Origin of the sequence: Rhodococcus sp. 06-418-5 (assembly GCF_002258285.1) — a bacterium.
Classification (GTDB): Bacteria; Actinomycetota; Actinomycetes; order Mycobacteriales; family Mycobacteriaceae; genus Rhodococcoides.
Genome location: NZ_NOYE01000016.1, coordinates 1 through 57,671 on the forward strand (window position 1 = coordinate 1; position 57,671 = coordinate 57,671).

General features: G+C 65.7%; 57 protein-coding genes (1 of these 57 running past the window's edge). 18 read left to right on the top strand and 39 right to left on the bottom strand.

Annotation, left to right across the window (positions count from 1 at the left end; genetic code table 11):
* The 6 genes from CH274_RS12250 to CH274_RS12275 all read right to left on the bottom strand — a co-directional run.
* Window positions 1–520 (bottom strand): MFS transporter (locus CH274_RS12250; RefSeq protein WP_143546589.1); only part of this gene is annotated, 520 nt, incomplete at its 3' end.
* Window positions 521–581: 61 nt separating this feature from the next.
* Complete coding sequence (gene hisB, locus CH274_RS12255) at window positions 582–1,205, bottom strand: imidazoleglycerol-phosphate dehydratase HisB (protein WP_032394340.1); 624 nt, start codon at window positions 1,203–1,205, stop codon at window positions 582–584.
* Complete coding sequence (locus tag CH274_RS12260; RefSeq protein ID WP_094657607.1) at window positions 1,202–2,332, bottom strand: histidinol-phosphate transaminase; 1,131 nt, start codon at window positions 2,330–2,332, stop codon at window positions 1,202–1,204. The genes hisB and CH274_RS12260 overlap by 4 nt, the downstream gene beginning before the upstream one ends.
* Window positions 2,329–3,681: a histidinol dehydrogenase gene (gene hisD / locus CH274_RS12265; protein ID WP_094647753.1), complete on the bottom strand. Its 1,353-nt coding sequence runs from the start codon at window positions 3,679–3,681 to the stop codon at window positions 2,329–2,331. The genes CH274_RS12260 and hisD overlap by 4 nt, the downstream gene beginning before the upstream one ends.
* A gap of 89 nt (window positions 3,682–3,770) precedes the next feature.
* Window positions 3,771–4,289, bottom strand: a complete 519-nt coding sequence (locus CH274_RS12270; protein WP_094657608.1) for a DinB family protein — start codon at window positions 4,287–4,289, stop codon at window positions 3,771–3,773.
* A 21-nt stretch (window positions 4,290–4,310) separates the two neighbouring features.
* Window positions 4,311–4,778 carry an SRPBCC family protein gene (locus CH274_RS12275; RefSeq protein ID WP_032394344.1) on the bottom strand — a complete coding sequence of 156 codons (468 nt, stop codon included), beginning with the start codon at window positions 4,776–4,778 and terminating at the stop codon, window positions 4,311–4,313.
* A gap of 81 nt (window positions 4,779–4,859) precedes the next feature.
* Here CH274_RS12275 and rhtB point away from each other — a divergent pair, with 81 nt between their 5' ends.
* From rhtB to CH274_RS12285, 3 genes are read left to right on the top strand one after another with little or no spacing between them, the layout of a single operon-like run.
* Window positions 4,860–5,486, top strand: coding sequence for a homoserine/homoserine lactone efflux protein (gene rhtB / locus CH274_RS12280; RefSeq protein ID WP_032394345.1), 627 nt, complete (start codon window positions 4,860–4,862; stop codon window positions 5,484–5,486).
* 11 nt (window positions 5,487–5,497) lie between these two features.
* Window positions 5,498–5,644, top strand: coding sequence for a hypothetical protein (locus tag CH274_RS29175; protein WP_155290785.1), 147 nt, complete (start codon window positions 5,498–5,500; stop codon window positions 5,642–5,644).
* Window positions 5,641–6,024 carry a YchJ family protein gene (locus CH274_RS12285; protein ID WP_045194964.1) on the top strand — a complete coding sequence of 128 codons (384 nt, stop codon included), beginning with the start codon at window positions 5,641–5,643 and terminating at the stop codon, window positions 6,022–6,024. Before CH274_RS29175 ends, CH274_RS12285 begins: the two co-directional genes overlap by 4 nt.
* Here the strand turns inward: CH274_RS12285 and CH274_RS12290 are convergent.
* Entirely contained in the window at window positions 6,021–6,437 is a 417-nt protein-coding gene (locus tag CH274_RS12290) for a DUF5997 family protein (RefSeq protein ID WP_032394347.1), read from the bottom strand. The genes CH274_RS12285 and CH274_RS12290 overlap by 4 nt on opposite strands.
* A 78-nt stretch (window positions 6,438–6,515) precedes the next feature.
* Between CH274_RS12290 and CH274_RS12295 the strand changes: the two genes are divergently transcribed.
* Both CH274_RS12295 and CH274_RS12300 read left to right on the top strand, forming a co-directional pair.
* On the top strand, window positions 6,516–7,499 hold the full coding sequence (locus CH274_RS12295; protein ID WP_094657609.1) for a LysR family transcriptional regulator: 984 nt from the start codon (window positions 6,516–6,518) through the stop codon (window positions 7,497–7,499).
* Window positions 7,500–7,578: 79 nt separating this feature from the next.
* Entirely contained in the window at window positions 7,579–9,468 is a 1,890-nt protein-coding gene (locus CH274_RS12300) for an HNH endonuclease signature motif containing protein (protein WP_094657610.1), read from the top strand.
* Between the two features lie 53 nt (window positions 9,469–9,521).
* On the opposite strand, the gene CH274_RS12305 is transcribed toward CH274_RS12300, so the two are convergent.
* From CH274_RS12305 to nadA, 5 genes are all read right to left on the bottom strand, one after another.
* On the bottom strand, window positions 9,522–9,704 hold the full coding sequence (locus CH274_RS12305; protein ID WP_094657611.1) for a hypothetical protein: 183 nt from the start codon (window positions 9,702–9,704) through the stop codon (window positions 9,522–9,524).
* Between the two features lie 65 nt (window positions 9,705–9,769).
* Entirely contained in the window at window positions 9,770–10,144 is a 375-nt protein-coding gene (locus CH274_RS12310; protein WP_032394350.1) for an RNA-binding S4 domain-containing protein, read from the bottom strand.
* A 33-nt stretch (window positions 10,145–10,177) separates the two neighbouring features.
* A complete protein-coding gene (gene nadC / locus CH274_RS12315; RefSeq protein WP_094657612.1) occupies window positions 10,178–11,053 on the bottom strand; it encodes a carboxylating nicotinate-nucleotide diphosphorylase in 876 nt (291 codons plus the stop codon).
* A gap of 1 nt (window position 11,054) precedes the next feature.
* Window positions 11,055–12,623, bottom strand: a complete 1,569-nt coding sequence (locus CH274_RS12320; RefSeq protein ID WP_094657613.1) for an L-aspartate oxidase — start codon at window positions 12,621–12,623, stop codon at window positions 11,055–11,057.
* Window positions 12,620–13,678 (bottom strand): quinolinate synthase NadA, encoded by a 1,059-nt coding sequence (gene nadA / locus CH274_RS12325; protein WP_052049319.1) that lies wholly within the window; start codon window positions 13,676–13,678, stop codon window positions 12,620–12,622. The genes CH274_RS12320 and nadA overlap by 4 nt, the downstream gene beginning before the upstream one ends.
* 79 nt (window positions 13,679–13,757) lie before the next feature.
* Here nadA and CH274_RS12330 point away from each other — a divergent pair, with 79 nt between their 5' ends.
* Window positions 13,758–14,456 carry an NUDIX hydrolase gene (locus tag CH274_RS12330; RefSeq protein WP_032394685.1) on the top strand — a complete coding sequence of 233 codons (699 nt, stop codon included), beginning with the start codon at window positions 13,758–13,760 and terminating at the stop codon, window positions 14,454–14,456.
* Window positions 14,457–14,466: 10 nt separating this feature from the next.
* Here CH274_RS12330 and CH274_RS12335 read toward each other — a convergent pair whose 3' ends face one another.
* From CH274_RS12335 to bioB, 3 genes are read right to left on the bottom strand one after another with little or no spacing between them, the layout of a single operon-like run.
* Complete coding sequence (locus tag CH274_RS12335) at window positions 14,467–15,057, bottom strand: DUF2567 domain-containing protein (RefSeq protein WP_094658007.1); 591 nt, start codon at window positions 15,055–15,057, stop codon at window positions 14,467–14,469.
* Between the two features lie 6 nt (window positions 15,058–15,063).
* On the bottom strand, window positions 15,064–15,288 hold the full coding sequence (gene bsaP, locus CH274_RS12340) for a biotin synthase auxiliary protein BsaP (protein ID WP_094657614.1): 225 nt from the start codon (window positions 15,286–15,288) through the stop codon (window positions 15,064–15,066).
* A 22-nt stretch (window positions 15,289–15,310) separates the two neighbouring features.
* Window positions 15,311–16,303, bottom strand: coding sequence for a biotin synthase BioB (gene bioB / locus CH274_RS12345; RefSeq protein ID WP_094657615.1), 993 nt, complete (start codon window positions 16,301–16,303; stop codon window positions 15,311–15,313).
* A gap of 126 nt (window positions 16,304–16,429) precedes the next feature.
* Between bioB and CH274_RS12350 the strand changes: the two genes are divergently transcribed.
* The gene (locus CH274_RS12350) at window positions 16,430–17,017 is read left to right on the top strand and encodes a TetR/AcrR family transcriptional regulator C-terminal domain-containing protein (protein ID WP_094647739.1); all 588 of its coding nucleotides are present in this window, start codon (window positions 16,430–16,432) and stop codon (window positions 17,015–17,017) included.
* Between the two features lie 4 nt (window positions 17,018–17,021).
* On the opposite strand, the gene CH274_RS12355 is transcribed toward CH274_RS12350, so the two are convergent.
* The 3 genes from CH274_RS12355 to CH274_RS12365 form a co-directional block, all read right to left on the bottom strand.
* Window positions 17,022–17,429 (bottom strand): META domain-containing protein, encoded by a 408-nt coding sequence (locus CH274_RS12355; protein WP_176459224.1) that lies wholly within the window; start codon window positions 17,427–17,429, stop codon window positions 17,022–17,024.
* Window positions 17,422–19,725, bottom strand: a complete 2,304-nt coding sequence (secA2, locus tag CH274_RS12360; protein WP_094657616.1) for an accessory Sec system translocase SecA2 — start codon at window positions 19,723–19,725, stop codon at window positions 17,422–17,424. Before secA2 ends, CH274_RS12355 begins: the two co-directional genes overlap by 8 nt.
* Before the next feature lie 67 nt (window positions 19,726–19,792).
* Window positions 19,793–20,182, bottom strand: coding sequence for a hypothetical protein (locus CH274_RS12365; RefSeq protein ID WP_032394357.1), 390 nt, complete (start codon window positions 20,180–20,182; stop codon window positions 19,793–19,795).
* A 62-nt stretch (window positions 20,183–20,244) separates the two neighbouring features.
* Between CH274_RS12365 and CH274_RS12370 the strand changes: the two genes are divergently transcribed.
* Window positions 20,245–20,625: a helix-turn-helix transcriptional regulator gene (locus CH274_RS12370; protein WP_094657617.1), complete on the top strand. Its 381-nt coding sequence runs from the start codon at window positions 20,245–20,247 to the stop codon at window positions 20,623–20,625.
* 157 nt (window positions 20,626–20,782) lie between these two features.
* Here the strand turns inward: CH274_RS12370 and CH274_RS12375 are convergent, their stop codons facing one another.
* Entirely contained in the window at window positions 20,783–21,559 is a 777-nt protein-coding gene (locus CH274_RS12375; RefSeq protein ID WP_082073681.1) for an SIR2 family NAD-dependent protein deacylase, read from the bottom strand.
* Between the two features lie 47 nt (window positions 21,560–21,606).
* On the opposite strand from CH274_RS12375, the gene CH274_RS12380 reads away from it, so the two are divergent.
* Window positions 21,607–22,203 (top strand): CHAP domain-containing protein, encoded by a 597-nt coding sequence (locus CH274_RS12380; protein WP_094657618.1) that lies wholly within the window; start codon window positions 21,607–21,609, stop codon window positions 22,201–22,203.
* Window positions 22,204–22,212: 9 nt separating this feature from the next.
* On the opposite strand, the gene CH274_RS12385 is transcribed toward CH274_RS12380, so the two are convergent.
* Window positions 22,213–23,076, bottom strand: a complete 864-nt coding sequence (locus tag CH274_RS12385) for a GGDEF domain-containing protein (protein ID WP_094631699.1) — start codon at window positions 23,074–23,076, stop codon at window positions 22,213–22,215.
* Window positions 23,077–23,223: 147 nt separating this feature from the next.
* Here CH274_RS12385 and CH274_RS12390 point away from each other — a divergent pair, with 147 nt between their 5' ends.
* Entirely contained in the window at window positions 23,224–24,021 is a 798-nt protein-coding gene (locus CH274_RS12390; protein ID WP_094657619.1) for a MerR family transcriptional regulator, read from the top strand.
* 529 nt (window positions 24,022–24,550) lie between these two features.
* On the opposite strand, the gene CH274_RS12395 is transcribed toward CH274_RS12390, so the two are convergent.
* The gene (locus tag CH274_RS12395) at window positions 24,551–25,765 is read right to left on the bottom strand and encodes an MFS transporter (RefSeq protein WP_094657620.1); all 1,215 of its coding nucleotides are present in this window, start codon (window positions 25,763–25,765) and stop codon (window positions 24,551–24,553) included.
* Between the two features lie 293 nt (window positions 25,766–26,058).
* On the opposite strand from CH274_RS12395, the gene CH274_RS12400 reads away from it, so the two are divergent.
* From CH274_RS12400 to treZ, 4 genes are read left to right on the top strand one after another with little or no spacing between them, the layout of a single operon-like run.
* Window positions 26,059–28,194, top strand: a complete 2,136-nt coding sequence (locus tag CH274_RS12400; protein WP_094657621.1) for an acyltransferase family protein — start codon at window positions 26,059–26,061, stop codon at window positions 28,192–28,194.
* Between the two features lie 56 nt (window positions 28,195–28,250).
* A complete protein-coding gene (gene glgX / locus CH274_RS12405) occupies window positions 28,251–30,548 on the top strand; it encodes a glycogen debranching protein GlgX (protein ID WP_094657622.1) in 2,298 nt (765 codons plus the stop codon).
* 3 nt (window positions 30,549–30,551) lie between these two features.
* Window positions 30,552–32,927: a malto-oligosyltrehalose synthase gene (treY, locus tag CH274_RS12410; protein ID WP_094657623.1), complete on the top strand. Its 2,376-nt coding sequence runs from the start codon at window positions 30,552–30,554 to the stop codon at window positions 32,925–32,927.
* Window positions 32,924–34,684, top strand: coding sequence for a malto-oligosyltrehalose trehalohydrolase (gene treZ / locus CH274_RS12415; RefSeq protein ID WP_256993565.1), 1,761 nt, complete (start codon window positions 32,924–32,926; stop codon window positions 34,682–34,684). The genes treY and treZ overlap by 4 nt, the downstream gene beginning before the upstream one ends.
* Here the strand turns inward: treZ and CH274_RS12420 are convergent.
* Window positions 34,657–36,204, bottom strand: coding sequence for an MFS transporter (locus CH274_RS12420; RefSeq protein WP_094657625.1), 1,548 nt, complete (start codon window positions 36,202–36,204; stop codon window positions 34,657–34,659). The two genes, treZ and CH274_RS12420, sit on opposite strands and share 28 nt — an antisense overlap.
* A 132-nt stretch (window positions 36,205–36,336) precedes the next feature.
* Here CH274_RS12420 and CH274_RS12425 point away from each other — a divergent pair, with 132 nt between their 5' ends.
* Window positions 36,337–36,861 carry a TetR/AcrR family transcriptional regulator gene (locus CH274_RS12425; protein ID WP_032394688.1) on the top strand — a complete coding sequence of 175 codons (525 nt, stop codon included), beginning with the start codon at window positions 36,337–36,339 and terminating at the stop codon, window positions 36,859–36,861.
* 29 nt (window positions 36,862–36,890) lie between these two features.
* Here the strand turns inward: CH274_RS12425 and ilvA are convergent, their stop codons facing one another.
* Complete coding sequence (gene ilvA / locus CH274_RS12430) at window positions 36,891–38,246, bottom strand: threonine ammonia-lyase IlvA (RefSeq protein ID WP_094658008.1); 1,356 nt, start codon at window positions 38,244–38,246, stop codon at window positions 36,891–36,893.
* Between the two features lie 70 nt (window positions 38,247–38,316).
* Window positions 38,317–38,751, bottom strand: coding sequence for a nitroreductase family deazaflavin-dependent oxidoreductase (locus tag CH274_RS12435; protein ID WP_032394369.1), 435 nt, complete (start codon window positions 38,749–38,751; stop codon window positions 38,317–38,319).
* Window positions 38,752–38,908: 157 nt separating this feature from the next.
* Here CH274_RS12435 and CH274_RS12440 point away from each other — a divergent pair, with 157 nt between their 5' ends.
* Window positions 38,909–39,178, top strand: coding sequence for a hypothetical protein (locus tag CH274_RS12440; protein ID WP_045194929.1), 270 nt, complete (start codon window positions 38,909–38,911; stop codon window positions 39,176–39,178).
* Here CH274_RS12440 and dnaE read toward each other — a convergent pair.
* The 4 genes from dnaE to lspA all read right to left on the bottom strand — a co-directional run bounded on the left by dnaE (window position 39,149) and on the right by lspA (window position 45,052).
* Window positions 39,149–42,685, bottom strand: a complete 3,537-nt coding sequence (gene dnaE / locus CH274_RS12445) for a DNA polymerase III subunit alpha (RefSeq protein WP_032394370.1) — start codon at window positions 42,683–42,685, stop codon at window positions 39,149–39,151. The genes CH274_RS12440 and dnaE overlap by 30 nt on opposite strands.
* Window positions 42,686–42,831: 146 nt before the next feature.
* Entirely contained in the window at window positions 42,832–43,497 is a 666-nt protein-coding gene (locus tag CH274_RS12450) for a hypothetical protein (RefSeq protein WP_094657626.1), read from the bottom strand.
* Entirely contained in the window at window positions 43,497–44,423 is a 927-nt protein-coding gene (locus CH274_RS12455) for an RluA family pseudouridine synthase (RefSeq protein WP_032394372.1), read from the bottom strand. Before CH274_RS12455 ends, CH274_RS12450 begins: the two co-directional genes overlap by 1 nt.
* Complete coding sequence (lspA, locus tag CH274_RS12460; RefSeq protein ID WP_094631690.1) at window positions 44,420–45,052, bottom strand: signal peptidase II; 633 nt, start codon at window positions 45,050–45,052, stop codon at window positions 44,420–44,422. Before lspA ends, CH274_RS12455 begins: the two co-directional genes overlap by 4 nt.
* An 89-nt stretch (window positions 45,053–45,141) precedes the next feature.
* Here lspA and CH274_RS12465 point away from each other — a divergent pair, with 89 nt between their 5' ends.
* Complete coding sequence (locus CH274_RS12465) at window positions 45,142–46,104, top strand: hypothetical protein (RefSeq protein ID WP_256993566.1); 963 nt, start codon at window positions 45,142–45,144, stop codon at window positions 46,102–46,104.
* The gene (locus CH274_RS12470; RefSeq protein ID WP_094657627.1) at window positions 46,101–46,844 is read left to right on the top strand and encodes a hypothetical protein; all 744 of its coding nucleotides are present in this window, start codon (window positions 46,101–46,103) and stop codon (window positions 46,842–46,844) included. The genes CH274_RS12465 and CH274_RS12470 overlap by 4 nt, the downstream gene beginning before the upstream one ends.
* A gap of 96 nt (window positions 46,845–46,940) precedes the next feature.
* On the opposite strand, the gene CH274_RS12475 is transcribed toward CH274_RS12470, so the two are convergent.
* From CH274_RS12475 to ftsZ, 11 genes are all read right to left on the bottom strand, one after another.
* Window positions 46,941–47,426 carry a hypothetical protein gene (locus tag CH274_RS12475; protein ID WP_176459229.1) on the bottom strand — a complete coding sequence of 162 codons (486 nt, stop codon included), beginning with the start codon at window positions 47,424–47,426 and terminating at the stop codon, window positions 46,941–46,943.
* A gap of 197 nt (window positions 47,427–47,623) precedes the next feature.
* Window positions 47,624–48,925 (bottom strand): DNA polymerase IV, encoded by a 1,302-nt coding sequence (locus CH274_RS12480; protein WP_441346938.1) that lies wholly within the window; start codon window positions 48,923–48,925, stop codon window positions 47,624–47,626.
* 62 nt (window positions 48,926–48,987) lie between these two features.
* On the bottom strand, window positions 48,988–49,638 hold the full coding sequence (locus CH274_RS12485; RefSeq protein ID WP_094657628.1) for a peptide deformylase: 651 nt from the start codon (window positions 49,636–49,638) through the stop codon (window positions 48,988–48,990).
* Window positions 49,635–52,772 carry an isoleucine--tRNA ligase gene (ileS, locus tag CH274_RS12490; RefSeq protein WP_094647713.1) on the bottom strand — a complete coding sequence of 1,046 codons (3,138 nt, stop codon included), beginning with the start codon at window positions 52,770–52,772 and terminating at the stop codon, window positions 49,635–49,637. Before ileS ends, CH274_RS12485 begins: the two co-directional genes overlap by 4 nt.
* Before the next feature lie 307 nt (window positions 52,773–53,079).
* Window positions 53,080–53,262 (bottom strand): hypothetical protein, encoded by a 183-nt coding sequence (locus CH274_RS29180; protein ID WP_094657629.1) that lies wholly within the window; start codon window positions 53,260–53,262, stop codon window positions 53,080–53,082.
* A gap of 75 nt (window positions 53,263–53,337) precedes the next feature.
* Entirely contained in the window at window positions 53,338–54,189 is an 852-nt protein-coding gene (gene wag31 / locus CH274_RS12500; RefSeq protein WP_032394378.1) for a DivIVA-like cell division protein Wag31, read from the bottom strand.
* 160 nt (window positions 54,190–54,349) lie between these two features.
* Complete coding sequence (locus CH274_RS12505) at window positions 54,350–54,637, bottom strand: YggT family protein (protein ID WP_032394379.1); 288 nt, start codon at window positions 54,635–54,637, stop codon at window positions 54,350–54,352.
* An 82-nt stretch (window positions 54,638–54,719) separates the two neighbouring features.
* Window positions 54,720–55,367, bottom strand: coding sequence for a cell division protein SepF (locus CH274_RS12510; protein ID WP_094657630.1), 648 nt, complete (start codon window positions 55,365–55,367; stop codon window positions 54,720–54,722).
* Between the two features lie 83 nt (window positions 55,368–55,450).
* Window positions 55,451–56,206: a YggS family pyridoxal phosphate-dependent enzyme gene (locus CH274_RS12515; RefSeq protein ID WP_094658011.1), complete on the bottom strand. Its 756-nt coding sequence runs from the start codon at window positions 56,204–56,206 to the stop codon at window positions 55,451–55,453.
* Between the two features lie 19 nt (window positions 56,207–56,225).
* Complete coding sequence (gene pgeF / locus CH274_RS12520) at window positions 56,226–56,993, bottom strand: peptidoglycan editing factor PgeF (RefSeq protein WP_094647711.1); 768 nt, start codon at window positions 56,991–56,993, stop codon at window positions 56,226–56,228.
* A protein-coding gene (ftsZ, locus tag CH274_RS12525; RefSeq protein ID WP_045194914.1) for a cell division protein FtsZ crosses the window boundary here: on the bottom strand, window positions 56,990–57,671 show its 3' portion. It continues 593 nt past the right edge of the window; 682 of the gene's 1,275 nt are visible here — the last part of the coding sequence; its start codon lies beyond the right edge, outside the window; its stop codon occupies window positions 56,990–56,992. Before ftsZ ends, pgeF begins: the two co-directional genes overlap by 4 nt.

The window sequence follows — 57,671 nt, forward strand, 5'->3', positions numbered from 1 at the left end:
CGGGTCGGGTGGGCGGCAGGAGCGCGACGCCGATCAGGCCTGCGGCGGGCACGAGAGCACCGAGTACGAACACGGCCGTCGGACTCGCCGCGAAAATAACCAGACCCAGTGGCAGCGTGACCATCTGAGCCAGAGCGACGGCGATCCCCTGCGCACCCGTGGCCCGGCCGAGCAGCGCTGTCGGAGCGAGCTCGGCGACGATGGCCGCGCCGGCAACCGTCAACATTCCGAAACCGGTGCCCCGCAGCGCGGACACCGCCAGCGCCGGTACGGCATCGACGGAGACGATGAACAGCAGGGCGGGCAACCCGAGAAGCAGACACCCGGCGGCCAGAACCGCGCGGTGGCCGACTCGCATCAACATGCTCGGCACGAACAGCTGAGTGATCACCGTCGTGGCCATGAAGATCGCGGTGCTGGCCGCTGCCACCGCGTCCGATGATCCGGACTGGGACACCGCGAGGGGAACCACCGGGAGCAGTAATCCCCAGCCGCCGAACGATGCCGCGCCCATCGCCATCGCGGCCGGAAGACCACGGACGGAGCTCAGGCCGTTCAACGCACGAGCGCCGATCGACCGGTCACAGACTTCCCTTGGTGGACAGCACACCGGTCACGCGAGGGTCGTACTCGGTGGCCTGGCGCAATGCCCGAGCCACGGCCTTGAACTCGGCCTCGGTGATGTGATGCTGATCCCGGCCGTAGATCACCCGCACGTGCAGCGCGATCCGAGCGTTCGAGGCCAGCGTCTCGAACACGTGCTTGTTGATCACCGTGGAGTACGGAACGCCCGGGTAGCCGCCGATGACGGAGTGCACCATGTAATCGGGCTCACCGGTGTGCACGCAGTACGGACGACCGGACACGTCGACCGCCGCATGCACCAGTGTTTCGTCCATCGGGATGAACGAATCGCCGAACCGAGTGATGCCGGCCTTGTCACCGAGGGCCTGGCCGAGAGCCTGGCCGAGCACGATCGCGGTGTCCTCCACGGTGTGGTGCGCCTCGATCTCGATGTCGCCCTTCGCCCGCACGGTCAGGTCGAACCGAGCGTGGGTTCCGAGCGCGGTGAGCATGTGGTCGTAGAACGGCACACCGGTGGAGATGTCGACGATGCCGGTGCCGTCGAGGTTCAGCTCCACCGAGATGTCGGATTCCTTGGTGGTGCGCTCGATCTTGGCGATGCGGGGAGCGGGTGTGGTCACTTCGGTGCCTCTGCTGTTTCGGTCGATGCGAGTGCTGCGCTGACGGTGAGGAATCGGTCGTTCTCGTGCGCCAATCCGATGGTGACGCGCAGATAGCCGGGAATCCCGACGTCCCGGATGAGCACGCCGTCGTCCAGGTACCGCTGCCAGGTCGCGGCCGCATCGGCGAACCGGCCGAAGAGCAGGAAGTTGGCGTCGGACGGCACCACCTCGTAACCCTGGTCTCCCAGAGCCGCTGCCACCCGATCTCGTTCGGCGGAGAGCTCGGCCACGCTCCCGAGAGTGTCCGAGGCGTGCCGCAACGCAGCCCGTGCAGCCGCCTGCGTGACGACCGAGAGGTGATAGGGCAAGCGCACCAACAACATTGCGTCGACTACGGCCGGGGCAGCCACCAGATATCCCAACCGACCACCGGCGAACGCGAACGCCTTGCTCATGGTTCGGCTGACCACGATCTTGCCGGGGTAGCTCTCGATCAGCCCGATGGCACTGGGAGCGGAGGAGAATTCCGCGTAGGCCTCGTCGACCACCACGATTCCCGGTGCGGCATCGAGGATTCGGCGTAGATCCGCCTCGTCGATGCTGTGGCCCGTCGGATTGTTGGGGCTGGTGACGAACACGACGTCGGGCCTGCGTTCTTCGATCGCACCGACGGCGTAGTCGACGTCCAGAGAGAAATCTGCCCGACGCTTGGCCGGAATCCATTCGGTCTGCGTCCCGGAGGAGATGATCGGGTGCATCGAGTACGACGGCACGAATCCGAGCGCGGTGCGATCCGGTCCCCCGAAGGCCTGCAGCAACTGCTGCAGAATCTCGTTGGAGCCGTTGGCCGCCCACACGTTGGCGGTGTCGACGGCGAAGCCGGTCTGCTCGGTGAGGTATCGAGCCAGGTCGGCCCGCAGCGCTTCGGCATCGCGATCGGGGTAGCGATGCAGCTGCCCGGCGGCGAGCCGAACGGAGTCGGCTACATCGTCGATCAATGCCTGCGTCGGCGGGTGCGGATTTTCGTTGGTGTTCAACTGAACCGGCACGGTGAGCTGCGGCGCGCCGTAAGGTAATTTGCCGATCAGCGCCTCGCGCAGCGGGAGGTCGTCCAGCGAGATCGACTGTCCCAAAGCATCACTCATGACGCATCACCGGTACGCAACCCTTCGAACCGCAGCCGCACCGCCTCGCCGTGGGCCGGTAGATCCTCGGCGTTGGCGAGCGCAATGACATGCGCCGCGACGTCTTTCAGGGCGGCTTCGCTGTAGTCGACCACGTGGATACCGCGAAGGAACGTCTGCACACTCAGGCCGGACGAGTGGCGCGCGCATCCTGCCGTCGGCAGTACGTGATTGGAACCGGCGCAGTAGTCGCCGAGGCTCACCGGCGACCACGCTCCGACGAACACGGCACCGGCGCTGCGCACCCGGGCTGCGACGTCGGATGCGTCCTTCGTCTGGATCTCGAGGTGCTCGGCGGCGTAGGCGTTGACCACGGCCAATCCCTGCGTGACATCGTCGACCAGCACGATGCCGGACTGGCTGCCGTTCAGCGCGGTGGCCACCCGCTCGGCATGCCGCGTCGATGCCATCTGTGCGTTGACGGCCTGGTCCACGGCATCGGCCAGTTCGATACTGTCGGTGACCAACACGCTGGCCGCCATGACGTCGTGTTCGGCCTGGCTGATGAGGTCAGCTGCCACGTGAACGGGGTCCGCGGTGGCGTCGGCGAGGATCGCGATCTCGGTCGGCCCTGCCTCGGAGTCGATTCCGACGAGCGAGCGGCACAGTCGTTTGGCGGCGGTGACGTAGATGTTGCCGGGACCGGTGATGAGATCGACCGGTGCCAACTCGCCGCCGTCGGTGTCGACGCCACCGTAGGTGAGCAGCGCGACACCCTGGCCGCCGCCGACCGCCCAGACCTCGTCGACGCCGAGCAGCTGGGCCGCGGCCAAGATCGTCGGGTGCGGCAGTCCGCCGAAGTTCTTCTGCGGCGGCGACGCCACCACCAGAGATCCGACGCCTGCGATCTGCGCGGGCACCACGTTCATCACGACCGACGACGGATACACGGCGTTACCGCCGGGCACGTACAACCCGACGCGATCGACCGGGATCCAGCGTTCGGTCACCGTTCCGCCGGGCACCACCTGTGTGGTGTGGTCGGTTCGGCGCTGATCGGAGTGCACCAGACGGGTTCGTTCGATGGCGACCTCGAGGGCGGCTCGAACATCCGAATCGAGCTCGGCGAGGGCCTTGACCAGCTCTTCCTGCGGGACGCGAACGCGATCCGGCCGGACGCCGTCGAACTTCTCACTGAACTCGAGCGCAGCCTCGGTGCCGCGTTCTCGGACGGCGTCGACGACAGGGCGAACCTGATGCAGCACCGAATCGACATCCACTCCGCCTCGGGGAAGTGCGCCGCGTAGTTCGGCGGTGGATGGAGTTCGTCCGCGTAGATCGACGCGGGCGAGCTCGATGCGGGCAGGCATAGTGGGCCCCTTCGTGAAGTCGGTTCGGTGCCGGGGTTCGGTCGAAACAGTGTGGTTCGAACACCCAGGATAGTTCCACCGAATTCGGCTCAGCCCCGCACGTCCCACAGATGATGGATGGGGTCGTGAATGTAGTAGGCGGCCAGTGACTCGACCGAGAAGTTCGATCCATCACTTCGTCGACCGGTCCGCTGCCGGTTCTCCGGCGGAACGGCAGCGAAATCGTCCGCGAGGGCGCGCGCAGCGTCACCGAGTTCGGATGCGACCTTCGCTGGGTCCTGGGCGTTGTAGTTCTCGGCCAGCGCCGTGGCGTCCTGGTCCCAGTTGGCGAACTCGGGATCGTCTTCGGCCAACACCAACGCCAGCCGGGTGCGGAAGATGCGGTGCGCGTCACGTACGTGCGCGGCGTACTCGAGTGCGGACCACGTCGAGTCGTCGGGGCGCAGTGCTGCGTCGTTGCGCTGCAGCACCGTCTCCCAACGCTCGACGTCGGCGCGGATGAGGTCCGGGATGTCGTCGTACACGACGGCGCTCGAGTCGAACCCGCAGTCCGGGCACGCTCGCTCGAGTACCCAGGTCCAGTTCTTGGTATCGGGATCGATCGGCATGCCGGTCAGAATAGATTCGGGTCAGGCGTAGCGAGCAGCGAGGTTGTGCAGCGTGCTCGTGATGCCCTGCGCGTTCTTCTGCGGCATCTTGAACAGCTCGAGCATTTTCGGGACCTTGGCGGTGCCGTACTTGAAGCTCTCGGTGACCGTGGTCAGGCCCGGCTGCTTCTCCTCGAACTCCCAGCGCCAGCTGTGCCCCATCGGATGCTGCCACTCGACGACCTTGTGCCGATCGGCGTCGACGAACTCGGTGACGGTGCTGGTGATCTTGTAGGGCACGCCGTACTGCTTCATGCCGACGGAGAATTTCGCACCGGTGCTGAGTCGATCGGGACCGCGCACGGTGTCCTTGACGGTGCCGGATCCGTCGAGCTCGCCGTGCCGCTTCGGATCGGCCACCATGTCGAACAGTTCGGACGCCGGTGCCCGCACCTCGGTCTGACGGGTGACGTGCTGCGGGCCTGTGTCGATGGTTCTGATGTCTGCCATGTCCGCGGTCTACCCCACAGCGCCCGGTTCGACACACCTACCGGGCCGAATCGGAGTTGACGGCCGTAGTTCAATGAACCCATGTCCTGGTCAGTGTGGCTCGCCTTTCTCGGCGCGAGCATCGTCATCAGTCTCTCCCCCGGCGCCGGTGCCATCGCGTCGATGTCCACCGGGCTCCGCTACGGCCTGCGCCGCGGATACTGGAACATCTTCGGGCTGCAGATCGGTCTGCTGATTCAGATCGGTGTCGTCGCCGTCGGACTGGGAGCCGTTCTGGCGAGCTCGACGCTGGCCTTCTCCGTCATCAAATGGTTCGGCGTCGCATACCTGGTCTACCTCGGAGTTCGACAGTGGCGGGCAGCCCCGACCGAGGTCGCCGACGCCCCGGCAGTAGCCGACCGTGGCACGACGATGCTCGCCCGAGGCTTCCTCGTCAACGCCAGCAACCCGAAAGCCGTCGTCTTCATGGTCGCGGTGCTCCCCCAGTTCCTCGATCCGACACGGCCTCTCGTCGTCCAGTACCTGCTGATCGCCGCCACGATGGTCGCGGTCGACATGCTCGTGATGACGGGGTACACCTCGCTGGCGTCGCGGGTGTTGCGCTTGATGAAATCCCAGCGTCAACAGAAGACGATGAATCGCACGTTCGCCGGGCTGTTCTTTGCCGCCGCAACGTTTCTGGCGACCGTCCGGCGGGTGACTCCGTGAGGAAATATCGCGTGATCATGAAGAATGCCCTCGGCGGCGACCCGATTCCACTGGGACTGTTCGACACGCTTCTGGAGGCCAACACCTGGATCCAGGACGTCGGCAAACGGGACGAGCACGAACTGGGCACCTATTCCGTCGAAGTTGTCGACGAGTGAGCGGACGGTGTCCGTGTTCGAGTGGTGACACGTTCGATGCCTGTTGCGAGCCGTATCTGCGCGGGGATGCGAGCGCGCCGACGGCGGAGAAGCTGATGCGATCGCGATTCACCGCGTTCGCCGTCGGCGATGTGGCCTATCTTCGCGCGTCGTGGCATCCCGACACCGCACCGGCCGAGCTGGAATTGGACCCCGACCAGCGGTGGTATCGACTCGACATTCTCGCAACCGACGCCGGTGGCATGTTCGACGACGCGGGAACGGTCGAGTTCCGCGCTCGGTACAAGCATCCCGACGGGGCGGGCTCGATGAGTGAGGTCAGCCGATTCGCCCGCATCGACGGCCGGTGGCGCTACCTCGACGGGATCGTCTCGCGTTAGAGGTTGCGCAGCTTGGTCGGTCGGTTGCCCGAGGTGCGACGCGCTTCCTGCTTTTCCTTGATGCGTTCGGCATCCTTGCGCACCTGAATCTGGGTGCGACGCTCGCGAACGAGCCACTGGGGCGGGCTGGCGACGAGTTCGTCGATTGCCTCGGTGGTCAGCGCTTCGGTGACACCGCCGCGGGCCAGCCCCGCGATGGACACGCCGAGCTTCTTGGCGATGACGTCGCGGGGGAAGGGGCCGTTGGTCTGCAGGTCGGTCAACCACTGCGGCGGATCGCTGCGCAGTGCGTCCAGGTCGGACCGGCTGATCATCGAGTTCTGGAATTCTTCGGGTGCTGCGGGAAGGTAGATGCCGAGCTTGTTCGCCGCGGTCAATGGCTTCATGGTCTGCTGTTTGTTCTCCGGGCTCACCGGACCAGCTTATCCGGCCGTCGGCGCTCTCGACGCCACCGTCCCTCACTGCCCTCCTCGTCCCATAGGCTCGACATCGTGAACATCGATGTGCAGACACTGCGCTGGTACGCGGCGGTGGCGCAGCAACTGCATTTCGCGCGCGCTGCTCGGTCGCTCGGAATCTCGCGGATCCGCTTGAGCAAGACGATCGTGGAACTCGAGGAACAGCTCGGCGTCGACCTGTTCGTGCCCGGGGCATCCCCCACCGAGCTCACCGCCGAAGGCCGCGATCTGCTCGAGCGGGCGCTGGTGGAGATCGCCGCGGACGATCGGCTCTCGGAGCTCGCGCAGGTCGCTGCGGCAGAGCCGACGACCTTCACCATCGGATACGCCGAAGGCGTGACGCTGACGAAGTGGACACGCATCTGGGCGGATCGGTTCCCCGACGTCACGCTGTCCGTGGTGGCGACGACGCCGCAGACACAGGTGTCGGCCCTGCGCGACGGAACGGTCGATGTGAGCTTCGTTCGTCCGCCGATCGATCGCGATGGGCTCAACGCGATCGGTCTGTACCAGGAAGTGCAGGTGGTGGTGGTCCCGAAAGACCACGCGGTCGCCGCATTCGATTCGGTCACCGCGACCGATCTCGCCGACGAGCATCTGCTCGCCGAACCAGCGACCGTGCCCGAATGGGCAGCGGTGGCAACCGAACTCGTGTCCGGGAATCGACCGGAACTGCCGCCGATGAATTCCGTTGCCGAGACGTTCGAGTACGTGGCCGCCGGGCTCGGGGTGGCGATCGTGCCGCACTCGGTCGCCCGATTCAATGCCCGCAAGGACCTCGTCTACCGCCCGGTGACCGATGTCGAGCAGTCACAGATTGCACTGGCCTGGGTCGCCGAACGCGAGGACGACCGCATCGAGGAATTCATCGGTATCGTCCGCGGCCGCTCGACCCGCAGTTCACGCGGACCGTCGGACGAGGCACCGGTCAAGAAGAAGAAAGCGCACCCCTCCAAACCCGCTCGCCCCGTTGCCAAGACGAAGACGAACGCCCGACGCAGCGGGAAGCGTCGCTGACGTCTGCATCTCGCTCCGCCCCGAATCCATGAGAACGTGTGTTCGAAAGTGTGTCGGTGGGTCGCGATAGATTTAGTGCATGCTTTCGGGGGACGGCGGATCAGGGGTGGACGGCATCGAGACGGTGCCGCCCGCCCCTGAGGTGTCCGATCCCGACTTGTCGGCGCTGGTCGACCGGGTCGAGTCCGCGATCGCGGAATTAGCGGAACAGGCGTCGGTGTCGTGGTCGAACGCGGACCGGCGCGCGGTGGTTCAACGGATGGAAACGGCGACGAGATCCCTGACGGCGTATTCGTACACCTGGCTCAACGAGCTGATCTCTCAGCACGGCCTCGATGTGTATCCGGGATCGGTGCCGTCGTCGGTGGCGTGGATGCTGCGGATCACCCCACGAGCAGCAGGAGCACGGGTCCGTCTGGCGGCCGAGTTGGGTGATCGCACCGCCTTCTCCGGTGAAGTGCTGCCGCCGTTGCTGCCGCACACCGCGGGAGCGTTGCGGGCGGGGTTGCTCGATGCCAAGCATGTGCAGATGATCCGCGAATTCTTCCGCCATCTGCCCCGGGATGTCGATCCGCAGACCCGCGAGCTCGCCGACGAGCAACTGGCGGGCTACGCCTCGACCAGGCGACCCGACGATTTCGCACCGTTGGTGGCGCACCTGGATTCGATCCTCAACCCCGACGGCGACCACGACGAAGACGAAGACGAGGACGGAAAGCCGAGGCCACGGAAGCGGCGGGATGCGTTCTTCTATCTCGGTGAGCAGGGTGCCGACGGAATGTCCGAAGGAAAATTCTGCGTCGACCCCGAACTACGGGCCTACCTCGAAGCCCTGTTCTCCAAAGCCGCGAAACCGGGCGTCAACAACCCCGCCGACCCGACATCGGTCGTGCACGACGAGACCGGCGGCAAGGACAGCACGAGCCCCGGGGCTGCGAGCGACGGTGCGCGTCCCGATCCTGCAGCAGCCGAACCGGATTCGGCCACATCCGGTGGTGTCTTCGATACCGACATCCCACCGCTACCGGAGCCGGACGACCGTTCGACGAGCGATGCGGGACTGTGGAGCGATGCGGGACTGTGGAACGACGGTTCATTCGACGGCGACGATCCCTGCGACGGTGACGGCCGGTGCGGTGACGGCCTCGACTGTGGTTGCGGCACAAGGCCCGACGGCACCATCGAACCAGAGGACACTGCTGAGCCTGGCGACACAACCGACCCGGACGACGCAACCGATCCCGACGACGCCGTCGGATCCGACACCGACGACGCACCGGACACCGCAGCACGCGACGCTGCCGCCGCGCGGGATATCCGCACCCAACGCGAACGCCAACACGACGCCCTCAAACTCGCGCTCCGGCAGACCCTCGCCTCCGGCACCCTTGGCACACATCGCGGCCTACCCGTCACCGCCATCGTCACCATGACTCTGAAAGACCTCGAAGCCGGCTGCGGTTACGCGATGACCGCCACCGGATCACGGGTGTCGATCCGCGATGCGATCCGCATGGCCTCCCACGCCCACCACTACCTGACCATCTTCGACGACCACGGCCGAGCCCTGTACCTCGGCCGATCCAAACGCATCGCCTCCGCCGACCAACGCATCGTGCTCATCGCCCGCGACCGAGGCTGCAGTTTCCCCTCCTGCACCCGCCCCGCAACGTGGTGCCAAGCCCACCACGTCACCGACTGGAACACCGGCGGCTACACCGACATCGACTCCCTCACCTTCGGCTGCGACATGCACCACGCACTCGTCGGCACCGGACCCGGCAAGTGGGCCACCACCAAAACCGGAGCGGGACACAGGTACCCGGGCCGCACCCTGTGGCACCCACCGGCGGGGATGGACCCCAAGCGGCGCGGACTCATCAACCACGCACACCACCCAGAAGAAGTCCTCTACCCACCCGACCAGCACGACGATGCAGGCGATGAGGAACCACGACAACCCGCCTGACGACCCACACCGCCGTCAGGGCACAGCCCTGCCTACACCCGCGTCGGGATCTTTCAGCGAACCAGGTGACGCTGTCGATTGCGAATCAGAACAGCTGTTCCGAGTCCCACAGACATCAACAGAAGCGGTGCGGCGATGACAAGGGAAGCGTCGATGGCCAGAAACAGAATGAGAAGCAACGCGGCTGCCAGGAAATAGAATGCTGCGAAACGTGGAGTCCACAGGACGGAGTCCATTCCCACCTCCTTGCGCGTACGAACTACGTGTCGTTACCGAAGGTAACTGAAGGGAGCCGGGAGCACTAGAGGCCCAGGCCCCGCAGTCGGTCGATTTCACGACGATCGCGCTTGGTGGGCCTGCCTGCCCCTCGATCACGCCTCGGTACGGAAGCCAGAACTTCTTTCGGTGGCGGCGGCGGACTGCGATCGATCAAGCACTCGGGAACGACCGCTGCGCCTACTCGTTTGGTGATGGCCCGCACCACGACGACGATCTTCTCGACTCCGTCGGCCCGCAGTCTGATCTCGTCGTCCGGGCCGATGCGATGCCCGGGTTTGGCGGGAGTTCCGTTGACGCGGACGTGCCCGCCGCGGCAGGCAGCAGCCGCGGCAGACCGCGTCTTGAACAACCGAACCGCCCAGATCCAACTGTCGAGGCGGACGCTCTGAACTTCCATCTTCGAAAGAATTCCTCACATTGCGAGGCTCGACTACATGTCCAGGCCGAGGTCGAGCACTGTCACCGAGTGTGTCAGACCGCCAACCGCAAGGAAGTCGACCCCCGTACGCGCGTAGTCCCGTGCCACGTCGACGGTCAGGCCACCCGAGGATTCCAGCTTCGTCTGCGGCGCGAACGTGTCTCGGCGCTGCACCGCCATCTGTGTCTGCCAGAGCGGAAAGTTGTCCAACAGAACCAGTTCGACGTTCTCCGCCAGTACCTGGTCGAGTTGCTCGAGGCTGTCTACCTCGACCTCGCATGCGATGTCGGGAGCCGCAGCCCGCACTGCGTTCAACGCAGCGACGACCGAACCGGCTGCCGCCACGTGATTGTCCTTGATGAGCGCGGCATCTCCCAGACCCATCCGGTGATTGACGCCCCCGCCGGCGCGAACGGCGTACTTCTGCAGTGAACGCAGTCCCGGCAACGTCTTTCGGCTGTCCCGGATCTTGCACTCGGTGTCGGCGACCTCGGCGACCCAGCCGGCCGTCGCGGTGGCGATTCCCGAAAGATGACAGACGATGTTGAGCATCGTGCGTTCGGCAGTGAGCAGACCTCGAGTCGGGGCTTCGACCGTCAGAACGGCCTGTCCCGGTTCGACCTCGGATCCATCCTCGATGCGATGCACGACGGAGTATCCGCCGCTTCCGATCACCTCGTCGAGAACCAGGAGGCCGACATCGATTCCGGCCACCGTGCCGAATTGGCGCGAGACCACCGACGCCGTGGCGACGGCGTCCTCGGGAACCGTTGCCAGCGTGGTGATGTCGGGTCCGTATCGCAGGTCCTCGTCGAGGGCGGTCCTGATCAGCGCGAGAACCTCGTCTCGGTCGACGCCCGGGTTCACCTCGTTCGGGGAATCGGTCATGTCAACGTGCTCCCGTCATCACATCGTCGTTCACTATCGTCAACCGTCCATCGAGATCTCGTTCGACGAACAGACTGCGGCGCTGCGCCGGATCGCTCTCCGGCGCATCGCGTCGGGTATGACACCCTCTGCTCTCGCGCCGCTCGGACGCGGTCAGCACGATCACCTCCGCCGCAGCGGTCAACGCTGCGTCCTCGACCGCGCGCGCATCCACGGGCGGTTCCGATACCACGCCGTGCTCCAGAACACGTTGCGCTGCAGCAAGACCCGGTGCATCCCGTACGACGCCGACCTCGGCGGTCATGGTGCGCTGCAGCACCGCGCGGTCGATACGGCGGTAGGTGGGCAGTGCGATATCCGAGATGCTGCCGGTGCGGCCGACCCGTTCGGCAGCCACGTAGGCCGCACGCTCACCGACGACGAGACCCTCGAGCAGACTGTTCGACGCCAACCTGTTGGCACCGTGCAAGCCGGTGCGCGCCACTTCGCCCGCGGCCAGCAAGCCGGGAACCGAGGTACGTCCGGCCGTATCCGTCGCCACGCCCCCGCACGAATAGTGCGCTGCCGGTGCCACCGGAATCAGGTCCGTCGCCGGATCGAAGCCGGCCTCCAGGCACGAGGCGGTCACGGTCGGGAACCGTTCGTGGACGCGTTCGACCGTGCGGGCGTCCAGCAGTACGTGGTCGTCACCGCTGCTGTGCAGCAATTCGGCGATGGCGCGGGACACCACGTCGCGTGGCGCGAGATCACCGAGCGGGTGCACCTCCGCCATGAACGCACGACCGGTGACGTCGACCAAGCGGGCTCCCTCTCCTCGCACTGCCTCGCTGATCAACGGGCGGCGGCCCGTCGACCCGGCGGCGAACAGAACCGTCGGATGGAACTGCACGAACTCCAGATCCGCGATCCGCGCACCGGCGTCGAGTGCGAGTGCAATGCCGTCGGCCGTCGCGCCGGGCGGGTTGGTGCTGCACGAGAAGAGCTGCCCCAGTCCGCCGGTGGCGAGCAGCACCGTCGGGCAATGAACGACGCCGACGCCGCGAGGTCCACGCACGAGGAGACCGACAACCTCACCGTCGGTGGTCAGCACCCGCAGCGCGGTCGTGTCGAACTGCACCGTGGGCACCGACGCGTCCAGCGTGCGCTGCACCTCGGCCCCGGTCGCATCTCCCCCGGCGTGAACGATGCGACGAACGCTGTGGCCACCCTCGCGGGTCCGTGCCACCTCGCCGTCAGCTGCCAGGTCGAACTGCGCGCCCGCAGCCTCGAGCGAGGTGATCGCCGCGCGTCCGCCGGACACGATGGAGCGCACCGCGTCCTCGTCGCACAAACCGGCACCGGCAACACAGGTGTCGGCCACATGCGATTCGATCGAGTCCTCGAGCTCGGGACCGACGACCGCAATTCCACCCTGGGCGTACTGCGTTGCGGTGTCGGTGGACTGTCCCTTGCTGACGGTCACCACCCGCAGGCCGCGGGCCGTCGCGGTGCGCGCCGCGGTGAGTCCGGCAATTCCACCGCCGACGACGACCAGATCGGCCGCGGTTTCCCACGCGACCGATGGATTCACTCGCCGCCGCCCGGGGTGCCGATCTCGATCATCCGCTGCACCGACTTGCTCGCGATGTGCGCGGTCTCGAGGTCGACGTGCACCTCGTCGCGTCCTTCGACCAGGCAGCGCAGCAGAGCCGCAGGGGTGATCATCTTCATGTAGCCGCACGATGCGCGGTCGTTCACAGCGAGGAAGTCGACCTCGGGTGCAGCCATCCGCAGCTGATGCAACATGCCGATCTCGGTGGCGACGAGAACCTGCTTGGACGCCGTGGTGCGCGCAGCGTCGAGCATGCCGCCGGTGGAGAGAATCTTCACCTTGTCCGCCGGTACGAATCCCTCGCCTGCGAGGTACAGAGCCGAAGTGGCGCAGCCGCATTCGGGGTGGACGTACAGTTCTGCGTCCGGGTGGGTGCGAGACTTCTCGGCCAACTCGTCGCCGTTGATACCGGCGTGCACGTGGCATTCTCCGGCCCAGATGTGCAGGTTCTCGCGTCCGGTGACGCGCTTGACGTGCGCGCCGAGGAACTGATCGGGCAGGAACAGGATGTCGCGGCCCGGATCGATCGACTCGACCACCTCGACGGCGTTCGACGAGGTGCAGCAGATGTCGGTCAGCGCTTTGATCTCGGCGGTGGTGTTGACGTACGAGACGACGACGGCCTCCGGGAAATCCGCCTTCCATTCGCGGAGTTGCTCTGCGGTGATGGAATCCGCGAGGGAGCAACCGGCGCGCTGGTCGGGGATGAGGACCGTCTTCTGCGGGCTCAGGATCTTCGCGGTCTCGGCCATGAAGTGGACGCCGCAGAACACGATCGTGTCCTCGGACACCTCGGCGGCGATGCGCGAGAGTGCGAGCGAGTCACCGACATGATCGGCGACATCCTGGATCGCAGGCAGTTGGTAGTTGTGTGCGAGCAGCGTCGCACCACGCAGATCGGCGAGCCGTCGGACCTCGGCGGCCCATTCCGGCGTCGCCTCGACTCCCCCGTAGCCACCGGCTCCGTCGACGATGTCGCGAACTCCGGCGAATGCCGAGTCCAGGGTGTTCACCCGGGTAGCGCTGCTGGTCATGACGGTTCTCCTTCACCGATCATCCGGTCGTCGGTGACCGAATTTCCTCCGAGGGAGTTTTCGACCTATGATCGAAAACATGATTCATCGTAGCACCGTCCACGAAGTCCTCATTGCGGTGTTCCAAGTTCGAACCTTTTCCGACCCCGATGCCCCGGAATTGGCGGTACTGCTGTGGCAGCGCGCGCTCGATCCCGAGGCCGGGACCTGGTCGCTGCCCGGAGGCACCCTGCGCGACGACGAGAACCTCGCCACCTCCGCTCGGCGTCAGCTCGCGGAAAAGGTCGACGTGCGCTCGGTGGCACACCTCGAGCAACTGTCCGTCTTCAGCGAACCCGAACGTGTGCCGGGAGATCGGCGGATCGCGTCGACCTTCCTGGGCCTGGTGCCGATCTCGGCCGAGCCGACACTCCCCTCCGACACGGCATGGCACCCGGTTTCCGCACTGCCCCACATGTCGTTCGATCACGGAACCGTCGTCGCGCACGCGAGACATCGACTGGTCGCGAAACTCTCGTACACCAACATCGGATTCGCACTCGCGCCGGTCGATTTCGCGATCTCCTCGCTGCGCGAGATCTACGGTGCCGCACTCGGATATCAGGTCGACGCCACCAATCTGCAGCGCGTACTGAGCAGGCGTGGTGTCATCGAACCCACCGGACGACGCGCGCCGTCGGGCAAGGCAGGTGGACGACCGCCTGCACTGTTCCGCTTTGCCGACAACAGCATTCGAGTCACCGACGAGTTCGCCGCATTGCGCCCACCGCAGACGTGAACCGCTGCGGTCAGTCGACCCGATTCGAGTCGAACGACGGCGGCGGCGGGGAGAACTCGACATCGAGGTCGTCCGGTTCATGATCGGTGTAGTGCAGATTGTCGTTGGGATTCATCGCCGCCAGCAGCAGGATCACCAGCGATGCCATCAGCGCCTGAACGATCAGCACCAGCGGAGTGTCGATGCTCGGCGCAACAGTGACGATCGACCCGACGGCAGGGTCGGCGGCCTTCGGAAACCGAAGAGCAGCAATCCCGTTGCCCACCAGGAGAGCAGCGACCGAACCCGCGAGAGCGCCGACGAAGATCGCACCGAACAGCCGCGGACCTCGCTCCGACTTCCACAGCCACCACCCGATCGGGATGACGAGACCCAGGGCCAAGGACACGAAGGAGAAGAGCGCGAGGCCGTCGAAGCGGTGCAGACTCTCACCGGTCAGTGCGGCCCCACGGTCCTGCGCCACCACGAGCAGCTGCTGCGCCGGTGCCAAGAATCCCCACAACATCCCGCCCAGAGCCGACACTGCCACCGAGACTCCGACAACCACCGACAGCACACGAACGGTACTGGTCCGCGGTGGGACTTCGAGAACGTCCGACATGACCACCTAGCGCCTACCCGTCGCGGCCGAGTCGACGAGACCGTGACGCGAGCACAGCGATGTCCACCCGTCGGGGACGATCTGGACCACCATGCGGCGTCCGCATTCTGCGCAGAACCGCGGCGGCTCCAGCCCGAGCCGGACGGCGACCGACAACGAATCCGCGCCCATCTCGGCTCGGGATTCGACAGGCCGGCCGGTGTACGGGTCGTAGTGGGTCTCGCTCGTCATTCGACCCACCCTAATACGCCCATCAGATAGTCGAGTTGAGCGCTTTGATCGGCATCTGCAGCTCGCCGAGAAGGTCGAGGTCCTGCTCTGCCGGACGACCGAGCGTCGTCAGGTAGTTGCCGACGATGACCGCATTGATGCCGCCGAGAATTCCCTGCTTCGCACCCAGATCACCGAGAGTGATCTCGCGGCCGCCGGCGAACCTGAGAATCGTGCGCGGCAGGGCGAGACGAAACGCAGCGACAGCGCGCAGAGCATCCGATGCCGGCAGCACGTCGAGGTCTCCGAACGGGGTTCCCGGCCGGGGGTTGAGGAAGTTCAGGGGCACCTCGTCGGGTTCGAGTGCGGTGAGATCGGCTGCGAACTCGGCCCGCTGCCCGAGCGTCTCCCCCATGCCGAGAATTCCGCCGCAGCACACCTCCATGCCTGCCTCGCGCACCATCTTCAGGGTGTTCCACCGCTCCTCCCAGGTATGGGTGGTCACCACGTTCGGAAAGTACGAGCGAGAGGTCTCGAGATTGTGGTTGTAGCGATGCACACCCATTGCCGCGAGCCGATCGACCTGATCCTGATCGAGCATGCCCAACGAGCAGGCGATGTCGATCTCGACCTCGTTCCGAATGGCCTCGATACCCGCGGCGACCTGCGCGAGCAACCGATCGTCCGGTCCGCGCACCGCGGCGACGATGCAGAATTCCGTCGCTCCGGTCTTCGCGGTCTGCTTCGCAGCTTCCACCAGCGAGGGGATATCGAGCCACGCAGCTCGGACCGGGGAGGCGAAAAGCCCGGACTGCGAACAGAAGTGACAGTCCTCGGGGCACCCGCCGGTCTTGAGGCTGACGATTCCCTCCACCTCGACCTCGGGCCCGCACCACTTCATCCGCACCTCGTGGGCCAACAGCATCGTCTCCTCGAGACGGTCGTCACCGAGCTCGAGAACCTCGAGAACCTGAGATCGATCGAGCGCGGTGCCGTCGCCGAGCACCTGTGTACGCGCCGTGCGCAAAATGTCCATTCCGGGTCCCCTCGTCGTCGAACGGCATCGAAATTGAACACCGTTCAAGTTGAACGGCGTTCACGTTAGGCACCGCGCTCGGCTACTGTCAAAGCGACGCGGCGTCGAACGACAGGGGGGAAGTACGTGCAACTGAACAGGCAGGACGTCCTGGACGGCGCGATCGCCATTCTCGACGAGTACGGCCTGGCCGACCTGACGATGCGCCGTCTGGCGACGTCACTGCACGTCCAGCCGGGCGCGCTGTACTGGCACTTCCCCAACAAACAGACGCTGCTCGGTGCCATCGCCGACCACATACTCTCGGGTGCCGATGCACCGTCCACCGAGGATTCGTGGGACGCACAGATCGCTCAGATCGCGCACCGACTGCGCGACGCCCTTCTCTCCCGACGCGACGGTGCCGAATTGGTGGCCGCGACCTACGCGTCGAGGCTGACCACCAACCACATTCGCGAACGCATTGCCGCCGTGTGCATTCGAGCAGGACTGCCGCGACGCGACGCGGAACTCACCGCCGACACATTGCTGTACTACATCCTCGGTCAGACCGTGGACGAGCAAGCGCGGCTTCAGATGGATTCCGCCGGAGCCCTCACGCCCGACGCGTCGCCGCTGTTCGAGAGTCCAGATCCGACGAGCAGATTCGATTTCGGACTGAAACTCTTTCTCGACGGGGTACGCCACACCGCGGTGAACCGCATGCGCCGCTGATCGATCAGAATTCGGCGAAGACGATGCGCTCGCTCCCGTTGTCCAGGGTCATGGTTCCACCGTCCCGCGACCACCGTGGCGAGGAGGTCAGGAACGCCGACAGCCACCGGTCCTGCTCCATGATCGCCTCCGGGCAGGCCACGCGCGTCGACCCGAGAGAGTCGATGGTGATTCTGCCCTGCGAGGTGTCCACGGTGCCGAACAACCTGTTGCACCCCGCCTCGGCCGAGATCCGGTCGTCGACGAATTCGAGCCTGACCGTCGTTCCGGCAACCGGCGTGTAGGAGTCGGGTGCATCGACCGACGAATACGTCTTGCCCGCCGGGAATTCGCCGTACGAGTCGGCACACCCGGAAGCCACCACGCTCGCGCCGAACGCGAGAGCGAGCAACGCGCGCCGCGCGTCAGCCACCGAAAATCGGCCCCAGACCGGCCGCACCGGCATTTCCGCGGGACGCGAACGGGTTGTCGTGCACCATGTACGTCCAGGTCGACGTCGGTCGACGCAAGCCGGCTTCGTCCAGATCGATTCCCTCCGAGGTGATCTCGGCCGACTCGAACGTCGCGTGCGAGAGATCCATCGCCTTGGAGGACACCGTCTTGAACGCCTCGACAGCGATCCGGTGATACTCGTCCAGCGGGTTCTCCCGCCCCAGTGCGCGCAGGTGAATGCTCTCCCGTACGTCGGCGAGGTGCGCGAGGTAGTCCGACCACGACCGATCGAGGTGGTACAGGACGATCTGGCGGGCGACCTCGATCAGAGTTTCCTCGGACACGGTCTCGCGCAACTCCTTCGAGCGCGCCGGTGCGTGCTGCTCGAGCAGCGTCAGTGCCTCGTCGGAGTCGAGCAACGTGGCCCGGCGGCGATCGAGGATCTCACGGTGCTGAGCCGTCAGCTGGTTGTAACGCCACGTGCGCGAATGTATTTCGAGCATCTGGCCCTCGGCGATGCGTTGCGCATGATCGACACGGTCGGCCGCAGCAGCCGAGGTGAAGAGGCCGCTCTCGTCGATGCCTTTCGGGGCATCCTTGTCGCCGATGTTGTTCTTGACGACGTCGTCCTCCCAACTGCCGAAGAACAGCGACCGGCCGGAGTCTCCCTGCCTACCTGCACGTCCTCGGAGCTGATTGTCGAGTCGCTCGGTGGTGTGGCGACCGGTGCCGAGAACGAACAGTCCGCCGAGCTCGGCAATCCGTTCGCGGTCGGTGCCGTCGGGACCACCGAGCTTGATGTCGGTTCCACGTCCGGCGATCTGCGTCGAGACCGTCACCGCGCCGTGTACGCCCGCCGCAGCGATGACCGCCGCCTCCTCGGCGTCGTTCTTGGCATTGAGCACCACCACCTCCACGCCCGACGCGGTGAGCGTCGAGGCCAGCGCCTCGGACTCTGCGACGTCGTGGGTGCCGATGAGGATCGGCTGACCGGTCTGGTGGATCTCCTTCACCTGCAGCGCAATTGCAGCGTTCTTGTGCTCGATCGTGTCGTACACGCGGTCGACTTCGTCGACGCGCACCGTGGGAACGTTGGGCTCGATGATCGAGACTCCGAGGCCGTAGAACGTGCGAAGCTGCTCCCCCGCCGCCATGGCGGTACCGGTCATACCGCACACCGTCGCGTATCGATTGATCAACGCCTGCACGGTGATCGTGTCGAGAATTTCACCGGTCTCGGTGGGAGCGAGCCCCTCCTTGATCTCGACCGCAGCCTGCAATCCATCCGGCCATCGCTGCAGTTCGGCCACCCGGCCACGCGAGGCGTTGATCAACTGCACCCGTCCGTCACGGACGATGTAGTCGACGTCGCGCTGGACCAGCACCTGGGCGTGCAGTGCCACGTTGACCGCCACCAATGTCGTCCCGACGTGATGTTCGGAGTACAGGTCGATACCGCCCAGCTCCTTCTCCATCCGCAGTGCGCCCTCGTCGGTGAGGAACACGTTGCGTCCTTCGGCATCGGTGTCGAAATGAACTCCCTTGTCCAGCAATCGGACTGCATCCATGACCGTCGAGGTCGAGACGTCGCCGGAGACCGAACCGGCCAACACCAGCGGAACGAGCGCCTCGTCGACCAGTACGGAATCGGCCTCGTCGATCAGGGCGACGTCCGGCACGGGTGCCACCAGATCGTTTCGGTCGTTCACCAGATGATCACGCAGAACGTCGAACCCGATCTCGTTGACCGAGGCATAGGTGATGTCGCAGGCATAGGCGGCGCGCCGCTCGGATGCGGTCGACGACTCGCCGATGGAACCGACGGTGATACCGAGGGACTCGAACAGTGGCTGCATCCATTGCGCATCACGTTGCGCGAGAAAGTCGTTGACCGAGATGACGTGCACCGAACGCCCGGACAGCACGTATCCGACGGCAGCGATGGCACCGGCCAACGTCTTGCCCTCGCCGGTTGCCATCTCCACCACGTCACCGGCGAGCAATCGCACGGCACCGTGCAACTGAACGTCGAAGGGCCGGAGCTCGAGGGCACGCTCGCTCGCCTCGCGCGTCAACGCCAGGTACCGAGGGACATCGAGACGGTCGGCATTGTCGACCCGCAGCGCGGTCGCCTCGGTCGCCAACTCGCTCGCGCTCAGGGCAGCAGCCCATTCCGCATGCTCCTGAGCCCGGTCGACGCGTCGACGCGAGGTGCTCTGCGCCTTCTGCGCCGAGCGGCCGAGTACGCGCCAGAATCGGTCGGAGCCCAAAGCCATCTGTTATCCCTACCTGAGAAAGAAGAACCGTTCCCACCCACAGTACCGAGTGCGGCTCCGCCCAGCTCTAGGCATCGAGCGGGGTCGTCACCGCAATCCGACGCGTGCCGTCGTCCAGCGTCACCACCTGATAGGCGTTGCGCTCGGTTCCCACCGGCGAACCGTCGGAGTCGAGGTTCTCCAGCAGAAGGTGCCCAACCCAGATACCCGGCACCTGCGCCTCGGTGACGATGTCGCGCGCCCGCACCCCCTGTATTCCGCGCGACCGATAGTAGGTCTGCCCCTGCCGAAAGAACTCTCGGGTCTGCTGCGGCTCGGCGATCGCCGCACAACCCCGCGCCGTGACGGCCAGAGCCGGATAGTTGTAGATATTCGCCAGACCGTCGAGATCGCCCGAGGTCAAGTACCCCGTGTAGCGGGCGAAGAAGCTGTCGATCGATTCGGTGTCAGGTGTCATATCGACAACGGTAGGACCCAATCCCGTCAGGGCGGTGTCGGGAATCGGGAAGAATTCGGAGGGTGCCGAAGGACAACGCGCCCCGATCGCTCGACAGCGCACTCACCTTGCGCCGCGTCGCGCGTCAGCAGCGGATCGTGGAATGGCTGGGGTCGGCGGCTGCGCCGTTGACCTCACCCGAACTCGCGCAACGGCTCGGGGTTTCCGTGCGCACCGTCGAACGCGACCTTGCCCGGTTGCGTGAGTCCGGGGTTCCCATCGATGCGGTACCGGGTGTGCACGGCGGATCTCGACTGGCAAGCGTCGCCGCGCCCCGGCCGGTGCGGTTGACCGCCCCCGAGATAGCAGCAGTCATCGCCAGCCTCGCCGCCCTGGGACCCAGCGAAACCGACAGTGCAGCATCGGCAATGAGCGCTCTGGTCGAGGCATTGACCACCGACTGACCCGGGGTTGCCGTAGTCGTCGAGCTGCAATCGTTGGATGTTGCAATCGGCAGTTGTGGCGATTTCCGACGATCGAGACGGCCCGACACAGGCGATTCGCTGCGCAGTTCGGTGAGCTGTCACTGTTCCTGGCTCTTGGAGGCGCGAGGCCCCCGTTTCACAACTGCTCGACCAACGCAGGCAGCCCCGTCGCAGCCGTGGTGCGCCACCGGTGATCGGCCATGTCCGAGACCTCGGTCTCGACCGGGTTGATCTCCACCACCGTCGCTCCGGCGCTGCGGGCGATCGCAGGCAGCCCGGCGAACGGGTACACAACTCCGGACGTGCCGACCACGAGAACCAGGTCGGCATGTCGGACGGCCTCCTCGGCCGCCTCCCACGCGGCCTCGGGAAGCGATTCGCCGAACCACACCGCACCCGGCCTGATCAGCCCACCGCACAGCGGGCACTCTGGCGGCGGAACCCGCTGGTCCGCCTCGGCAGGTGCGTCCGCGGCATCGTCGAACTGCGCCCGCGTTCCACAATCGCTGCAGTACGGCTCGAACAGTGACCCGTGCACGTGCGAGAGAACCGTGGCCCCCGCCCTCTCGTGCAGGTCGTCGACATTCTGAGTGGCGATGTCGACGTGCGCCCGCTGCTGCCATTGCGCGAGTGCCACGTGTCCGGCGTTGGGCTCGGAGCGTCGGACCAATTCGGCCCGCCACCGATACCAGCCCCACACCAGATCACTGTCGGCCGACCACCCCTCGGGGCTGGCGAGGTCCTTGGGATCGAAGTCCTTCCACAACCCGCTCTGGGCGTCCCGAAATGTTGCGATCCCCGATTCGGCCGACATGCCTGCACCGGTGAGCACGGTGATCCGCGATGCGCCTCTCGCGGCGTCCACGACGGGCTCAGGAACGGAAACGGGCGACGAATTCTCGGAAGTGGTCACACAGTCATTGTGCCGAGCGGTGTGCCAACTCGCGCTACCGTGGTCGCATGAGCATCGACGCCACCGCGCGGACCCGACGACGGTGGCCGCTGTGGGTGGCAGCCTGCACGGCTGTCGTCGTGGTCGCGGTAGTCGGTGTTCTGTGGCTGGCACCGAGCCGGTACCTCCCATGGGACACCGAAGCATTCCCTGAGGTGAATGCCGGCGAGTTGACCACCGATCAGGCCCGGGTGGTCGAACTCCTGCGCACCGAGCACGAGCTGCAGCGGCCGGGAACGTTCTACGCCGAAGGCATCGACGAAGCGTGGTGCGCCGATTTCGTCAGCTGGATCATGAAGGAGGCGGGACTGCCGCTGTCGAATCCTCATTCGGGTTCGTGGCGCATACCCGGCGTCTACACCCTGCAGGAGTACTACCAGGAGCAGGGCCGATTCGAGGCCGTGGGCGACTACACGCCATCGGTGGGCGATGTGGTGCTCTACGACAACGCCAGCTGGGCCGGCCAGCACACCAACGTGATCGTTGCGGTCGAGGGCGGCGAGGCCATCACCGTCGGAGGCAACGAAGCCGGCAAGATCAGGGTGCACACACTGAACTACGCATCCGATTCCGGGGTCGTCGGATTCGGCCGGCTGCAGAGCTGACGGTCGTCATCAGGGCGCTTCGTACGCCTCGCCGTACGAGCGTGCACCACCGTCTCGTTTGGCCCGATAGAGCAGCATGTCCGCGCGGTCGAAACAGTCGTCGACGGACTCCCCCGCGCGCAGGGTCGTGTAACCGGCCGAGAAGCTCTGTCCGTCGGGCACGACCGCCGACAGCTCGGCCAGCACGGCCGACATGGTCGTCGAATCCACCCCGGGCATCGCGAGTGCGAACTCCTCGCCGCCCCACCTGGCGATGGAGACCCGGCCACCGAGAAGGTCCTGCGCAGCAGCGGAGAACCGAACCAACAACCGATCCCCGCGTCCGTGCCCATACCTGTCGTTGTACGACTTGAACCGATCGAAGTCGATCATCGCCAGAGCCAATGCGAGGTCGGCACCACGGGGTGTCGTCAACTGATGCAACCGATCTCGCCATCCACGTCGGTTGAGCAAGCCGGTGAGGGCATCGGTCTGCGCGGCTTGACGGAGGTCGTCCTCGACGCGCCGCCGGTCGGTGGTGTCGTGTACGACGGCCATCGTCCACCGAATGCCCCCGGGGCCGGGAACCTCACTGGCCGAGATCCACCCCCACCGAACCGTGCCGTCGGAATGCAGGTAGCGCTTCTCGACATGAACCGATTCCCCGCGCGCCTTGGCGTCGTCCATGATCTGTTCCATCGCGGCGTGCTGAGCCAGATCGTCGGGATGGGTGAACTCACGCGAGGACCGGCCGGACAACAGATGGCGCGGACAACCGACGATGGCCGCATACGCCTCGTTCGCGAGAACCAACAATCCGTTCTCGTCGGCCAGGGCCAATCCGACTGTGCTGGCCTCGAACATCTCCCGATACCAACGATCGGTGTCGACCATCTTCAGCCGGGTCTCTTCCTCGAACTGTGCGAGCCACGTCGAATCGCACGGACCACCGAGACTACTCGGTGCGCCGTACCGGACTGCTCTCGAGCAGGGTGCGGCCGATCTTGACCTTGACGTAGCGTCACGGTTCACACTGAACACATGAGAATCGGATCCTTGGCCGAGGCCGCCGGAACGACACCTCGAACCGTGCGTCACTACCACCGTCTCGGCCTGCTCGGTGAGCCGCGCCGACTGTCCAACGGGTACCGCGAGTACACGATCGACGACGTGGTTCGACTGATGAGAATTCGCTGGCTCGCCGATGCCGGAATGCCCCTCGGTGCGATCGCAGCCGCCCTCGACCGGTCCGCTACGGACGAGAGCGATGTGGTCGCCGATCTGCGCGCTCTGCTCGCGGCTATCGAAACGGAACAAAAAGCACTGGCGCACAGGCACGCTCGTTTGTCGGCCCTGCTCGACGACGCCGTCGAGCATCGTCCACTGACGGCCCTGCCGCGCGATGCGGCCGACACACTGGCGGCGTTGATCGATAGCGCTGCCGAGACCGACCGAGACGCGCTGCTTCGTGAACGTGACCTGCTCGAGGTGATGGCGATCTCGGGCACCGTCCCCGCGTCGTTCTTCGAGTCGATGACCGCGACGCTCGCCGATCCCGGAACTCGTCTGAAGTACCTGGCACTCCTGCGCAGATTCAGCGCGCTCGAAGGCCGAGACGTCGACGATGCCGCAGGTGACATCGATTCTCTCGCAGCGGAATTGGCGTCGGTGCTCGATATCCATGCTCTCGTCTCGACGGAACCCGACGTCCCTGCCCACGAGAGCGGCCCGCTGAGCATCGACGACATCGTGCCCGATCCCGCTCAGCGCGCAGTGATCATCGAGGCCATCGCGCGTCTGGAGACCGGCGAACCCATCCGCCCCGGTGGTGCTCGATGACGGTCCACACTCCCGTCCAGGTCGGCCGATGGCACGCACTGCTGCTGTGGACGCGGGGACGGCATGCCCCGGTCGACTCGGACTCCGCAACGTTCACGGCAGTGCGTGGAACCCTTGCCATACCTGCGATGTTCGGCATCGTCACCGTCATCGAGATGGTCGTTCTGCATCTGCTGATTCCGGTGCTGTGGATCAGTGCAGTGGTTGCCGCCCTGTCGGCGGCGTCACTGCTGGTACTCACCTCGTCGGTCGCGCTGGCCCGCGTCCATCCCCATGTTCTCTCGCCGAAGACACTCACTCTGCGATCCTCCGGGAAGGTCGTCGCGACGGTGAACCGAGCGACCATCGTCTCCGCCCGTATCCACCGCCGTTACGGAGTCGTGTCGCCGGCTCTCGACGGCGGCCGACTCGTACTACCGAATCAGGACGGCACCTCGGTCGACATCGACCTGTCCTGTGCCACAACGGTTACCGTGCCCGCGCCTCTGAAGCGATGGAGGGTCGACGGTACTGCCGACTCCTTCGGCCTTCAGGTGGACGATCCCGCAGCACTGGTCGCAGCGCTCGGTCGGCTCGCTCCCGCAACCGGATCCGCGTCGGCGCGTCGAAGCAGACCGGTTGCGAACAACAGAACGATCGAGGCCGCCGCGGTGATACCGGCTCCGGCCCAGATCGGCGAGGTGTAGCCGAGACCGGCAGAGATCGTCACACCGCCGATCCACGCGCCCAATGCGTTTCCGAGATTGAATGCGGCGATGTTCGCGCCGGACGCCATCGTCGGAGCGTCGGATGCGAACGACATCACCCGCATCTGCAGCCCAGGGACCGTCGCGAAACCGAACGCACCCATGAGCACGAGAGATGCGATCGTCGCCGAGCGACTCTCCGCGGTGAGCGCGAAGAAGACGAGTACGACGGTCAGCGCACCGAGCAGAATCGTCAGCGTGCCGGTGAGGTTGCGGTCTGCCGCCTTGCCGCCGAGGTAGTTGCCGACGAACAATCCACCGCCGAACAACACAAGAAGCCACGGCACCGAACTCGACGCGAAGCCACTGACGTCGGTGAGCGTGAACGCGATGTATGTGAACGCACCGAACATGCCGCCGTACCCGAGCACTGTGACGGCGATGGACAGCCATACCTGCACCGACCGGAACGCACGCAACTCGCGACGCAGATTGCTCACCTCGTCGCTCCCGGTATCGCGAGGAACGAGGGCGGCGATGCCGATCAACGCGACGATGCCGATCACCGTGATCGCCCAGAACGTCGAGCGCCAACCGTGGTTCTGACCCAGGAACGTCCCGAACGGAACTCCGAGGACGTTGGCGGCGGTGAGGCCGGCGAACATCATGGAGATGGCTCCTGCCTTCTTCTCCGGTTCGACCAGGCCGGCCGCGACGACGGCACCGATGCCGAAGAACGCTCCGTGACACAGCGCTGCGACGACGCGGCCGAACAGCATCATCTCGTAGCTGCTCGACAGTGCGGAGACGAGATTTCCGACGATGAACAGGCACATCAGTGCGAGCAGGACGTTCTTGCGGGGAAACCGTGTCACGGCGGCGGTGACGATCAGGGCCCCGACGACGACGGAGAGCGCGTAGCCGGTGATGAGCCAGCCGGCGGTGGCCTCGGTGACCGCGAAATCGGCCGCGACTTCGGGCAGTAGGCCCATGATGACGAATTCGGTCAGACCGATTCCGAATCCCCCGATGGCGAGGGCGAGCAAGCCGAGTGGCATGTCTGAACTCCTGAATGGAAGATGCGTACGCATTTATCGAGCTATCGCGTTTAGTTGCACGCGCTTGATAAATGCTTGCATACGCCTCATGCATGCGCAAGCCGGTCATGCGTGGCTGGACCGAAACCGTCCGCGAACTGGGACTATTGCCGCAAGGCAGACTCCGAGGGGTACTTCACCTCACGTACACGTATTGTTTCCCCCTGAATCCCGATTTCACCGGAGTCGGGTACCAACCGTCCGCGACCCCCGACCGAGTGGTCGATACACAGCCGGGAAGTCACTTCTCCTCCATGCACGTACCCCAGAGCAGCGCCGATACCTCGGCCGCAGTTGCCGTTCCGGCTCAGGGGGACGCAGCTCCGCCGTCGAGCGAACCGCGTCGGCCACCACAGCGACACGACCTCAACGGCCTGCGCGGTGTCGCCATCGCCCTCGTCGTCGTCTTCCACATCTGGATGGGTCGAGTGTCGGGCGGCGTCGATGTGTTCCTCACCCTGTCCGGCTTCTTCTTCACTGCATCTCTGCTGAGATCGGCCGAGTCCGGCGCGAGCCTGAACCCGATCACGCGTATCTCGCGAGTACTGCGCAGACTCGGGCCGCCACTGCTGATCACCTTGTTCACGGTGGCCGTCGCATCGGTGTTCCTGCTTCCCCGGACCCGATGGGCCGACCTGGGCGATCAGCTGGTGGCCGGTGTCTTCTACTTCGTGAACTGGCAGCTGGCGACGACGGCGAACGACTACCTTGCGGCCGACCCCTCGGTGAGTCCCGTTCAGCACCTGTGGTCGGTGGCCGTGCAGTTCCAGTTCTACCTACTGGCCATTGCCGTCGTGTTCGGTCTGGCATGGGTCCGGCGTGTCGCGCGACCCGAGGGACCACGAAGTCTTCGACCTGTGACGTTCGCGGTGATTTTCGCCGTGATCGCGGTGGTGTCTTTCGTGTACGCAGCAGACGGTGTTCGACGCCACCAGGCGTGGAACTACTACGACACCGGGGCGCGGCTGTGGGAGATCATGCTCGGGGCCGCAGTCGCAGCCGTGTTCGCCGCACGCAGCGGCAAACCGGCGGCCGGGCCGTCTGCCCGCGACACCCGAACGTGGTCGACCGCACGCGGGGCCCTTGCCGTTGTCGGCATCGGTGTCATCGTCGCGTGCGGCTTTCTCGTCGACGGTGTTGCTGCTTTTCCGGGGCCTCTGGCCCTGATCCCGGTGCTGGCCACCATCGCGCTGATCGTCGCCGGTTCCGAGACGGCCGTCGCGGCCACGCTCTCCAACCGCTTCTTCGCCTGGCTCGGATCGATCGCGTTTCCGCTCTACCTGTGGCACTGGCCGCTGCTGATCTTCTACCTCTCGGCCACCGGCCGGCCCCACGCCGACGTACTCGGCGGTCTCGGCATCATCGGAGCCTCGGTCGCACTGGCATGGCTCACAGTCCGTCTCGTCGAGCGCCCCACCCAATCGAGCACGTTCACGCCAGGACGCATCGCGGTGACTGCGACCGCGACGATCGCCGCAGTCGCAGTGACGGCCGGCTCGGTCGGATGGAACGTCTACATCGATCGGTCGATCACCGCGGTGCAGGCGGACGGATCGGTCGACGAACTGACTCACCCCGGAGCGCTCGAACTCACCGACGGGATTCGTGCGGACCCCGCCGACGTGATCCCGCCCCTGTATTCGGCCCCGGAGGACCTGCCGGCCACCACCATCGAGGGCTGCATCGCGGATTTCGAGACCCGGGAAGCGATCTCGTGCTCCTACGGCGACGTCGACGCGACCCGAACCATCGTGCTGGCGGGCAGCTCGCATGCCGAACACTGGGTCACGGCCCTCGACGCCCTGGGACGTGAACACGGCTTTGCGGTGGTCACTTTCCTCAAGATGGGATGCCCGCTGAGCGTGAACACGATGCCGATGCTCGGCCCGAACGAGTACCCGGATTGCCTGGACTGGACTCGGACCGTGCTCTCCGACATCGCCGACATGCAGCCGGACTACGTGTTCACCACCGCCACCCGGCCTCGAGAGGACGCCCCCGGCGACTTCACTCCCCCCTGGTACGCCTCGGTGTGGCAGCAACTGACCGCGGACGGCGTCGGGATTCTCGGTATCCGAGACACCCCGTGGCTCGCCTACCGGGCCATCGACTGCCTCGCCGACGGCGGCACGGCCGTCTCGTGCGGTATTCCGAGGGACGACGCGTTGGACCCCGTCAATCCGGCCCTGGCCTCGTCGTTTCAGCTGGGCGGATTCTCTGCGCTCGACCTGTCCGATGCCGTGTGCGACGACTTCGTGTGCCGCGCCGAGCAGGGAAACGTTCTGATCTACCGTGACGAACACCATCTCACCGCGACCTACGTGCGAACCCTCACCACCGAGCTGGGCCGACAGATCGGATCGGCCACCGGGTGGTGGGCCGGACCGTGAGCGGGGCGGCTCGCGCTCGGTAAGCCCGGGCCCACCCGCCACAGTAGGGTTGATCCATGCTGCACGAAGCCTCCGACGACACGCCTGCCATCGCAGTATGGCCGGGATCCGCTTATCCACTGGGCGCAACCTACGACGGAGCAGGAACCAACTTCGCCTTGTTTTCCGAGGTCGCGGAGGCGGTGGATCTGTGCCTGATCGCCGAGGACGGCACCGAGACCCGTATCCGTTTCGAGGAGTCCGACGGCTACGTCTGGCACGCGTACCTGCCCACGGTGGTACCGGGTCAGCGCTACGGCTATCGCGTTCACGGCCCGTGGGATCCGGCCGCCGGGCATCGCTGTGATCCGAGCAAACTGCTCGTGGATCCGTACGGCAAGGCGTTCGAGGGAACGTTCGACGGTGACCGATCGCTGTTCTCGTACAACATGGACGCCCCGGCTCCCGAGCCCGAGTCCGAGTCCGAGGTACGGATCGTCGAGGAAGCCGCGGATTCGCTCGACGTCGAGGTCCCGTTCGAGGACGCCGCCGATCTCGCCGATCCCGACGACGAGATCATCGAGGAAGCCCCCGTCGCGCACGACGAGGTGCCGAACAACGACTTCCCCCAGCATGATTCGCTCGGACACACGATGACCACCGTCGTGATCAACCCCTTCTTCGACTGGCAGGCCGATCGCGCTCCCAAACGCCCGTATCACGAGACGGTGATCTACGAGGCCCACGTCAAGGGCATGACGATCAACCATCCCGACATCCCCGAAGCCGAGCGCGGCACCTACGCGGGCCTGGCGCACCCGGTGATCATCGACCACCTCAACCACCTCGGTGTCACGGCCATCGAGCTGATGCCGGTGCACCAGTTCATGCAGGATCAGGTTCTGCTGGACAAGGGATTGCGAAACTACTGGGGCTACAACACATTCGGTTTCCTCGCCCCGCACGCGGAGTACTCCTCGCTGCAGTCCCCCGGTGCCGCGGTCACCGAGTTCAAGGCCATGGTCCGTTCGTTCCACGCCGCCGGCATCGAGGTGATCCTCGACGTGGTCTACAACCACACCGCCGAGGGCAACCACATGGGCCCGACCATCAGCTTCCGCGGCATCGACAATGCCGCGTACTACCGGCTCGTCGACGGCGACCTCGAGCATTACATGGACTACACCGGTACCGGCAACAGCCTCAACGCGCGACACCCGCACACGCTGCAGCTCATCATGGACTCGCTGCGCTACTGGGTCACCGAGATGCATGTGGACGGATTCCGATTCGACCTCGCGTCGACGCTGGCGCGCGAACTGCACGACGTCGATCGTCTGAGCGCATTCTTCGATCTGGTGCAACAGGATCCGGTCGTCAGCCAGGTGAAGCTGATCGCCGAGCCCTGGGACGTGGGCGAGGGCGGCTACCAGGTCGGCAACTTCCCCGGCCTGTGGACGGAGTGGAACGGCAAGTACCGCGACACCGTGCGAGACTACTGGCGGGGCGAGCCGGCCACACTGGGTGAGTTCGCATCGAGACTGACCGGATCCTCGGATCTGTACGAGGCCACCGGCCGTCGCCCCGGTGCCAGCATCAACTTCGTCATCGCGCACGACGGGTTCACGCTCAACGATCTGGTGTCGTACAACGACAAGCACAACGACGCCAACGGCGAGGACAACAACGACGGCGAGAGTCACAACCGCTCGTGGAACTGCGGCGTGGAGGGCCCGACGGACGATCCGGAGATCCTGGACCTGCGTGCCCGCCAGATCCGCAACATCATGGCGACGTTGCTACTGAGCCAGGGCACGCCGATGATCGCGCACGGCGACGAGATGGCGCGCACCCAGCAGGGCAACAACAACGTCTACTGCCAGGACTCCGAACTGGCCTGGATGGACTGGTCGTTGGCCGAGAAGAACGCCGAACTGATCGAGTTCACCCGCAACGCGATCGCGCTGCGCGCCGAGCATCCGGTGTTCCGACGCCGACGGTTCTTCGAGGGCCGCCCCATTCGAACCGGCGAGCAGGCTCGAGACATCGCCTGGCTCACCCCCGCGGGCGAGGAGATGACCCCGGAGGACTGGGACAGCGGATTCGGCAAGTCGCTCACGGTGTTCCTCAACGGCGAGGGAATCCCGGAGCCGAACCAACGCGGTGAGCGCGTGGTGGACGACTCGTTCCTGTTGTGCTTCAACGCACATCACGAGACCATCGAGTTCGTGACCCCCGACGGAAACTACGCCAAGGAGTGGACGGTGGCGCTGAACACCGCGTCGCGAACCGGGACAAGTGAGAAATCGATCGAAGCGGGTACACCGGTGGAAGTCACCGCTCGTTCCTTGCTCGTTCTACGAAAGACTGCCTGACACATGCCGCTGCCCACCAGTACATACCGGTTACAACTGCGGGGCGATGCCTTCACCCTTGCCGACGCCTCGGACGTGGTCGATTACCTGCACGACCTCGGGGTCACCCACCTCTACCTCTCGCCGATCCTGACGGCGACGGACGGGTCGACACACGGTTACGACGTCACCGACACCTCGACGGTCTCGGCCGCACTGGGAGGCCGAGAAGCATTGACGCAGTTGCATTCTCGTGCCGCCGAAGTGGGCATGGGGATCATCGTCGACATCGTGCCCAACCACGTAGGAGTGGAGGACCCGCGGCAGAACGCATGGTGGTGGGACGTACTTCGTCGCGGTCGTGACTCCGAGTACGCGACGTACTTCGACATCGACTTCGGAGCCGACAACGGCGTCGACGGCAAGATCGCCATCCCCGTTCTCGGGAGCGCGAGCGACGTCGGCGAGTTGACCGTCGACCGCTCCGAGGACCGACCTCTGCTCGCGTTCTACGAGCACCGCTTCCCCATCGCCGACGGCACCGACAGCGGCGATGCGCAGGCCGTACACGATCGCCAGTCGTACCGACTGGTGAGCTGGTCCGACGGGCTGATCGGGTACCGACGTTTCTTCTCGGTGAACGGTCTGGCGGGAATCCGGCAGGAAGACCTCGACGTCTTCACCGACTCCCATCGACAGGTGGCAAGTTGGATCGAGGACGGTCTGATCGACGGACTTCGCGTCGACCATCCCGACGGCCTGGCCGACCCCGCCGGCTACCTCACCGAGCTCCGCGGACTTCTCGGCCCCGACCGGTGGTTGGTCATCGAGAAGATCCTGGCCGACGGCGAACCGTTGGACGAATCGCTCCCCGTCGACGGGACGACCGGATACGACGCCTTGGCCGCGGTCGGCGGCGTGTTCGTCGACCCCGAGGGCGTGCATGCACTCACCGCGTTGTCGCAGGTGCGTTCGGGCATCGCCTACGACAGCGAGACGCTGCACGAGACCGAACTGGACCTCAAGACCGGGGTCGCCCGCGGCGATCTGTCCCCGGAGGTGCGACGCCTCGCGCGGGCCGTCGTGCGCGAATCGGGCACCACCGTCGATCTCGAGTCCGTCATCGACGCGATCGTCGCCGTCGTCGCGGCCGTCCCCGTCTACCGGACCGACTACGCGCCGCTCGCTCGCGTGCTGCCCGGAGTGATCGCGGAGATCGGCGAGGAGCAGCCCGAATTGGCAACCGGCCTCGGCGCGTTGACGACGGCTCTGATCAGCGGTGCCGAATCGTCGGTGCGCTTCGATCAGGTGTGCGGGGCCGTCACGGCCAAGGGTGTCGAGGACTGCCTGTTCTATCGTGCGAACCGGCTCATCTCGTTGCAGGAGGTCGGCGGTGATCCCAGCCGATTCGGTTGCAGCACCGAGTTCTTCCATCTCACCAATGCGGACCGCGCGAAGCGTTGGCCGGCGGCGATGACCACGCTGTCGACTCACGACACCAAGCGAGGCGAGGACGTGCGGGCACGCATCGGCGTGCTGTCGCAGACTCCTGAACTGTGGGCCCGCTGTATAACGGACTGGGAAGAACTGACCCCGAGTCCCGATGGCACCACCGGAATGTTTTTGTGGCAGAACCTGTTCGGAGTCTGGCCGACCGACGGGGTGGTCACGTCCTCGTTGCGTGAACGCGTCCACGCCTATGCGGAGAAGGCGATCCGCGAGGCCGCCCTTCGCACGACGTGGACCGACCCGGACGAGGAGTTCGAGTCCGCAGTACACAGCTGGCTCGACGCGATCTTCGACGGTGCCGTCGCGCGCTCGATGTCGATGCTCGTCGAGAAGCTCGCTCCGCACGGCCATTCCGACGCACTGGGTCAGAAACTGCTCAACCTGGCCGGGCCAGGCATCCCCGATGTGTACCAGGGCACCGAGTTGTGGGAGGACTCGCTCGTCGACCCCGACAACCGAAGGCCCGTCGACTACTCGGTGCGTCGGTCGATGCTCGCCGCGTCGAACACCGCTGCGCTCTCGATCGACACGGGTGCGGCCAAGCTCGCCGTCGTTCGCGCCGCACTGCACGTGCGACGCGAGCGGCCGAAGAGTTTCGTCGGCGGGACCTACACGCCCATCGTCGCGGACGGATCCGCAGCCGAGCACCTCGTCGGGTTCTCGCGTGGACCGGTTCCCGGAAACGCCGACGTGATCGCACTCGCCACGAGACTCTCGCTCGGCCTGTCCGAGCAGGGTTGGGGTGAGACATCCGTGGCCCTGCCCGACGGCCGTTGGCGCGACCGCATCACCGACGTCGAACACACCGGCACGGTGTCGGTGGCCGAGGTGTTCGCCTCACTCCCGGTCGCACTTCTGGTGCGCGACAACGAAGGAACGGTGGCACAGTGACGTCTTCCGCAGTGACATCACCGGCAACGACCCGTCGGTTCCAGGTCTGGGCACCGACCCCGGAGACGGTCCGCCTCCAGCTCGACGACACGGTGCATCCGATGCAGCGCTCCTCGAACGGATGGTGGCACGCCGATGTCGACGCCGCACCGAACTCTCGATACGGCTTCCTGCTCGACGACGCAGACAAGGCGCTGCCGGATCCGCGTTCGCCCCGGCAGCCCGACGGCGTACACGAGCTGTCGCAGGTCTTCGAAGTCGATCCGACGCTGTGGACCGACGCGGCCTGGACCGGACGGCAACTGCCCGGCTCGTCGATCTACGAGCTGCACATCGGCACGTTCACCGATGAGGGCACGTTCGACGCGGCCGTCGGCAAGCTCGATCATCTCGTCGATCTGGGCGTGACGTTCATCGAGATCATGCCGGTCAACGGGTTCAACGGCGTGCACAACTGGGGCTACGACGGCGTTCTCTGGTACACCGTGCACGAAGAGTACGGCGGCCCGGAAGGCTTGCAGCGCTTGGTCGATGCCTGCCATGGTCGCGGTATCGGTGTCGTTCTGGACGTGGTCTACAACCACCTCGGCCCGTCCGGAAACTACCTGGACCGCTTCGGCCCGTACATGACCGAGGGGGCCAACAGCTGGGGCCAGGCGATCAATTACGCCGAGGCCGATTCGGGCGAGGTGCGGCGCTATGCCCTCGACAACGCACTGCGTTGGTTCTCCGAGTTTCACATCGACGCACTGCGACTCGACGCGGTGCACGCGATCGTCGACCACACTGCGGTGCACCTGCTCGAGCAGCTGTCGATCGAAACCCGAAGTCTCTCGGCACATCTGGGTCGGCCACTGACCCTGATCGCCGAGAGCGACCTCAACGATCCGATGCTGATCACTGCTCGGTCGGGCGGCGGGTACGGACTCGACGCCCAGTGGGACGACGACATCCACCATGCCATCCACGCCGCGGTCTCCGGTGAGCGGCAGGGCTACTACGGCGATTTCGGTTCGCTGCAGGGGCTGGCGAACACGTTGCGGCAGGGGTTCTTCCACGCCGGAACGTACTCGAGTTTCCGTGGTCGCATCCACGGTCGACCACTGGACACCCGGCGCATCCCGGCCAGCTCCCTGGTGACCTACACGACCACACACGACCAGGTGGGCAACCGCGCGATCGGCGACCGTCCGGGCTTCTACCTCTCCCCCGGTCAGCTTGCGATCAAGGCCGCGCTCGTGCTGACCTCGCCCTACACCCCGATGCTGTTCATGGGCGAGGAATGGGGAGCGTCCACACCGTTCCAGTTCTTCACCTCGCACCCCGAGCCCGAGCTGGGCAAGGCCACGGCAGAGGGACGCAAGGCGGAGTTCGCCGAGCACGGGTGGGACAAGAGCGATATCCCGGATCCGCAGGATCCCGAGACGTTCACGCGGTCGAAGCTGAACTGGTCGGAGCTGGGCGACGGCGATCATGCGCGACTGTTGGCCGTCTATCGCGACTTGTTGCGGCTGCGCCGCGACCGGACCGAACTGACCGACCCGTGGCTCGACCACGTGAAGGTGGACTACGACGAGGACGCGCAGTGGATCGTCGTTCGTCGCGGCCGCATCAGCGTGGTGTGCAACCTGTCCGAATCCGCTGTGACGGTGCCGGTCGGCGGCTCCGCACTACTCGAGTGGGAGCCGACGACCTCGAACGAGACCGGCTCTGCCACCACGGTTCCCGGTCACTCCGTCGTCGTACTGGAGTCCTGACGCCTGCGTAGGTTGACCAGGACGAACACGGCGGTGACGGCGAGAACCACCGCGGTGGCGACGGCCGCGACATGCATGCCCGCTACGAAGGCAGCATGTGCGGAATCGAGCAGAACCGTCGCCACCGAGTCCGGCAATTCACGAGCCACGGCATCCGCGCCGCCGAGTGTTTCGCCTGCCTTGGCTCCGAGCTCGGGGGTCAGCTGGGTGACGTCGATTCCACGACGGAAGATGGCCATGACCACCGTGCCGAGTACGGCGACACCCAACGCGATGCCCAGCTCGTATGCGGTCTCCGACACTGCCGAGGCAGCTCCCGCTCGTTCGGGTTCGACGGAGCTGACGACCAACTCGGAGGTCAGTGTGAGCGCAACACCGACGCCTGCGCCCACGAGCACGAATCCGGCAATGAAGAGTGTCGGACCACTGTCCGTGGCCAAGCCGACCAAGATGCCTGCGCCCGCAGCCGCGACGAACATCGCGACACCGAGAACCGTTCCCGCGCTGAAGTACCGAACCAGGACCGCGACCAGCAACGACGTGACGATACTGGCGGCGGTGCCGGGCAGCAGCAACAGTCCCGCCTCGAGCGGACTGTTGCCGAGGACGAGCTGCAGGTACTGCGAACCGAAGAACAGCACCCCGGCGAGGGCGAAGACCGACAGGAAATTCGTGGCCACACCCGTCGAGAACGCTCGGTTGGCGAACAGCCGCAGGTCGATCATCGGGGCCGCGAGAGTTCGCTGCCGCCGCACGAACACGAACCCGGCGATGATGCCGATCACTGCGGAGACCAGATAGACCACGTCGAATCCGTGTGCCGCGGTCTCCTTCACCGCGAACACCACGGGCACGATGGCGAGCATCGACAGTGCCGAGCTCGTCAGGTCGAAGCGCCCCGGGTTCGGATCCTTGGACTCGGGGATGACCAGCGGCCCGAGAGCGATCAGCACGATCATCACGGGGATGTTGATGAGGAACACCGATCCCCACCAGTAGTGCTCGAGCAGCCAGCCTCCGACGAGCGGTCCCGCGGCGGCACCGCCACCGGCCATTGCGCCCCACACTCCGATGGCGGCGACGCGCTGACGCGGGTTCAGAAAGATGGTCCTGATCAAGCCGAGGGTCGCAGGCATCAGAGTTGCGCCGGAGATGCCCTGAAGCACCCGGGCCGCGATGAGCATCTCGGCGCTGGTCGAGACAGCGGCGACGAGCGAGGCAATACCGAAACCCGCGGCACCGATCAGCAGCAGTCGACGACGACCGATCCGATCGCCGAGTGTGCCCATGGTGATGAGCAGGCCGGCCAGGACGAACGAGTAGACGTCGATGATCCACAGCAGCTGGTTGCTGGTCGGTGCCAGGTCGGAGCTGATGAAGGGCAGAGCCAGATCGAGGACCGTGCCGTCGACGGCGATGAGCAACACGGCGAATGCCAGAACCACCAGACCCAGCCAGTCCTTCGGGGTGGCTCGGTGCTCGGATGCTCCGGTCGCCTCGTGCACCGAACCGGTGCGCATGTCACTCACTGCTGCTCCTACGTTCTGCGCTCGGTGACCGGAACTGGTCCCGAAGCGACGACGAGTACCGACCGTCCAGCCGGTACAGTGATCGAGCGTACCTCCAACCGTCCAGCCGGTAAAGTGACATTCATGTCATCGGACACTCGCGACCGGATACTCGACGCACTCGAAGCGATGCTGATCGAACACGGCTTGACCAAAGTGACCCTCGACAGCGTCGCCGCCGCCGCAGGCGTCTCCAAGGGCGGGCTGCTCTATCACTTCAAGACCAAGGACGCGCTGATTGCCGCTATGGTGCGACGACTCGGTGCCCAGGCCGATCAGCAGCGCGCCGACGCCGCAGCAGGCGGCACCTCGGTGGCCGAATGGTATCTGCAACCACCCGACTCCATCTCCGAGAAGGAGATCGCCCTGTATCGATCGACCCTGGCCGCGTTGCGCAGCGTCGACGGCAATTCCGGCGAGGTGCAAGATGCCGTCACCGAGATGATGCGGTTGTGGGACGAGGGTCTTCGCACCGAAATCGACGATCCGGTTCAGGCCGAGATCATCCGACTCGTCGGTGACGGCATCTACCTCGGAGCCCTTCTCGATCTCCCGGGCGTCGACCCCGACCTGCACCGACAGGTGGTCGATCGCCTTCTCGGCCGGTGACTGCGCGCCGACAGGCCCGGCGCGCCGGATCAGGTCAGGTAGCGGTAGACCGGTGAACCCGGCTCCAACTGCTCGACGTGCAGGTGAGAATCCCGCATACGTTCGAGCAGCGGGCTCAATCCGCTCGCGAACCCGAGTTCGATGCCGACCAGAGCAGCACCGGTCTCGCGGTTGTTGCGCTTGACGTACTCGAACAGTGTGATGTCGTCCTCGGGGCCGAGCACCTCGTCGAGGAATCGGCGAAGCGCACCGGGTTCTTGGGGGAAGTCCACCAGGAAGTAGTGCTTGAGCCCCAGGTGAACCAGAGAACGCTCGAGGATCTCGCCGTAACGGGAGACGTCGTTGTTGCCACCGGACACCAGGCAGACGACGGTACTTCCGGGGGCGATGTCGAGGTGCTCGAGCGCAGCAACCGCGAGTGCGCCCGCGGGCTCGGCGATGACACCCTCGTTCTGGTACAGAGCCAGCATCGCGGTGCAGATCGCGCCCTCGTCGATCTGCGTGACCAAGAACGCACCGGGACCCGCGCTGTCGAACACCGGCGCAGTGAGCAATGGCAACGACGCGTGCGAGACGACGGTGGCACCCAACGACCGGAGCGCCGCATACGGCACGTCCCCGATGCGGCGGACCGCGGCACCGTCGACGAACGGATCGATGTCGGCGAGCGTGACCGGACCACCGGCGATCAGTGCGGCGGTCATCGATGCGGCACCGGACGGCTCGACGCCCACCAGCGAGGTCTGCGGTGCGCGCTCGCGCAGGTAGCTCGAGATGCCCGCGATGCATCCGCCGCCGCCGACGGGCTTGACGACGACGTCCGGCGCGCCACCGAGCTGGTCGACTATTTCGGCAGCGATGGTGCCCTGGCCGGCGACGGTACGGGGGTCGTCGAACGGAGGCACCATGGTGGCACCGGTACGAGCGACATCCTCGGCAGCAGCTGCTGCCGCGGCATCGAACGTGTCGCCGATGACGATGAGGTCGACGAACTCGCCGCCGTGCACGCGGATGCGGTCACGCTTCTGCTTGGGAGTGTTGGCCGGAACGTAGATGCGACCGCGGACCTGCATCGTGCGGCACGCGAATGCGACGCCCTGCGCGTGGTTGCCCGCGCTCGCCGTCACCACGCCCACCGCACGCTCGGCCTCGGTCAGCTGGTCCATCAGGTTGTATGCGCCGCGAATCTTGTACGACCGCACGATCTGCAGGTCCTCGCGCTTGAGGTAGACCTTCGCGCCCGTCTCCGCGGACAGCCGTTCGCACAGCTGCAGGGGTGTCGCAGCAACCACCGAAGAAATACGCACCGCAGCGGCATCGATGTCGGCAGCGGTGACGGCTACCGAGGGTGAATGCTGGGAGGCGAGTTCAGGGGATGAAGACACCAGCACATGCTGCCACCAGCGTGGAACGGTTGCCCATCCGGGACCGCTCCACGACCGGACCGACGGCGTTTCAGACGCGGGAGAGTACGAGCACAGGTATCTCGCGGTCGGTCTTCTTCTGGTACTCCGCGTAGTCGGGGTACGCGGCAACCGAGCGTTCCCACCACACTGCCTTCTCGTCGCCGGTCACCTCGCGGGCGATGTAGTCGTGCTTGTCCGGACCGTCCTGCAGCTCGACGAGCGGCTCGGCCTTGACGTTGTGATACCAGACCGGGTGCTTCGGGGCACCGCCGAGGGAGGCAACGATGGCGTACTCACCATCGTGTTCGACTTTCATCAGCGGTGACTTGCGCAGCTTTCCGCTCTTGTTGCCCTTCGTGGTCAGCAGCACCACCGGCATCCCGTTCATCGTCGTGCCTTCGGTTCCGCCGGAGTTCTCGTACAGCTCGGCCTGCTTGCGGGCCCAGTCGGATGAACTCGGTTCGTATTCTCCTGTCAATGGCATGGCTTTCAGTCAACACCTCGAGGCGTCGGCACGCCACGAGATCATCGACATTGCCAGGTCCGGACCCCAAGTTCGGCCCACCGAATCTTTTGCGGGTATAGTCTGAACTTCCTGCAGCGGAGACCCGAACCTGCCGGTGGCACCAGAGGAGAACGCGATGACCTACACGAGCACCCAGGTGAGCCGTCGACCCGCTCCGGCCCTACGTACCGCGGACGTGGCGGGCATCGCGTGGCCCGTCTACAAGCTCGAGGCCCTCGCACTCGGGTTCATCGTGTTCACTGCGACGCTCGTCGTCGCCGGCTCCCTGCACGCAGCAGTGCTGGCCGGCGCAGCAGTCGCCGTACTCACCTGGTGGACGCTGCGCCTGACCGAGCTGGGTTCGACCGGACCGGCGTCAGCCCGTCAGGCAGCCCGGGCCGAGTAGCGCTTTCAGGTCCCCCATCAACGCCGATGTCGGCGTGACGCGCAGACTGTCGTCCAGCTTCATCGTGGTGATCTTGTCGCCACTGACCAAGCGCAGGTGCACATCCGAGGTTCCCGGGTGGCTCGACAGCACCCGCTTGAGGGCACCGACCTTGTCCGCCGTGCACAACCGAGTCGGCAGACTCACCGCGAGTGGCTTGTCGATGCCGATCGCGGACAGATCGGGTACCGCAAGATCGTTGGCGATCAACGAGATTCGATCGTCGCGCACCGACACGCGGCCCTTGACGAGTACCACCGAGTCCTCGGTGACATCGGCACCGAACACCGAGTACGCCTGGGGGAAGAACAGCACCTCGATACCGCCGGCGAGGTCCTCGAGCTGAGCCGACGCCCACGTCAGGCCGTTCTTGTTGATCCGACGATTCACCGAAGCCAGAATGCCGCCGACGGTGACCTGTGTGCCGTCCTTGATGTCACCCTCGAGGATGGTGGGGATGTTGCAGTCGGACTTCGCGGCGAGCATGTGCTCGACGCCCAGCAGCGGGTGTCCCGAGACGTACAGGCCGAGCATCTCGCGTTCGAGGGCGAGCCGATGCTTGGATTCCCACTCCTCGTCCGGCACCCGAACGTTGAACACGGCGGAGATGGACTCGTCGGCATCCTCGCCGCCGAACAGATCGAACTGACCGATCGCCTCGGCCTTCTTCGTGCCCATCACCGCGTCGATGGCGTCGGCGTGGATGAGCATCAGGCCCTTGCGGGGATGATCGAGTGAGTCGAAGGCACCTGCCTTGATGAGGGATTCGGTGACCTTCTTGCTGCACGCGATCGCATCGATCTTGCCGAGGTAGTCGGAGAAGTCGGTGTACTTGGACTTCTCCGATCGCGCCCTGATGATCGAGGCGACAACGTTGGTACCGACGTTGCGGACGGCACCGAGCCCGAACCGGATGTCCTTGCCCACCGACGCGAAGTTGAGTTCGGATTCGTTGACGTCCGGTGGCAGCACCGTGATGCCCAGCTTGCGGCAATCGGCGAGGTAGATCGCGGCCTTGTCCTTGTCGTCGCCGACACTGGTGAGCAGTCCGGCCATGTACTCGGCCGGGTAGTTGGCCTTGAGATATGCCGTCCAGTACGACACCAGGCCGTAGCCCGCGGAGTGAGACTTGTTGAACGCGTAGCCCGCGAAGGGCAGCACGGTGTCCCACAGAGCCTTGATGGCCGCCTCGGAGAAGTCGTTGTCCAACATGCCCTGCCGGAACCCGGCGTAGGCCTTCTCCAGCTCGGAGAGCTTCTTCTTGCCCATGGCGCGACGCAGCAGGTCGGCCTGGCCGAGGGTGTAGCCGGCCACCTTCTGCGCCAGCTGCATGATCTGCTCCTGGTAGACCACCAGGCCGTAGGTCTCGCCGAGAATCACCTTGAGCGGCTCTTCGAGCTCCGGGTGAATCGGCTTGACCTCTTGCCTTCCGTTCTTGCGGTCGGCGTAATCGTTGTGCGAGTTCATGCCCATCGGACCCGGCCGATACAGGGCAAGGACGGCGACGATGTCCTCGAAGCCGGTGGGCTGCATCCGGCGGAGCAGATCGCGCATGGCGCTGCCGTCGAGCTGGAAGACGCCGAGAGTGTCTCCGCGAGAGAGCAAGTCGAAGGTCGCCGGATCGTCGAGCGGGAGCGCGTCGAGGTCGATGTCGATGCCGCGGTTGGCCTTGATGTTGTCGATGGCGTCACCGATGACGGTGAGGTTGCGCAGACCCAGGAAGTCCATCTTGAGCAGACCGATGGCCTCGCACGACGGGTAGTCCCAGCCGGTGATGATCGCGCCGTCCTGCGCGCGCTTCCACACCGGAATGGCATCGGTGAGCGGCTCGGACGACATGATGACCGCGCAGGCGTGCACGCCCGCGTTGCGGATCAGGCCCTCGAGCCCCTTGGCCGTCTTGTAGATGGTCGCGACGTCGGGGTTTGAGTCGATCAGGGCCCTGACCTCGACGGCTTCCTTGTAGCGCTCGTGCGCCGGGTCGGTGATGCCGGCCACGGAGATGTCCTTGGCCATGATGGGCGGCGGCAGCGCCTTGGTGATCTGATCGGCGATTCCGAACCCGGGCTGGCCGAACTGCACGCGCGCGGAATCCTTGATGGCGGCCTTGGTCTTGATGGTGCCGAACGTGATCACCTGGGCCACTCGATCGCTGCCCCACTTCTCGGTGGCGTAGCGGACCATCTCACCGCGGCGACGATCGTCGAAGTCGATATCGATATCGGGCATCGACACGCGCTCGGGGTTGAGAAATCGCTCGAACAGCAGACCGTGCGGCAATGGATCGATGTTGGTGATACCCATCGCGTACGCGACGAGAGAGCCCGCGGCCGAGCCTCGACCGGGCCCGACGCGGATGCCGACGGCCTTGGCGTGGTTGATCAGGTCGCCGACGACGAGGAAGTACGCCGGGAAGCCCATCTCGAGAATGACCTTGATCTCGTACTCCGCGCGCGCGAGGTAGTCCTCGCCCGGGCCGTCGGGGAACCGCCGCTCGAGCCCGGTCATGACCTCGTGGCGCAACCACGTGCCCTGCGTGTGCCCCTCGGGCACGGGGAAGATCGGCATCCGGTCGCGGTGCGCCCACACCTCGTCGTAGGGCTGCACCCGCTCGGCGATGAGCAGGGTGCTGTCGCATGCACCGGGCACCTGATCGTCCCAGAGCTCGCGCATTTCGGCGGCGGACTTGAGGTAGTAGCCGTCACCGTCGAACTTGAAGCGGGTGGGGTCGCTGAGCGTCTTACCGGTCTGGATGCACAGCAGCGCCTCGTGGTTCTCGGCGGCGTCCTTGGTGACGTAGTGGCAGTCGTTGGTCGCCAGCGGCGGGATCGAGAGCTTCTTGCCGATGTCGAGCAGACCTTCGCGGACGCGTCGCTCGATGGACAGACCGTGATCCATCAGCTCCAGGAAGAAGTTGTCCGGCCCCCAGATCTCGCGCCACTTCGCGGCAGCCTCCAGCGCCTCACGATCCTGGCCCAGTCGCAGGCGAGTCTGCACCTCCCCCGACGGGCAGCCGGTGGTGGCGATGATGCCCTCGGCGTGCGAGGCGATGATCTCCTCGTCCATCCGGGCCCACTTGCCCAGCTGCCCTTCGATGGAAGCGAGGGAGGACAGCTTGAACAGGTTGCGAACTCCGGTGGCGTTCTCGGCGACCATCGTCATGTGCGTGTACGCACCGCTACCGGAGACGTCGTCGGACTTCTGGCTGCGGTCGCCCCACAGCACGCGCTTCTTGTTGAAGCGAGACTCCGGAGCGATGTAGGCCTCGATGCCGATGATCGGCTTGATTCCGGCCTTCTTGGCCTCGTTGTAGAACTCGCTGGCCCCGTACATGTTGCCGTGGTCGGTCATGCCGACTGCCGTCATCTCCAACCGCGCCGCCTCGGCGAACATCGCCCCGATCTTGGCGGCACCGTCGAGCATCGAATATTCGGTGTGGTTGTGCAGATGAACGAACGAATCGGCCACGAAGGTTCTCTCCTGAAGGTCGTGCGTTGTCGACAGTACGAGCCGCGAACGTACTCACTGTAAGCGGTCGAACCGACAGATTTTCCACGCTGCCGGTGTGTCCTGGGAGGACGTGACGGGTGTGACGGATGCGACGAGAAATCGCCTCATTCGGTCGGCACGAGACCGTCGTCCGGAAGCGGCCCGACGACGTCGACGTACTCCGGCAGAAGCGGCTCGACCGCGAACTTGCCGGACACCGCATCCGGCGGAAGAGCTTGCACCGCTCGCACATCGGGCCGGCCGGCCAGCTCGGTCAACTCGGCAGGGGTCCCGCGCACCACCACTGTCACCACACAGGCGCACCCGTCGAGCAGACGTCGCTGCGACACTGCGGCGATCTGCGTCTGCCGGTCCCCCACCCCGAACGACGCCGCCGCCAGGCTCGCTGCACGCGCGGTCGAATTCAGTACCGAGCGCTCACTGCCGGGTACACCCACGGTGAGTATCGGAGTCTGCACGCGGTCGAGCGGAACACGCACCAACACCTGCGAGATACGGACCCCGTCGGCGACGGTACGAACCTGCTCGGCGGTGAGTTCGCGATCGAACGACACCGAGCCCCATCGAGGTTCGGTGGTGTCGCTGCGCAGACTCTCCTCGGCGCGGGCCAGGTACTCGGCCACCTGCTCGCCACTGTCCGGGCCGAGGCGGTCGGTACTCACGATCGACTGTCGTACCGGATTCAGGTGCCCGATCACGGCGAGCGCCCCGATCACGAGTGCCGCGACAACGACGCCGCCGAGCACTCCGGAGACTCCCCTGCTGCGCATCACGCCTTCCGAAGCACCTCGAGTGCGTGCTCGAGGTCGGCCGGATACTTGCTCTCGATCTCGACCCAGCGGCCGTCGGACGGATGCGCGAAGCCGAGCGAGCGAGCGTGCAGCCACTGCCGTTCCAGGCCCAACCGTTCGGCCAGCCGTGGATCGGCTCCGTAGGTCAGATCACCGCAGCACGGATGCCGCAGCGCCGAGAAGTGCACCCTGATCTGGTGCGTACGACCGGTTTCCAGGTGCACGTCCAGCAAGCTCGCGGCCTGGAACGCCTCGACCGTGTCGTAGTGGGTGACGCTGGGCTTGCCGTCGGCTCGGACGGCGAACTTCCAGTCGTTGCTGCCGTGTCGACCGATCGGGGCATCGATAGTTCCACTGCTCGGATCCGGGTGGCCCTGCACCAGTGCGTGGTAGCGCTTGTCGATGGTCCGCGCCTTGAACGCCCGCTTGAGCACGGTGTACGCCCGCTCGGACGTGGCGACCACCATGACCCCGGACGTGCCGACGTCGAGGCGATGGACGATGCCCTGCCGCTCGTGCGCACCGGAGGTCGAAATACGGAATCCGGCGGCCGCGAGACCACCGATGACGGTGGGGCCGGTCCAGCCGACACTGGCGTGCGCAGCGACCCCGACCGGCTTGTCCACGGCCACGATGTCGTCGTCGGCGTAGAGGATTTCCATCCCCTCGACCGGCTCCGCCTCGATCGTCAGCTCACGGGCGGGCTCGGGCAGCGTCACCTCGAGCCACGAACCGGCGGCCAGCCGGTCGGACTTGCCGACGGCACCGTGATCGACCAGAACCGAGCCCTCCTCGGCGAGGGTCGCGGCGACGGTACGCGAGAGCCCGAGCAGCCGAGCCAGACCGGCGTCCACCCGCATTCCGTCCAGGCCGTCGGGGACGGGCATCGAGCGCGATTCCCTCACTTGTCGGCCTCGCCTGCGGCGTCGGAACTCGACTTGCCGGCTCGTTCACCGTTCGGCTCGAACCCGAACAGGCTCAGGACGACGAGCAGGATGGCACCACAGACGATGGACGAGTCGGCCACGTTGAACACCGGCCACCAGCCCACCGACACGAAGTCGACGACGTGTCCCTGGAACGGGCCGGGTGCACGGAAGAAGCGGTCGATCAGGTTGCCGAGTGCGCCGCCGAGAACGAGACCCAATCCCAGTGCCCACCACGGCGATCGCAGCGTCCGACCGATCTTGATCACCCCGATGACGACCGCGACGGCCACGACCGTGAGCAACCAGGTCATTCCGGTGGCCATCGAGAACGCCGCACCGGGATTGCGTACCAGCCGCAGCGTCACGACGTCTCCGACGATCTCGATCGGGTTGCCGGGCTCGACGTAGTGCACGACCAGAATCTTGGTCACGAGATCGAAGAGAAGAATCACGGCCGCGATCACGATCAGCAACCGCGTCTTGAGCGGCTTCGAAAGTCCGATCTCGGCGCTGTCGGCTTCGGTCACCTGCGAGTCCGCGGTCTCGTTCGGTGCCGGAACACTACTCGTCTCGGCTGGCGGATCGTCGGCGCGGTCTTCACTCACCTGTCCATCATGGCGTATGGACGGCGGTGGGTCCTCATCCGTGCCGCGCACCACCGGTCACCGCGGGCGGTGTCAGTAGCCTGGTGCGCGTGAAGACGACCGATCGAAACCGCACCGTCCGCTCCGGTTTTCTCGCTGCCTGCTGTGCAGTGGCACTCGTCGCCGGATGTTCGAGCACCGACGCCGACACCGATCCAGCTCCCGATCAGGCCGCGTCCTCGAACGAGGTGACGATCGCCGTGACACCGACGACCACGACGGTCGTCGACCCCGGTGCCGAGCCACGGCGCGTGCTGGCTTTCGACACCTCCGACTCCGACGAGCAGACCGTGGACCTGACCACCACATCCACCGTGTCGCAGCAGATCGACAACGGTGCTCCGCAGGACTTCTCGAGTCCCGATCTGACCGTGCCCCTGTCCGCGTCGACGTCCGAGACCGTGCCGGACGACGACGCTGCTACCGGCGCGACCCGATCCGTCGAGCTCACCATCGGAGCTGCGACGTCACCCGACGAGGGACTGACCGACGCACTCGCCGCCTCCGAGGGCTCGACGGCGCGGCTGGCGAGCACCGACTCCGGAGCTATCACCGCACTGCACATCACCCCCGCCGACGCCGCGCTCGATACCGCCCGCGCGGCGATCGAACGGTCGTTGAACGCCGCGGTGTACCGCTCCGTCGACTTCCCCGACGCAGAGGTGGGAGTGGGCGCGGTATGGACGGTCGATCAGCAGGTACTGAGCGGCATCACGTTGAACCAGCGCAGCACTGTCACGCTGCGAGCGCTCGACGGTGACCGAGCGACCCTGGACGTCGCGATCACCCAGACGCCCGAATCGTCGACATGGAACCTGCCGGACAACGCCGGCACACTGAACATCGCGACGTACACCTTCACCGGCTCGGGAACGCTGGAGATCGATCTGACCCGTCCACTCCCCGTCGGCGGGTCGATCACTGCAGGTGGTGAGCAGATGTACACCGATCCCGACAGCACGACGGTGCTGCGCCAGACCGTCGGAGACTCCATCGGCTGGGCTGCCCGATGACGGCGCGGACCACGACGCAGCTGCTGGCGGCGCTGGCGCTGGTCGGCGTCGCCGCGGCCGGGTGCGGTGCAGACGAGCCTGCCCCGAGCCCTGCAGCCGCACCCAGCTCCGTCCCCGCGCCCGATCCTGTGCTCGGCACCCCCATCACCGACTCCGGCGTCCTGGTCGCGGCGATGTTGGGTCTCGGCGACCTCCCGGACGGGTTCTCCTCGATCCCCGACCCGGTCCAGGATCTGGGGCTCGACCCGGCTCCCGAGTACGACTCCCCCGACAGGTCCGGTACCGACCCGGCCGAATGCGCCGCTGTCCTGGCTCCGATCTCGGAGCAGCGGGGCGGGGCGACGTCTACCGCAGTCGCCCGCTTCTCGGGACCGAACTTCTCGTCGATCGACGAGGATGCGGCGAGCTACTCCGATACGGGCACGGCCGAGGCGTTCACGGCGATTCAGCAGGCGTGGGCGGGGTGCACGACGTTCAGTGGTACGGATGCGGACGGTGTGAGCGTCGACTATTCGCTGGCAGGCCGGGAGCAGTCGTCGGTCGGTGACGCATCGGCCTCGGTACGCCTGACCACCAGCAGTGAAGGGTTCACCTTGATCTCCGACGTGGTGGTGGCCGTGGTCGATTCGACGGTCGTCCAGATCGTCGTCTCCGATCGGAGTGGCCTGGAACCCGATACGGTCACCGCTGTCGCCGAGGCGGCCGTCGAGCGCATTCGATCGGTCACACCGAGCATGTGAACCGGGCGGTCGTCCCACGAAAAACTGCCGGTGACACATCCCCGAGGGGACATGTCACCGGCAGTTCTACTGTCGGTCAGAGACGATCGGCAGGACTCAGGGTGCGGGGCACGCCGGGCTGGTCAGCTGAGCGAGCGAGACGATGCCGCAGGCGTTCTCCTTGGAGAGCTTCCACACGCCGTCCTCGGGGACGAACTGGAAGGTGCCGGGGTTGGCCTGGCCGTTGAGCGTGATCGTGATGCCGGCATTGAGAACGCCGGTGCCGAGATCGTCGATGCTGGTGATCTCGATCTGGGCGTTGTTGGCCACTGCAGCGGCGGCGACCTGGTTGATCAGATCCGGATCGGCGGATGCACCCTGGATCAGGGCGGCCTTCTCCTCGACCGGAACGTTGGGATCGAGCCCGCGGGCGAGCTCGGCGTTCAGCTCTTCGACGGTCGGAACGGGGGGGTACGCACCGGCGTCGGGAGCGGCAACCGCAGAGGTGGTGACAGCCGTCGTGGTCGCGGTCGGCTCGTCACCGCCTTCCGAGCTGCAGGCGGTCATGGTGAGCGCTGCGGCGATGGCGATGCCGGCAACCATTGCCCGTCGGGTGTTGCGAAGCTTCAAGTGCTTGTCCTTTTCACTCTGAGTCACATCTCGATCGTTCTGTGACTCGTCGGTCGTCTGGAATGGGGTCGTCTCGGACCTGGTCCACTATGTCAGCTCGACACGCCCGAGTCACAACGCGATCGGCATACCTGTGAAACCTCACAGAGTTTCCTCAGCCAGGCCACAACTCACTCGAGGCTGTCGAGAACGTCGGCGACGACCAGGTTCTCGTCCGATTCCGCGAAGGTACGCGCGATTCCCGGCCCGGTGGTGCGAGTCTCGAATCTGACGGTCACCACCGAGTGACCGGCCCCCTGCACCCAGCCGTGGCCGAAGTCGGGATGCCGCACATCCATACCCGGCTGCCACCGAGGGCCTTCCGGGACGACGACATCGGCGGCGGCCTCGATCGGGGCGGGCGACTCCTCGGTCGCATCGGCGACCGGCTCGTACTCCAGTTCGGGAAACAGCGATCCCTGCCGAACGGCCGACAGCCCGGCCAATCCGACCCCGACCAGCCTGATCGGACCGACATCGACCGGATCGACGGCAAGCCGCTGCGCCGTTGCCACGATGGTCTGCTTGTCCACCGTGGCGTACGGCAACGTGGCCGATCGAGTGATGATGCTCATGTCGGACTTGCGTAGTTTGAGTACCACCGTCCTGGCACCCCGACCGTCCTTCAGCAATCGGCGATGCGTCGAGTCGACGATGGACTCGATGGCCGGGCGAAGCTGCGCGAGAGAGATCAGGTCCTGGGCGAACGTCGTCTCGGCGCTGACCTGTTTGGCCTCGGCACGCTCGGCCACGACTCGATTGTCGATTCCGCGTGCGAGCTGATGCAGGCTCGGTCCCATCGTCGCCCCGAGGATCGATGCCACCTCGGACTCGGGCGTGGCCACGAACTTGCCGATGGTGTCGATGCCCAACCGCCGCAAACGCTCTCCCGCCACCGGTCCGATCCCCCACAGCTTCCGCACCGGAAGAGCCGCCATCAGCTCGGCCTGAATTCCCGGAGCGACGACGGTCATGCCGTCGGGCTTGGCCAGTCCCGACGCGATCTTGGCGATCTGTTTTCCGGATCCGGCACCGATCGAGGCGACCAGCCCGGTCTCGGCGAGAATCAGTGCGCGCAGGCCGGCGCAGAACTGCTCCACCTCGCGAACCGTCGCCCCGGCCAGTTCGAGCGGCTCACCGAACGCCTCGTCGATCGAGAGTTGCTCGAGGACGGGCATGGGTCCCCGCAGTGCCTCGAAGGCGCGTCGGCTCAGCTCCGAGTAGAGAACGAACCGCGGCGGCAACACCACGGCCCCGGCCCCCACCAGTCGGCGAGCCTGATGCATCGGCATGGCCGAGCGCGCTCCGAACGCGCGGGCCTGGTAGCTGCAACCGGCCACCACTCCCCGCCCGCCCGCGCCACCGACGAGAACCGGGCGGCCCCGCAACGTGGGTCGCGTCAACTGTTCGGCGGAGGCGAAGAACGCGTCCATGTCCAGGTGCAGCACCCATCGACGACTCCGCAGGGTGTGGTCGGCGGTATCGGGCACGGTCGTCAACGACGGTCGTCGGTGGCGAATCCGAGAGCGTGCGCGGCCCGTTCGGGTGTGGGATCCGACCACAGTTCGCCGTACGTCTCGTTGGTGGTCAGCGATCGCGTGTGGGCGGTATCGACGTACAGGGTGCCGTGGAGGTGATCGGTCTCGTGGGCCACGATCCTCGCCGGCCAGCCGCTGACCACCTCGTCGATCGCGCGCCCGGTCTCGTCGGTGCATTCGAGCCGGACTTCCGCCGCTCGCGTGACGACCGCATGGTAGCCGGGAACACTGAGACATCCCTCGTAGAAGTCCGCCGTCCGCGGCCCGACCGGGGTGTACCGCGGATTGATCAGTACCCGGAACGGAAGCGGCGTGCGCTCTCGGACACGAGCGACGTCCGCTCCCACCTCGTACAGATCCTCGATCACCGCGATCTGCAACGGAATGCCGATCTGCGGGGCAGCCAGACCGACACCGGGAGCGTCGTGCATGGTTGCGCGCATCACCTCGATCAACTCCCCGAAAGTCTCGGAGTCGAGCTGCCCGGCGTACGGCACGGCCCTCGACCGCAGAACCGGGTGGCCCGCGGCGACGATGGGCACGACGCCGCCGTGAGCTTCGGCGAGAAGCTCACGAACGGCGTCGACCGAGGCGTCGCCGTCGATCATGACGACTTGGTGATCGCTGCTCGCACTCCCTCGCCGAGATCGCTGCCGTCGTCCCCCACGTGTCCGTCGACCAGCGAGAGCGCGAGCACCTCGCCTGCGATCAGATCACGATGAGTGTCGAGCCATGCCTGCCGATGTTCGGGGACGTCGATGACGATGTCGATTCGATCCGAGACGTCGAATCCGTGATTGCGACGGGCGTCCTGGAGTTCACGGATGCGGTCCTTGGCCCAGCCCTCCGCCTCGAGCTCCTCGGTGACGGCGGAATCGAGCACGACAAGTCCGGCGTTTCCTGGCAACGGTGCCGTCGATTCGGGCTCGGCGGCAACGAGTTTGCGCGTGTACTCCTCCGGTAGCAACGCGATGCCTGCCGCGCTGACGACTCCGTCGGCGTCCTCCGACCAATCACCTGCCTTGACGGCCTTGATTACCGTCTGGACGTCCTTGCCGATACGCGGGCCCGCGGCACGGGCATTGACGACGAGCTCGAACTTTCCGTGTACGGCGACGTCCTCGGTGAGATCGACCTTCTTGACGTTGACCTCGTCGGAGATGATGTCGACGAACGGACGCAGCCGCTCCGCATCGGCGGCTGCGACCGTCACCTCGGGCAGCGGCAACCGCACGCGCAGATTCTGGGCCTTGCGCAGACCCAGCACCGTGGAGCACACGGTGCGGACCTCGTCCATGCTCTCGACGAGTTCGGGATCCGACGGCAGTTCGCCTGCCTCGGGCCAGTCGGTCAGGTGCACCGAGCGGCCACCGGTCAGTCCACGCCACACCACCTCGCTGATCAGCGGCAACAGCGGGGCGGCGATGCGAGTGAGCACCTCGAGCACGGTGTGCAGGGTGTCGATGGCGTCGGCGTCCTCGCTCCAGAACCGCGAACGCGACCGGCGCACATACCAATTGGTCAGTGCATCGCAGAACGTGCGCAGCTCGTCGCAGGCACCGGCGATGTCGTTGCCCTCGAGCGCATCGGTGATCGCGTCGCGGGTGGCCGACAGCTTGGCCAACACGTAGCGATCGAGCACGTTCGGCGAATCGGTTCGCCACTGCCCGGGCTTCGACGCGTAGAGCTGCAAGAAGCTCCACGCATTCCAGATCGGCAGCAATGCCTGGCGAACGCCTTCGCGGATACCCTGCTCGGTGACGATGAGGTTGCCGCCACGCAGGATCGGTGAGGACATCAGGAACCACCGCATGGCGTCGGAGCCGTCGCGGTCGAAGACCTCCTTGACGTCGGGGTAGTTACCCTTGGACTTGCTCATCTTCAGTCCGTCGTCACCGAGCACGATGCCGTGTGCGGCAACGGTCTTGAACGCCGGGCGATCGAACAGCGCGGTCGCCAGTACGTGCAGGGTGTAGAACCAGCCTCGCGTCTGGCCGTTGTACTCGACGATGAAATCGCCCGGGTTGTGTGTGGAGAACCACTCCTCGTTCTCGAACGGGAAATGGACCTGCGCGTACGGCATCGAGCCCGACTCGAACCAGCAGTCCAACACCTCGGGGACGCGACGCATCGTCGACTTGCCGGTCGGATCGTCCGGGTTGGGCCGGGTCAACTCGTCGATGTACGGGCGGTGCAGATCGGTCGGTCGCACGCCGAAATCACGCTCGAGCTCGTCCAGGCTGCCGTACACGTCCAGACGCGGGTAGGCCGGGTCGTCGGAGGTCCACGCCGGGATCGGGCTGCCCCAGTAGCGGTTTCGGCTGATGTTCCAGTCGCGTGCACCTTCGAGCCACTTGCCGAACTGGCCGTCCTTGATGTGCTCGGGAACCCAGGTGATCTCCTGGTTCAGCTCGACCATCCGATCACGGAACTTGGTGACCGCGACGAACCACGACGGCACCGCCATGTAGATCAGGGGCTGACCACTGCGCCAGCTGTGCGGGTACGAGTGCTCGATGGTCTCGTGCCGCAGCAACCGACCCGAGGCCTTGAGATCCTTGATGATCACCGGGTTGGCGTCGAACACCATCAGACCCTCGTACGGCGGCACCAGCGAGGTGAACTTTCCGCCCGCGTCGAGCGGTTGCACCACCTCGATACCGTTCGCGGTGGCGACGTCCATGTCCTCCTCACCGAAAGCCGGTGCGAGGTGGACGATTCCGGTGCCCGAATCGGTGGTGACGTAGTCGGCCTCGAGCACACGGTGCGAGTTCTCGTGGCCGAGAAAGAAATCGTAGGGAGGTGTGTAGGACAGCCCGACCAACTCGGCACCGGTGTGCTCCGAGAGCACCTCCGGCTCCTCCCCCAGTTCCTTCGCGTAGTGCGAAAGACGTGCAGCGGCAAGCACGTAACGCTCACCGTCCGCGCCTCGCACCTGCAGGTACTGCACCTCCGGGTGCACCGCGATCGCCAAGTTCGACGGAAGGGTCCAGGGCGTGGTGGTCCAGATCAGCGCGTTCGCACCGTCCAGGGGCGAGCCGGGAGCCGTCAACGGCATCGTGACGGTGACCGCGGGATCCTGACGCATCTTGTAGGCGTCGTCCAGGCGGGTCTCCTGATTGGACAGCGGTGTCTGCTCGTACCAGCTGTACGGCAGCACCCGGTATCCCTGGTAGATCAGGCCCTTGTCGTGCAGCGTCTTGAACGCCCACATGACCGACTCCATGAAGTCGACGTCGAGGGTCTTGTAGTCGTTGTCGAAGTCGACCCATCGCGCCTGCCGGGTGACGTAGTCCCGCCACTCGTCGGTGTACTGGAGTACCGACTGCTTGCAGTAGGCGTTGAACTTCGCCAGGCCCATCTCGTCGATCTCGGACTTGTCCTTGATGCCGAGCTGCTTCTCCGCTTCGAGCTCTGCGGGCAGACCGTGGCAATCCCACCCGAAGCGACGCTCGACCTTCTTGCCCCGCATCGTCTGGAATCGCGGGACGAGGTCCTTGACGTAGCCGGTGAGCAGGTGACCGTAGTGCGGCAGGCCGTTCGCGAAGGGAGGGCCGTCGTAGAAGACGAACTCGTCCGCACCTGCTCGATTGTCGATGCTGGCACGAAAGGTGCCGTCCTCGGCCCACTCGTGCAGAACGATGCGCTCGAGATCCGGGAACGGGACGCTGCCCGAGCGGCCCTCGGCGAGGTCCACCAATGGGTAGGACCCCGAGTTCGGACGTTCGGTTGCATCTGTCATGTCAAGTCTCCTCCGTGCCGGCCACGTCTCAGACGCGACGCAAAGTTGGCACGGGGACGACATCCAGGCGATTCGTACGCCCGATACCGCGGTACCACCCCGCTTGCACGCTCTCGACGACCATATCGTCGGAGTGCGCCACTCCAGACGAGCTGTGACGGGCTCACCCGTTCGGTTCTACTGAACACCGTTCCCAAGCACCTGGGTGCTTCGTACCGACGTCGTTCTTCCGAAAGCTCCCCGGTGATGGCCGGATCGACGCCGTTGAATCTGACACCTGTGAATCTGACACCTGCGAATCGTGATGCTACCTGTCGAGCTCGGGCGGTGGCCGTCGGCCCGTGAGCGCGCCGACCAGAAGTAGAACAGCACCCACGATGCAGACGGCGATGCACGCCCAGGCCCAGACGACGGATCCCGTCATCAGGGCGATAACCAGAAAGCCGAAACCGATCGCAGCCGCGCCGAGAGTCAGGACCAACACACCCATTCCTCGCTCACCACTCGACGCGACAACCTGATCCGACGCTGTCCACGATCGACAGCGTCGGAGGTCGGTGGTGCGTCAGTTGCCCTTGGCGTACGACTGGCTGTACCCCGAGGACTGATTGTCCTGGTTGAAATTGTCCTGCCCGTTGTCCACCGGCAGCGCCGAGGAACGGTTCTCGAGTTCTTCGAGCTGCGATTCGAGGTAGGACTTGAGCCGCACGCGGTACTCGCGCTCGAACGTCTTGAGCTGCTCGATTCGACCTTCCAGCACCGAACGCTGCTGGTTGATCGTCGCCATGATCTCGGTGTGCTTGCGCTCGGCGTCGGCCTGCAGTGCGTCGGCCTTCTCCTTGGCCTGACGCAGCTGGGTCTCGGACCGGGTCTGCGCGTCGGACAACAGCGACTCGGACTTCTGGCGAGCCTCGGCCATCATCGACTCGGAACGGGTCCGTGCATCCGACACGAGACGCTCGGCGTTGGTGCGCGCATTGCCGAGCAGCTGCTCGGACTCCGACTTGGCGTCACCGGTGAGACGATCGGCCATCTCCTGAGCGAGGCCGAGAATCTTGGCGGCCTGCATGTTGGAGTCGCCGCTCTGCTGCGGAGCTGCTGCAACGGGCGCGACCGGCGCGGGCTGCTGCACCACGGGCGGTGGCTTGGGGGGATCCACCGGGCGCTGCGGCTCGGCCTTCGGTGCCGCGGCCTGAGCCGGTTGCGGGCTCTGCCGCGCAGCGCTCTTGGCGTCCGCAAGCTCCTGATCGAGCTCACCGACCCGCTGGCGTAGGTCGGCGTTCTCTTCGATCAGTCGCGACAACTCTTGCTCGACGAGGTCGAGAAAAGCGTCGACCTCGTCTTCGTTGTAACCGCGCTTACCGATGGGCGGCTTGCTGAACGCGACATTGTGCACATCAGCTGGAGTCAGCGGCATGGAAGGATCCCTTCACGCGTCTTGGGGCGGTAGAGCAAGCATTCAGTTATATGCCATTCCGCGCGAGTGCAGAACAATCAAACTGTAACTGGCGTCCATTCTGTCACACAGGACACGCAGCATGCGCTGGGTCCCGCGTTCTAACATTTCATCTGCGGCCTCAGGCCGCGAGACCACTGGTCACATTCCACGCGATGAAGACCACGAACAGCAGGACCATGATGGACAGGTCCAGTCGCACTCCACCGAGGTTGAGCGGCGGAATTATCTTCCGGAGGAACTTCACCGGCGGGTCGGTGACGGTGAAGATCGCCTCGAGCACGATGACGACCAACCCGGTCGGTTGCCAATCTCTCGCGAAAGTCCTGATGAACTCGACGATGATTCGACCGATGAGAAGGAGCCAAAAAAGAAACAATACGATGTTGATCACCGTGAACACGATCACGGCTATACTCTGCCTGACTTCGCCGGGCTGAGCAAAGCGCGCTGGTCACAGCCCTGAACTACCGCTCCGAACAGCAAATGTCTCACTGCTGGCTGTAGAAGCCGGTCTCGGCGATCCGCCTGCGCTCCTGCGGTGAGACGTCGACGTCGGCCGGCGAGAGCAGGAAGACCTTCGTCGCTACCTTGTCGAACGAACCGCGCAGCGCGAAGGCGAGCCCGGCAGCGAAATCGACCAGGCGCTTGGCGTCCGCGTTGCTCATCTCGACCAGGTCCATGATGACCGGAGTGCCGTCGCGGAAGCGCTCACCGATGGTGCGAGCCTCGCTGTAATCACGCGGTCGGAGCGTGGTGATCTTCGAGAGGGGGCCGCCGTCGTCGACGATCGGGCTGCGTCGGGTCTCCGCCCGCACATCCATCCGAGTGTCCATGGCGAGCGCTCCTCTGGTTGCCGCACCTCGCGTGGTCGGTGCCGCGCCACGGCCTCGTCCACCGATCGGTGCCAGCGTGGCCGCCGGACGGGGTGCCTCGTAATCGTCGTAGTCGTCCTCGACCTGCGCATGCCGCGATCCACCGAAGGACGGCTTGACGAACTCACGCTCGTCGATGTCGTCGTGGCTGTCGCGACCACCACGGGAGCTGCGTCGCGTGTCCGGATCGTCGAGGTAGTCGTCCTCGTAGTCGGCGAGCGGAACCATGCCGAAGTACGCCTTGAACTTGTGCAGGGTGCTCATCGTTCTGCCTTCCGTGGCGGTGTGTCTACTGTCCATCTCCAGGTTCGCAAGTGTCTGTTGTGACTGATGTGATCCATGGACTGTTATTGCGAGGCTATCGGCCGCGCGCCGAGTATTGCGGTACCGACACGCACGCACGTCGATCCGTGGCGCACAGCAGCTTCCAGGTCTCCGGTCATGCCCGCGGACAGCTCGAGCGCTCCGGGATGATCGGCCGACAGTCGACGATGCAGACTCTCGAGGTCGGCGAATGCGGCGTCCGGATCGGCGTCGAGCGGCGGCACCGCCATCAACCCCGCCAACCGCAACCCGGACGCGTCGGCCACCGCATCGGCGAGCGCGTGCAGTTCGTCGCGTTCGACGCCTCCGCGATGCACGTCCCCGTCGAGACTGACCTGGACGATCACGTCGAGTCCGGTCCGGCGCACACCCTCGTCCAGTGCCGCCGTTGTCGCCTTCGACAGCGCAGTCACCAACCGCGCACTGTCCACGGAATGGATGGAGTGCGCCCACGCGGCGACCGACTTGGCCTTGTTTCGCTGCAGGTGTCCGATCATGTGCCACCGCGGTGGATCGCCACTGAAGTCGTCGGCCGTCTCGGCGACCTTGGGAGACGCGTCCTGCTCCCGCGACTCTCCGAAATCGCGGCATCCGAGGTCGTACAGGATCCGCACATCCGACGCAGGGAAGAACTTCGTCACCGGGAGCAGAGCCACATCGGCAGGCGACCGGCCCGCGTCGACACACGCGCGATGCAACCGCTCGCGTACCGACGTCAACGCCGTCTCGATCTCCTGCGCCCTGCCAGTACCCGACGCGCTGCCGCTGAGTTCGCTCATGACAACCTTCCCTGCCCGTTCACCGATCGGCCGATTCGGGCCGATCACCTGGGGATGTGCTGTCCATCCAGACGACGCTGGCAATGCGGCCGGTGGATCCTTCGCGCCGGTGACTGAACAACGTCCGGTCCTCGATGGTGCAGCGCGGATCCTGGGCCACCGCGGACACGCCCGCGGCGAGCAGTTGAGCCCGGATACCGGCGGGAATGTCGAGCCCGGGCGTGTGGCGGACGGTTGTCGTCGCGCTGCCGGGCAGGTGCTTGTCGACGTCCGCTCGCATGGACGCGGGCACCTCGTACTGGCGACCGCTCGCGGCCGGACCCAGAAACGCGCCGATCCGCGCCGGAACCGCACCGAGCTCGACCATGGCGGCCAACACGCGGGGAACGATGCCGATGCGGGCTCCGACCCGTCCGGCATGCACGGCGGCGATCACTCCGGCCTCCTCGTCGGAGAGCAGCACCGGCACGCAGTCGGCAGTCAACACCACCAAGCCGAGATCGCGGTGCGTCGTCACCAACGCATCGGTCATCGGTAGCGGCTCGGTCACCGGACCGTCGACCACCGTGACGGTACGTCCGTGGACCTGCTCCATGAAGACGAGCCGTCCGAGCCCCATGCCCAATCGATCGCCGAGGCGTCGACGGTTGGCCTCCACCGCAGCGGGGTCGTCACCGACGTGGTCACCGAGGTTGAACGTGTCGAACGGCGGTGCCGAGACGCCACCCGCTCGCGTCGTCGAGACGCGTCGGACCCGAAACGGACCTGGGGATGAGGTGTCACTCACCGCCGCATGAAGGACGGCACATCGACGTCGTCTTCGCCCTCGTCCTCGGCGATGGGCACGCGACGGCCGGAACCGACGGACTCGCGGCCCTGGCCGGCCGAGTCACGGCCGTAACCGGCTGCGGATTCGCGGCTCGACGATTCACGATTGGACGAACTCGACGAGTTCAGTGGCGGCAGACTGCTACCGCTCGGAGCGCCGACCGGGTCGCGGAACACCGCACCGTCCGAACTGTCGCTCGACCGCGACGACACCTCGCCCGAGCGAGCCGATCCGATCGGACCGCGTGTGGAGGCGGCCGCTTCCACCGGACGCCGCGTCGGGGTTCCGCCGTCGAAGCCTGCGGCGATGACGGTCACGCGGACCTCGTCACCGAGCGAGTCGTCGATCACGGTGCCGAAGATGATGTTGGCGTCGATGTGCGCGGCTTCCTGCACCAGCGAGGCAGCCTCGTTGATCTCGAACAGACCCAGGTCGGATCCACCGGCGATCGAGAGCAGCACTCCGCGAGCGCCTTCCATCGAGGCTTCGAGCAGCGGCGAGTTGATCGCCGATTCGGCCGCCTTGATGGCTCGACCCTCGCCGCGTGAGGATCCGATGCCCATCAATGCACTGCCCGCGCCGGACATCACGCCCTTGACGTCCGCGAAGTCGACGTTGATCAGACCGGGAGTGGTG

Excerpts from the sequence above, each read along its gene's own strand:
- CH274_RS12260 (WP_094657607.1), bottom strand. The coding sequence starts at position 2,332 with ATGAGTGATGCTTTGGGACAGTCGATCTCGCTGGACGACCTCCCGCTG.
- hisD (WP_094647753.1), bottom strand. The coding sequence starts at position 3,681 with ATGCCTGCCCGCATCGAGCTCGCCCGCGTCGATCTACGCGGACGAACT.
- CH274_RS12270 (WP_094657608.1), bottom strand. The coding sequence starts at position 4,289 with ATGCCGATCGATCCCGATACCAAGAACTGGACCTGGGTACTCGAGCGA.
- CH274_RS12275 (WP_032394344.1), bottom strand. The coding sequence starts at position 4,778 with ATGGCAGACATCAGAACCATCGACACAGGCCCGCAGCACGTCACCCGT.
- rhtB (WP_032394345.1), top strand. The coding sequence starts at position 4,860 with ATGTCCTGGTCAGTGTGGCTCGCCTTTCTCGGCGCGAGCATCGTCATC.
- CH274_RS12300 (WP_094657610.1), top strand. The coding sequence starts at position 7,579 with ATGCTTTCGGGGGACGGCGGATCAGGGGTGGACGGCATCGAGACGGTG.
- CH274_RS12305 (WP_094657611.1), bottom strand. The coding sequence starts at position 9,704 with ATGGACTCCGTCCTGTGGACTCCACGTTTCGCAGCATTCTATTTCCTG.
- CH274_RS12310 (WP_032394350.1), bottom strand. The coding sequence starts at position 10,144 with ATGGAAGTTCAGAGCGTCCGCCTCGACAGTTGGATCTGGGCGGTTCGG.
- nadC (WP_094657612.1), bottom strand. The coding sequence starts at position 11,053 with ATGACCGATTCCCCGAACGAGGTGAACCCGGGCGTCGACCGAGACGAG.
- nadA (WP_052049319.1), bottom strand. The coding sequence starts at position 13,678 with ATGACCAGCAGCGCTACCCGGGTGAACACCCTGGACTCGGCATTCGCC.
- CH274_RS12330 (WP_032394685.1), top strand. The coding sequence starts at position 13,758 with ATGATTCATCGTAGCACCGTCCACGAAGTCCTCATTGCGGTGTTCCAA.
- CH274_RS12335 (WP_094658007.1), bottom strand. The coding sequence starts at position 15,057 with ATGTCGGACGTTCTCGAAGTCCCACCGCGGACCAGTACCGTTCGTGTG.
- bsaP (WP_094657614.1), bottom strand. The coding sequence starts at position 15,288 with ATGACGAGCGAGACCCACTACGACCCGTACACCGGCCGGCCTGTCGAA.
- bioB (WP_094657615.1), bottom strand. The coding sequence starts at position 16,303 with ATGGACATTTTGCGCACGGCGCGTACACAGGTGCTCGGCGACGGCACC.
- secA2 (WP_094657616.1), bottom strand. The coding sequence starts at position 19,725 with ATGGCTTTGGGCTCCGACCGATTCTGGCGCGTACTCGGCCGCTCGGCG.
- CH274_RS12365 (WP_032394357.1), bottom strand. The coding sequence starts at position 20,182 with ATGACACCTGACACCGAATCGATCGACAGCTTCTTCGCCCGCTACACG.
- CH274_RS12380 (WP_094657618.1), top strand. The coding sequence starts at position 21,607 with ATGAGCATCGACGCCACCGCGCGGACCCGACGACGGTGGCCGCTGTGG.
- CH274_RS12385 (WP_094631699.1), bottom strand. The coding sequence starts at position 23,076 with ATGGTCGACACCGATCGTTGGTATCGGGAGATGTTCGAGGCCAGCACA.
- CH274_RS12390 (WP_094657619.1), top strand. The coding sequence starts at position 23,224 with ATGAGAATCGGATCCTTGGCCGAGGCCGCCGGAACGACACCTCGAACC.
- CH274_RS12395 (WP_094657620.1), bottom strand. The coding sequence starts at position 25,765 with ATGCCACTCGGCTTGCTCGCCCTCGCCATCGGGGGATTCGGAATCGGT.
- CH274_RS12400 (WP_094657621.1), top strand. The coding sequence starts at position 26,059 with ATGCACGTACCCCAGAGCAGCGCCGATACCTCGGCCGCAGTTGCCGTT.
- glgX (WP_094657622.1), top strand. The coding sequence starts at position 28,251 with ATGCTGCACGAAGCCTCCGACGACACGCCTGCCATCGCAGTATGGCCG.
- treY (WP_094657623.1), top strand. The coding sequence starts at position 30,552 with ATGCCGCTGCCCACCAGTACATACCGGTTACAACTGCGGGGCGATGCC.
- CH274_RS12420 (WP_094657625.1), bottom strand. The coding sequence starts at position 36,204 with ATGCGCACCGGTTCGGTGCACGAGGCGACCGGAGCATCCGAGCACCGA.
- CH274_RS12425 (WP_032394688.1), top strand. The coding sequence starts at position 36,337 with ATGTCATCGGACACTCGCGACCGGATACTCGACGCACTCGAAGCGATG.
- CH274_RS12435 (WP_032394369.1), bottom strand. The coding sequence starts at position 38,751 with ATGCCATTGACAGGAGAATACGAACCGAGTTCATCCGACTGGGCCCGC.
- CH274_RS12440 (WP_045194929.1), top strand. The coding sequence starts at position 38,909 with ATGACCTACACGAGCACCCAGGTGAGCCGTCGACCCGCTCCGGCCCTA.
- CH274_RS12450 (WP_094657626.1), bottom strand. The coding sequence starts at position 43,497 with ATGCGCAGCAGGGGAGTCTCCGGAGTGCTCGGCGGCGTCGTTGTCGCG.
- CH274_RS12470 (WP_094657627.1), top strand. The coding sequence starts at position 46,101 with ATGACGGCGCGGACCACGACGCAGCTGCTGGCGGCGCTGGCGCTGGTC.
- CH274_RS12475 (WP_176459229.1), bottom strand. The coding sequence starts at position 47,426 with ATGGTTGCCGGCATCGCCATCGCCGCAGCGCTCACCATGACCGCCTGC.
- CH274_RS12480 (WP_441346938.1), bottom strand. The coding sequence starts at position 48,925 with ATGGACGCGTTCTTCGCCTCCGCCGAACAGTTGACGCGACCCACGTTG.
- CH274_RS12485 (WP_094657628.1), bottom strand. The coding sequence starts at position 49,638 with ATGATCGACGGCGACGCCTCGGTCGACGCCGTTCGTGAGCTTCTCGCC.
- ileS (WP_094647713.1), bottom strand. The coding sequence starts at position 52,772 with ATGACAGATGCAACCGAACGTCCGAACTCGGGGTCCTACCCATTGGTG.
- CH274_RS29180 (WP_094657629.1), bottom strand. The coding sequence starts at position 53,262 with ATGGGTGTGTTGGTCCTGACTCTCGGCGCGGCTGCGATCGGTTTCGGC.
- wag31 (WP_032394378.1), bottom strand. The coding sequence starts at position 54,189 with ATGCCGCTGACTCCAGCTGATGTGCACAATGTCGCGTTCAGCAAGCCG.
- CH274_RS12510 (WP_094657630.1), bottom strand. The coding sequence starts at position 55,367 with ATGAGCACCCTGCACAAGTTCAAGGCGTACTTCGGCATGGTTCCGCTC.
- CH274_RS12515 (WP_094658011.1), bottom strand. The coding sequence starts at position 56,206 with ATGAGCGAACTCAGCGGCAGCGCGTCGGGTACTGGCAGGGCGCAGGAG.